The sequence below is a fragment of the Rhodococcus sp. NKCM2511 genome, from assembly GCF_014905595.1.
Classification (GTDB): Bacteria; Actinomycetota; Actinomycetes; order Mycobacteriales; family Mycobacteriaceae; genus Rhodococcoides; species Rhodococcoides fascians.
In genome coordinates this window covers 2,752,786-2,806,338 of sequence record NZ_BNHJ02000001.1, presented here as the reverse complement: position 1 = coordinate 2,806,338, position 53,553 = coordinate 2,752,786, and the positions used below count along the sequence as shown (strand labels likewise).

The window sequence follows — 53,553 nt, the reverse complement described above, 5'->3', positions numbered from 1 at the left end:
GGTCGACGGCATTCGCCGCGCTCAGGAAGCTCGGGCCGTTCGCGGCCTCGAGCACGCCAACGAGCTGAAGCAGGCCATCGAGGGCCTCGAGTCCGTCACGCTGTCTGTCAAGACTGCCGGCGACTCGGGCAAGCTGTTCGGCTCGGTCACCGCGTCGGACGTCGCTTCTGCACTCAAGGCTGCCGGTGGACCGGTCGTCGACAAGCGCAGCATCGATCTGCCGAAGGCTCACGTCAAGAGCACGGGCAAGCACGACATCGTCGTGAACCTGCATCCCGACGTGACCGCCAAGTTCAAGCTGGAGGTCGTCGGAAGCTGATTTTCAGCTTTCGGCCCGAAACGGCTGCAAGAAACCCCACGAACTTCGGTTCGTGGGGTTTTTTCGTGCCATCTCACAAAATTCAACTGTCACAACGGTTTCCAAATTGTGAAGGATCTCTCTCGGTGCCACCTTCGGCCGAGGTTTGCGTACCCTTTACTTGGGGGCGACATTCCAAGCCGGAACACGATCGACCGACCTGACGCCTAGACGCCCGGAGGAACTGCCGTGACAACGACAGCAGAGCACGATTCAGAACCCAGTCCGAAGACCCGATCCGAGCCGCCGTCTCGGGTCGGGTCGATAATCAAGTACGACCTACCGGCCTCGCTGGTCGTTTTCCTTGTGGCAGTGCCACTTTCGATCGGTATCGCTGTCGCCTCCGGCGCTCCCATCATGGCCGGCCTCATCGCCGCTGTGGTCGGCGGCATTCTCGCCGGTATTCTCGGCGGATCGCCGTTGCAGGTCAGTGGTCCGGCTGCGGGTCTGACTGTGGTGGTCGCCGAGTTGGTCAATCAATTCGGTTGGGCCACAACATGTGCCATCACGGTGTTGGCCGGCCTCGTCCAGGTTCTTCTGGGCATGAGCCGCATTGCTCGTAGTGCACTTGCCATTTCGCCGGTGGTCGTTCACGCGATGCTCGCCGGCATCGGTATAACCATTGCGCTGCAACAGATTCACGTGCTGCTCGGTGGAGAATCCGAAAGCTCCGCGGTGCTGAACCTCCTCGCCATTCCGCGTTCCGTGGCCGACGGCCAATGGCCGTCCATCGTCGTCGGCGGCATCGTCGTCGTGCTGATGTTCTCGTGGCCGCGACTGGCCGGCGTGTCCAGTGTGATGGCCAAGGTTTCCAAAGTGCCTGCGGCACTGGTTGCAGTGGTCACTGCAACCGCGGTCTCGATCTTCTTCTCGCTCGACGTCGAGCGAATCGAGTTGCCGGGCAACCTCATCGAGTCTCTGAGCTTCCCGATCATGCCCGACGGTCAGTGGGGTGCATTCGCCACCGGTGTCATCACCATCGCGCTGATCGCCAGCGTCGAGAGCCTGCTGTCCGCTGTGGCCGTCGACAAGATGCACAGCGGTGAGCGCACCAACTTCGACCGCGAATTGATGGCTCAGGGTGCGGGCAACATGGCCTCCGGTGCCATCGGTGGCCTGCCGATCACCGGCGTCATCGTGCGTAGCGCGACAAACGTCAAGGTCGGTGCCAAGTCTCGTGCGTCGGCGATTCTGCACGGCGTGTGGATCCTGATCTTCTCGGTGCTGTTCATTTCGATCGTCGAGCTCGTACCCTTCGCGGCGCTCGCCGGGTTGCTCGTGATGATCGGTGTGCAGCTCATCAAACTGGCCGACATCAAGATCGCCAACAAGACCGGTGATATCGCTGTCTACGCAGTCACGGTGCTGGGTGTCGTGGCGCTCAACCTGCTCGAGGGAGTGCTGATCGGCCTGGCGCTCTCGATCATCCTGGTTCTGCGACGCGTGGTGCTGGCGAAGATTCGGGCCGAGGAAACGGTCGACGGAACCTGGCGGGTGACTATGGAGGGCTCGCTGAGCTTCCTCGCGCTGCCGCGACTGACTCGAGTGTTGGCCACAGTGCCCGCAGGCACGTCGGTCGCCGTCCATCTCGGAGTCGATTTCCTCGACCATGCTGTGCACGACGCGTTGAACGAGTGGGTCCGCCAACACGAGGCGACCGGTGGTTCCGTGCGCGTCGAGGAGGTGGGCACGGCGTCGATGGCTGCGGCCACCGAAGGTCCGCCGCGGCGCGGATCTGCGACGGTGCGCAGTTCGTTGGCACCGTGGCGGGCGTGGCAGCTCAAGAGCGACGACACGCAGGAGGATTCGCCTGCTGCTCTGCGTCCGGTGTTGAGCGGAGTGGCCGAGTACCACCGCACTCATGCCCCCAACATTCGTCCGCACCTGGAAGGTCTGACCGAGTCTCAGGACCCGGACACGCTGTTCCTCTGCTGCGTCGACTCACGCGTCATGCCGAACACGATCACCAGCAGCGGCCCCGGTGACCTGTTCACCGTGCGCAATGTCGGCAACATGATCCCCACCCAAGGTCAGGATTGCTCGGTGGAGGCAGCCCTTGCCTTCGGCGTCGACGAAGTGGGTACGTCGTCGGTCGTGGTGTGTGGCCATTCCGGTTGTGGTGCCATGAAGGCGATTCTCGGCGGGGCGGAGAATGCCGCCGACCCGTCGGTGGCCGAGTGGCTCGGGCACGGGAGAGCCAGCCTGGACGCGTTCCGCAGTGGGCACGCGGTGGGCCGTCAAGCGGCGGAGTTGGGCTTCGGCGAGGCCGACCAGCTCGCGATGGTCAATGTGGCGGTGCAGCTGCAGACGTTGACCCGCCACCGGGTGGTGGGACGGGCGAACGCGGAGGGTCGTCTGCGGATCACCGGTCTCTTCTTCGACATCCCGTCGGCCCGGGTGCTGCAGATCGGTACGAAGGAGATCACTGTTCTCGACCCGGCGCTGTGCCCGCAGAAGGCCGATCTCTGACGGCCTGTTCGAGCGAAGTACGAGGGCCCGATTCCCGACGGGGGTCGGGCCCTTCGGCTCGAAAACCAGCACTAAGACTCTTTCGGTGCCAATTTCCAGCCGGTGTGACGTACTTCACCACGGAGTTCACTCGGCATTTACTCAACACGCCCGAGTTGTCAATTCGGCCGACACGCCGCCCCCAGAACGATGCACAGGCAAAAACTTTATGTACACGCCTTGACGTGCGGGAATGGTTCAAAGTCCAAAAGTTATACCCAGGTTATCCCCAGACGGTCAACACCGTTGTTCAACCTCGTCCACATTTCATCCACAGATCCATCCACAGCCTGTGTTGTGACTCCTGGCGATACCGCTTAACGTCCCTCCAGCGTCTCTCTCGATGCCGTCGAACGGTGCCGGGGCAGCGCGGATCCGGTACCGAACAGGACCTGTCGGTGCCCGGGGGTAGAACTTGCTTGACCGCACGTCCGGGTGTTATCCGGCCGTGCTCGGACTATGGGGAGAGGACGGCCGGTTCGCGTGGCAGTTGTGGACGATCGAGGACAGTCCGACTACTCCGGCTCCTCCTCCAGCGAAGGTCCGGGCGAAGACTTCGGGCGCCAGCCGCCACAGGACATGGCCGCCGAACAGTCCGTGTTGGGCGGCATGCTGCTGAGCAAGGATGCCATCGCCGACGTGCTCGAGGTGCTCCGTCCGGGTGACTTCTACCGGCCGGCACACCAGAACGTCTACGACGCCATTCTCGACCTCTACAGCCGCGGTGAGCCTGCCGACCCGGTGACCGTCTCGGCCGAGCTGGATCGCCGCGGCGAGCTCAAGCGCATCGGCGGCCCGCCGTACCTGATCACGCTGACTCAGACGACGCCCACCGCCGCCAACGCCGGGTACTACGCCGAGATCGTGGCGGAGAAGTCCATTCTCCGGCGGCTCGTGCAAGCCGGTACCCGCATCGTGCAGTTCGGTTACGCCGGAGCCGACGGTCAGGACGTCGCCGAGGTCGTCGACCGCGCACAGGCAGAGGTGTACGAGGTCACCGAGCGACGTACCTCCGAGGACTTCCTACCCCTCGAAGAGTTGCTGCAGCCCACGATGGACGAAATCGACTCCATCGCCAGCCGCGGCGGCATCTCCCTCGGCGTGCCGACGGGATTCGCCGAACTCGACGAGATCACCAACGGTCTTCACCCTGGTCAGATGATCATCGTTGCGGCAAGGCCCGGCGTAGGTAAGTCTACCCTAAGTATGGATTTCATGCGTTCGTGCTCCATCAAGCACGGCATGCCCAGTGTCATCTTCTCTCTGGAGATGAGTCGCACCGAGATCGTCATGCGTCTGCTGTCCGCAGAGGCGAAGATCAAGCTCGGCGACATGCGTTCAGGAAAGATGACCGACGACGACTGGACCAAGCTGGCCCGTCGAATGAGCGAGATCAGCGAAGCACCGCTCTTCGTCGACGATTCGCCCAACCTGACGATGATGGAAATTCGAGCCAAGGCGCGACGCCTCAAGCAGCGCAACGGTCTGAAACTCATTGTGGTGGACTACCTTCAGCTGATGTCGTCCGGCAAGAAGGTCGAGTCGCGTCAGCAGGAGGTCTCGGACTTCTCCCGTCAGCTCAAGCTGTTGGCCAAGGAACTCGAATGCCCGGTGGTCGCGGTCTGCCAGCTCAACCGTGGTCCCGAGCAGCGAACCGACAAGAAGCCGATGGTCTCGGACCTCCGTGAGTCCGGCTCACTGGAGCAGGACGCCGACATGGTGATTCTGTTGCACCGCCCCGACGCCATCGAGCGAGACGACCCCCGCGGCGGCGAGGCCGACTTGATCCTCGGCAAGCACCGTAACGGTCCGACGGCGACAATCACTGTGGCGCACCAGCTGCACCTGTCCCGATTCGTGGACATGGCACGGGGCTAGGGACAGCGGCGCTGGTCCAACGCTACGTCGCGTATTCTTCATGGGGTTCAGACCCCAGCACCCAACGCAGCACATCGACGAAAGTAATCATGCCCGAGGACCAGAACGCAGACGTTCCACCGAATCATCTCTCGATCGATCCGAGCAGCCGCTTCTACAACGAAGAGGTTCTTCGCCGCGACGTGGGCATTCGCTTCAACGGCGTCGAGAAGACGAGCATTCGCGAATACAACGTGGCCGAGGGTTGGGTGCGTGTCGAGGTCCCGACCGCGAAGGATCGCTACGGAAACCCCATGCTCGTCAAGCTCAAGGGCACGGTCGAACCGTACTTCCGCGACGCAAAATAGCGAAGTAGGTACCGGACACCTCGCCCTGGCGTTCGGTACCTACTGATCAGAGTCGGTATCGGATCAATCGCGAACTGTTGCCGACCACCGCGACCGACGAGGCGTTGTGCAGGATTGCCGCCAGCACTGGGGACAGCGCACCACCGGCGCTGACCGCCAAGCCGAGAGCGTTGACGGCGATGGACATTCCGTAGTTCTGACGGATGACCGACACCGAGTGCCGGCCGAGGTCACGTACGTCGAGCAGACGCGACAAGTCGTCGCTCGCCAGTGCCACGTCCGCGGTCTCGACGGCAACGTCGGTGCCCGCCAATCCCATTGCGATTCCGATATCGGCGACGGCCAACGCAGGAGCATCGTTGGTGCCGTCACCGACCATCGCCACGACGTAACCTGCGTCCTGCAGTTCTCGGACGGCTCCGAGCTTTTCGTCAGGCATCACTTCGGCCCGCCACTCGGTGATACCGAGTTCCGCGGCGACCGCCGCCGCTGTCTTCGGGTGGTCGCCGGTGAGCATGATGATGCGTTCGACACCGTCGGCACGGAGCGCGTTCAGAACGGCCGATGCGTTGGTACGGACTTCGTCGCGGAGACTGATCAAGCCGACGAGTACGCCGTCGACGGCCAACAGCAGCGGAGTCTCGGCCTCATCCTGCAGTCGCGAAACCCATTGCTGCGCATCCTCGGACACCGCGACGTCCTCGCTGCGTAGGAGAGATGGACTGCCCAGGAGCAGCGTCCGTCCGTCTGCGACCGTCCGCATGCCGAGTCCGACGATCACCTCGCACTCCTCGTGCGGCGGGATGACGATGTGTCGTTCCTCGGTACTCCGAATGACAGCCTCTGCCAGAGGATGTCGAGAGTGGATCTCGGAGCTCGCCGCGTAGGCCAGCACCTGCTCGGGTTCCCAATCGTCCTGAAACGAAACGACATTGGTCACCACTGGGCGTCCCACCGTGAGGGTTCCGGTCTTGTCGAACACAAAGGCGTCGACCCTGCCGGCCTGTTCGAGGTGAGATCCGCCCTTGATGAGAATGCCTCTGCGGGCACCGTTTCCGATGGCTGCGCTGATGGCGGTCGGCGTGGACAACCCGACCGCGCACGGGCACGCCACGAGCAGCATCGTCATGGCACGTCGTACATCCCGGGTGACGACGAGAGTCAGCGCCGACAGGATGAAGGACGCGGGGACGAAGCGTCGTGAAAAGTTCTCTCCTACAGTCTGAATCGGTGCACGATCTTCCTGCGCCTCCTCGACGCGAGAAATGATGCGGCCGATCGTTGTGTCGCGACCGACGGCGGATGCGCGCACGACGAGGCGGCCACGGACGACGACGGATCCCGCATGAATACGGTCTCCGGCGACGATCGATACCGGCAAGGTCTCGCCGGTGATCGCGGACTGATCCACCACCGCGTCACCGTCGACCACGGTGCCGTCGACGGGAACGCCCACGTGGTCGTGCACGACGACCTCGTCGCCGATCTCGAGTCGATCGACGTCGACGGAGATCTCGGAGCCGTCGGGCAGCCTGATCCAGGCGGTGTCCTGTGTGCCGGTCAACAGATCTGAGATCGCGCGTCGAGTTCGCTTGAGGGTCAATTCCTGCAGGTACTCGCCGATGTTCAGGAGCCACAGCACGGTGAGGGCGACGACGTTCTCGCGCAACACGAGGCTGGCCACGGTTGCGGCGCTGACGAGTGCGTCGGTTCCTGCCGTCCTGTTGCCGGCCAGCGAGCGCACGGCTCCTTTGAGGAACGGGTAGCCGGTGAAGATCGTTGCGCCGGTGGCAACGAGACGGCTGGTGGGGCCGAGGATGGGCGGCCGACGGAACGCGTAGCGGCGAAGACCGAGAAGGACCAGTGCCGCGCCGCCGATGGTCATCCGCAGCACGTCGCCGCTGGTGACGTCAGCTGAGCGCGGACTACGGACCGGTACCAGGGCCCAATTCGTCGAGCGCCCCGCGTTCACTGCGTCGAAGAGTTCGGCCCTGTCGATTCGTGTGCGGGAGTACCAGATGACGACCGACGCCGTCCGCGGGTACGCATGAACGGCGCGCACTCCGCGGATCTTGTCCACATGGTCCTCGACCGCGACAGCACGGCCCGGGCTCGAGCGGAGCCAGTCGACGCAAAGGCGCATACGGCCGGCGGCGTCGGAGAGGATCTCGATGCCGTCTGCCTGCGTCGCGTCGATGTCGAGGGGGCGTTGGGCGAGGGTCGTCATAATCGGAAGCAGTCCCGGTCAGTGCGCGTGGCCGTGGCCTGCATCGGAGGCCGTGGGCGGCTGAACCTCTTCACCGATCCGGTCCCGGGCCTCGGCGACGACGTCGGACACGGCCAGTCGGGCCGATTCCGCGTGAACCTCGGCCTTGCGCGCTGCGCGCAGACCGAGTTCGGTGGCCGACACCGCAGCCTTGCGGACGGGGGCCTTCTCGTACAGCTTCTTGGCACCGTTGTATGCGGCGACGCCGACTGCACCCGTCACGACCGTCGATACTGCCTTCGCGACGATGATCGGAAACGCCATGTTGTAGCTCCTCGTATTCGAACCGGTACCCACTTATTGGGAATCATATTCGTTTCATGTGATCATGGCGACTTGCGGGGTCCCCGGGGCGCAGGGCCACCCATACGTTGATCGGGCCCGGGTGAGGTTGGGCGAGCCACTGGTAGGCCCTTCGATCGAGGTACAAATACTCCAATGTGACCACCAGTGTTCCGTCGCTGTCGCGATACGCCCCTGACGCGTTACGAAGATCCGACTCGCTCTGCTTTACAGCCTCCAGGACGGCATGGTTGGTCCAGGCGCCCCCGGCCGGACCAGGAATGCGCAGTGCGGGTTCCCCCGGATATTCGGGCCTGTCGATGCCGTCGATCACGTCGGCTTCGATGGCTCCGTCGAGCAACGTGCCGCTCAGCGACACCCACCCACCCGATGGCATGACGGAGTTACGTCCCGTCACCGGGATGGTCACTGCGCTCAGGGTCGCTGCCCGCTCGTCGGGGGCATTGGGCGTGAGGCGGATCGATCCGTCGTCGACGAGTAGTGCGCCGATTCCCACGATTGGATCGCCTGATTCGACTGCGAACGAATCGATTTCAGATGTCATCGGTTCGGCCTTGTGGATCGGAAAGCTCTGGTCACGTATGGCAGGTCGATCGTTGTATCCCCATGCAGCCCTAGCTCGTCGAACAAGGTGGCGAGATTCTGATCTATGCCGTTGCGCTCGTCGGCCGTCGCGGTGATGTAGAAACTGCGCGATCGAACCAGGTCGGTCAACAGCGATCGGTTCACCGTGCGAGACCACGCCCATCGTCGCTCTTCGAGATGATCGAAGGGCTCCGCTATTGGTGGCGGACCGTCGTCGAACATGGCCATCGCTCCACCACGTGAGACCACGGAGTTGAGGCGTCGAACCCAGGGCTGCGACTCGTCGCGAATGTTCCAGATCAATCCCAGCACACCGCCAGGGCGCAGGACCCGTCCGATCTCGCGTGACGCGGCCACTGGATCGACCCAGTGCCAGGCCTGTCCAAGCAGCACTCCATCGAGACTCTCGTCGTCTATTGGGAGGGACTCGGCAGTACCGACCTTGGTCGGGACACCCGGTACCGCGATCCGCAGGGCGTCGAGCATGGCGTTATCAGGGTCGACGGCAATGGCGTCGCAACCAGCGGCAACGATGCTGCGCGTGAGCTTGCCCGTGCCGGCACCGACGTCAGCGACTCGTGGACGACGATCGGACGCGAGAGTGGGCTCCAACATCCACGCGACTGCGTCCGACGGGTATTCGGGACGAGCAGATTCATACACCTCGGCGGCGGTCCCGAACGACGTCGAGCTGTTATCTCGGCTAACCATAAGGTCACGTTACCCGTCCGGTTCGAGCTCGAGTTCGTAGTAGAGAGCCTTTGGTCCCTCGCCGCGTCCTTCGTGACAGTCGAAGCCGCGCTTCTCGTACACGTGGCGGGCTGCCTCGTCGTCTTCCGAGGTATTGAGGTCCATATAGGTCGCACCCCTACCGCGTGCGTGCTCGATGACATTGTCGAGAAAGGTTGTGCCGTAGCCTTTCCCGCGCAGCCCGGGCTGGATGTAGAACTCGGCGAGATAGGCCTCCATGTCTGCGCTCAAACTCCCGATCCGAAAACGCACAACCGCTACACCGATGGCGGGAGTCCCAAACGTCAGCACGCTGGTGTCGCCGGACTTCACCAGAGTGTCGAGATGTGATGCAAGCCAATCCGGCTCGGGCACCGGGTAGTCGTACTCGCGATTGAAATCGATCAACAGGGTTGCGGCCTCGATGAATTCGGCGGGATCCTGGACGGCACGTGTACCGCTGACCGATGTCATCGACTTCTCCCCTGTCAGTGATCCGGTTGAACGAGATTCTTGGCGTCGAGCAGACCGAGGCCGGGATGCATCTCTCGCAGCGCTTTGATGGCGTAGACAGTTCTGCCGCGTTCTTCCACTAACGCTTCGACATCCTCGGCGGGTACGGCCTCGGGTCCGATCTTGTCGACGCTGGCTCTTTCGGGACGCAGATGGCTGTACACCAGCCAGGGGATGGCTACACCCGCAAGTGACAGCTGGATCCAGTCCCAGGTCGAGGGTTCTGAGATCACGTCGGAAATCAGAATGAACGCAATCCAGGCCATCCAAGCGACGTACAGGTACCGGACCCACGGACGTCGACTCATGTGTTCCATGCTGTCATCGCCGATGGATCAGGGCAATGGCTCAGCGACGCAATTCGCTATCGAGCTGCGCCAGGAGCTTGCCGAACGTGGTGCGCCCTGAGGCCGGTTGTGGAAACCGTCTAAGGACCGACCGGAATGTTGCATCGGCTTGTGTATGGATCCATTCGATCTGCTTCGCAACAGCTTTGGAGTCCGTCAGCTCGAGATGGACGGCAGAACCAAGAATATGCTTGACCTGATGCGAGCTGTACAGCGGATGGAGGAAGGCGGCCCCAGCTGCATGCATGGCAGCAAGGGCGGCGTCGGTGGCCGCGGAGTTCGTGACCTCGCGGGCGGCCTTGTGTGCGTCCCATGCGAGCCTGCGTAACTCCGCCGTTCGGTGGCCGGTCTTGGCGAAGGACTCAGCACCGTCGATCGCCGAACGTGGACGGAAATCGTTCGGGTGCGAGGCCTCGAAAATCGGCAAGGCCCGACGGGCACAAGCAGCTGCGAACGCAGCCACATGCCGAATGTCGTCGAGACTGAGATCCACTCGAGGGGGTTGATCCACTTCAGGCATCGCGGGTCCTGTTGCGGTTCAACATGAATCCAAATCGTCCGAGAACCAGTCCGGTCAGCGCGCCGAGAGCTCCGGTCGCCACTGGCACCAGGTACAGCCACGCAGAGCGAAAGATCAATGGATCGCCATTGAGATCCCTATCCAAATCGGTGGAATAGCTCCGGCTCATCGTCACGCCCTTGAGGGGCTCATATGAACCTTGATACACAACGTCGTCCAGGTCGGTGGTCCAATCATCGATCAGGTACCAACCCAGTGGAGCCAATCCGACGACAAATCCGAACAGCAGCAGGAGGATGACGAGATTGCGCACCGTCTCAGGCTATTGCCCCCGTCAACCGTCGAACACCTCCGTAGTGATGCAGAAGGGGTGGCCGGCGGGGTCGAGGAGAACTCGCCACCGCGGGTCCGGTTGCTCCGCTGCTTCTGTTGCCCCGCATTCGAGTGCATGAGCGACGGATTCGTCGAGGCTCACTCCCGCATCGAGATCGAAGTGCACGATGGACGCCGACGCCCATGTAGGCGGGATGTAGTTCGCCACTCTTTGCGCAACGATGTTCAGACCCGAGTGCGTGCGAATCCCCGAGCTCGACGGGTTCTCCCACAACAGGTCTCCGCCCAGAAGCGCAAGGTAGAAGCGAGCGAGGGCTACCGGTTCGGGGCAGTCGATGGATATCCCTGCTACGTCGAGGTGTGGACGCGACATGTCACGAGAATACGGTGGCCCCCAGCGTGACGACGACTATCACGAAGACGAACAGGAGTAGCCAGCCCTCCCAGGTGTGCGGGCTGATTCCCCAGCCGTACCGTTTCGGGCCGAACCAACTTCGGGGTGGATTGAAAGCCATAGCGCCGTCCTGCCTGTTCGGAGTCGCGTCCACCCTATGAAGGCACCAGACTATTCGCAATGGTAATGACTTGGTCGTCGGTGGTGCGCTGAGTGTCCATAATTCGGCTCGAGAATCGGGAAAGCGCGCCGGCCTAGTAATAGTGGACACTGAGCGCGCCTTCCCAGAAGATCCAGCCGCGACGTCAGCTGTACAACCGCGCCGTTGCCGTAGCCCGTTGAGCCAATTCGTCGCGAATTGTGTTCGGCTGGAGCACTGTTACCGCAGGTCCGCAGTGCCACAACGCCCCCACAGCGTGATTGTGGCCGGAAAACTCGATGACTGCGAGGCGTCGTCCGTCGTCCTGTACTTGGTCGCTGATCACGCGAACGACGTTCTTCGTCAACGAGATCCATACCGATTCTTCTGCGAGGCAGGTGATTTCGATGTGGGTCAAACTCGCACGGAACGACTTCCAGTGTGCGGTGAAGGCGGCCTCCAGGTCCACGGTGGAAGCGCGGTGAGCCTGCTCGTCGAGCACAGTCAGTTCGTCGATCCGCGATACCCGGTAGACACGTTCGGTGCCGTCACGCCCGGCGAGTAGGTACCAGTGATCGCCGGCGTAGACGAGCCCGATTGGGTCAAGGATTCGATCGTTCATCGAACCGCTGCGATCGCGATACGTGATTCTTATCCGCACACCGTCTATGACGACCCGTTGGAGTTCCACCAGATGTTCCTCCGGTTCGTGGGGATACGCGAAACCGTCGGGCCGGACCAGGATTCGTTGTGAGGCAGTGCTTGCCGCTGCTCGGTGAGCGTCGGGTATCGCGGCGATCACCTTGCGCATGGCGCTCGCGAACGCCGGGGTGGCGACGCGTCCCGCGCCGGAAGCGAGCAATGCCGTCGCCTCGGCGGCCGTCAGACCGGTCAGCTCGGTGCGATAGCCCTGCAGCAGACTGATGCCACCACCGCGACCGCGATCGGTGTAGACCGGAATGCCCGCCGAAGACAAGGCTTCGATGTCACGCAACACGGTGCGCGTGGACACTTCGAGCTGGGCGGCGATCTCGGCAGCGTTCAGTCTGCCCCGATGTTGGAGCAGCATGACGATGGACAACAACCGGTCTGCGCGCACCCGAAAAGTCTCTCACCAAAACATGACAGAAGATGTCATGTTCACCCGATCTACTTCTACCCAGCAGGCCACACCCGGTGGCCGCGAAACGGAAGGATCGACAATGAACACCATCGAGACCACGCAGCAGACGGATCCGCGCGAGGTGTACTTCACGTCCGCCGCATGGGTGAGCGGTCTGCTCACAGGCGTGCGCGCCGACCAACTGGACCTTCCCACTCCGTGTGACGAGTTCGATGTCCGGACGCTGGCAGGCCATCTCGTTGCGACGGTCCGAAGGCTGATTGCGATCGCCGAACTCGGGAGTCCGGACTCTGTGTCGCCCTTGTGCTCCGATCATGACGCCGCATCCTTCGACACGTCGGTGACGCAAGCCCGTGCCGCGTGGGCCGACGATGAATTGCTCGATGGCCCGGTCGCGGTCCCGTGGGGTGAAGTGCCGGGGCGATCGGCTGTGTGGGGATATGCGCGGGAGTTACTGGTGCACGGATGGGACCTTGCCGTTGCGACAGGACAACCGGCCCACGCCGACCCGGCTCTCGTCGATCCGGTCGCCGTGGAACTTCGAGCACTGCTGCCGGCGGAGAGTCGGGTTCCAGGAGTCCCCTTCGGGCCCATCGTGGAACCCCGTTCCGAGGCAGGGCCGTTGGAACGCCTGGCGAACTTCGCGGGACGGTCGTCGGACGGCTGGGTGTAGTACGTCGCTCTTGACCTCGAGTGCACTCGAGGTTGCAGGGTGGTCCCATGCAGATGACTTTCGAAGAGTTGCCTCAACTCATGACGCTGATGACCGGCGACGAAAAGCACGGTGCGAGCGCCACATCCACGCTGGACGTGCTGTGGGTGCTGTACTCCGACATTCTTCGTCTCGACGCGGCGCAGCCCGACGATCCCGATCGCGACAGGTTCTACCTCTCCAAGGGGCACGGCCCGATGGCGTACTACGCAGTGCTCGCTGCACGGGGCTTCTTGACGCCGAACGAGCTTGCTTCGTTCGGCAGCTACCACTCACCGCTGGGCAATCATCCGGACCGCACGCTGATTCCCGGGGTCGACATCGGATCGGGATCACTCGGCCATGGTGTGGCGTTGGCGGCCGGAACTGCTGTGGCGCTTCAGATCCGGCGAAGCCAGGCACAGGTGTTCGTACTGATCGGTGACGCCGAGCTCGATGAGGGGAGCAACATGGAAGCCATCCAATTCGCCGGGCGATCACAGCTGGCCAACCTGACCACCGTGGTGATCGACAACGATTCGGCTGGTCTGGGTTGGCCCGGCGGCATCGCGTCGCGCTTCGCAGTCGAGGGGTGGTCGACCTCCGACGTCGACGGGAGGGACCACAGTGCGCTCCGGCGGGCGTTTCGCGTCGATCACGGCGACCGACCTCACGTGGTGGTCGCCCACGTGGAGAAGAAGGAGAACTAAAATGACGTCGACGATGAACAGGACCGCGGATCAACGCGAGTCCTTCTACCGACTGCTGCCGGAGTTGTTGGTGCAGGACGAGCGAGTCGTGCTGGTACTGGCCGAGATCGGCGCCGCCTATCTCGAACCGCACCTCACTCCTGACATCCGATCGCGTGTGGTCAACGTGGGTATTCGAGAGCAGGCGATGATCGGTGTCGCAGGCGGTATGTCGCTCGCCGGAATGCGTCCGATCGTGCACACCTTTCCACCGTTTCTGATCGAGCGACCCTTCGAGCAGGTGAAACTCGATCTGGGACATCAGGATGTCGGCGCGATCCTGGTCAGCTCGGGCGGCTCCTACGGGTGGCCACAAGGCGGTGAGACGCACTTCGGCCAACGCGATGTCGCACTGCTGGACACCCTGGACGGGTGGACGGTGCACGTGCCCGGGCACGTCGACGAGGTCGAATGGATGCTGCGCGGTGCCGCTGCATCCGACGACCGCGTTTACATCAGGCTTGACGGCGTCTCGAACGATCACTCGTACGGTCGACCCGGAGGTTCGATGACCGTTCTGCAACAGGGTAATTCGGGCACTGTGATCTCGGTCGGTCCGATGACGGACCGGGTCCTGGCCGCGGCCAGTGGACGTGACGTTACCGTGCTGCACGCGTCGACGATCAGGCCCTTCGACGGTACGACTCTTCGAGAAACGCTGACTGCGCCGGACATCATGATCGTCGAGCCCTATCTCGCGGGAACCTCTGTGCCGCAGATCGATCAAGCGATGGCAGACATACGGCATCGCGTACTGGGGATCGGGGTGGAGCCTGGAGAGCGTAGGAAGTACGGAACGGTGGCCCAACACGACCGAGCCAACGGCCTCGACATCGAAGGACTGTCCCGATCGATGGACGACTTCTTCGAGTGATCAGTGTCGGCGGCGCTCGTACCTGTCCTTGGTGACGCTGTACGCAGATTCGAGGAGTTCCCCGATCTGCGATTCGGTCTGCGAAGACGGGTTGACCACCGACAACCAGCCCGCAGTGCCGTACTGAGGGTGGGCGGCAAGGGTGTCGTCGGTATCGGCCTGGGGTGCGTGGGCTGCTTCGCGTGGGGGCACTCCCAATAGCCGCTCGAACTCCTGCTTTCCTGCAATGACATTGACACGGAACGCGTCGGGCCGGTCCAGCCGGGACATCTCGTCTCCCGGATAGTTCTTCGTCACGATGGTCGCGAACGGCTGGGTGGACGACGGAACAGTTCCGTCCGGCGAGTAGTAGAAGAACACATCGCCCCATGCGAGTTCCGGAGTCCCATCACCCTCCCGAGGCCGCTGCGCCAACGTGCCGTCGAAGCTGCCGACCAGATTCACGATGTCATCGAGTGTCATTCATCGATCGTCACATGTTCTGCGGTCTCTGCCCAGAGTTCAGCCGACTTTGTAGGTTCCCGTGCCGGTTGCGACGAGGCGGCCGGATTCGGTCCCGACGATGTCGACTCGACACGTCTTCAGGCTCCGACCCGCGTGCATCCGAGTACCGACGATGTCGACACCCTCGGCATATACCGGTTCCATGAACTGCACAGACATGGAGACCGTGACGCCCCGAAGCTTCTCGGGCACTTCGGATCCGGCCCATGCTGCGGTCATGATCCCGATATCGATACAGCCGGCGATCACGCCGCCGTGCAGCATCTGGCCGACGGTGGACAGCTCGTCGCGGTACGGCAGCCGCAGTCGAGCTGTGCCCTCGTCGATGTCGACCAGCTCGATGCCCAGTTGCTGCACGAACGGTGATTGCGGGAGAAACATGGTCATCGCCGCGCTGCCGCTGTCCGGTGCCAGTACTTCGTTGGCTGTCATCGCTACCCCTCTATCATAATTGGATTCCGATATCGGAATCAGAGTACGATAAAGTTATGGTCTTGGATACCCCCACCGACAAGCGGAAGCGTCGAACACACACTGCGGTGCTCGACGGCGCTCGTTCGCTCTTCCTACGCCACGGATATCGGGCAACGACGATCGAGATGCTGGCCACCGCAGCCGATGTGGCGGTGAGTTCGATCTACGCAAACTTCCCCGCCGGCAAGGTGGACATCTACGCCGCTCTCGCGTGGCGAACCGCCCAGAGCCACGCTGAGCAAATGACTGCCCCCACCGATGCGGTCGATTCTGCGCACGTCGTTGCCGAGTTCCTCGATCGCTACATCGCGTTTCACCGCGACGATCCATTGGCGTTGCGGCTGCTGGCGCTGACGGATGTGGACAAGTCCGAGTCCGCGTCGGTCGGTGAGGCGAAGGAAAAGATCGACACTGCGCTCGGTGAACTCATCGATTCGGTGACGCGTGCGGTGGAGGACGCCGGTGCCGACGTCCTCCCCCGTGCACTGGTTCTGAATGCCTGGGCGGCGATGAACGGTGCTGTGTCACTGCATCAACGACGCATCGTCGATCGATCCATGCTCGACGCCATGCTCGCGATCACGCGGGCGGATATGCTCCGCCACCTGAAGGGAACACCCGATGAAACCCGGTGAGCTGAGCGCAGGTCATCGTGCGCGAATAATGGCAGCTGCTGTGCGAGAACAACTCACTATGTTGCCCGGTACCGTGCTCGGTCCCCGGCGACGTTCGGCGGGTTCCGCATGGCACACAGCCGATGCTCCGGATTCACGGTTGTGCCGGGAAGCACTGGAGGAGGCCAGAGAGTGCCTCAGTGAGCCCATGTTGATGCACAGCGTGCGGTGCTGGCAGTACGCGTCGGCGTTTGCGGTCATCGACGGTCTACGGCCGGATCGGGAGGCGCTGTACGTCGCGTGCCTGTTGCACGACATAGCTCTCGGCGCAGAACAGAACCCGGTGGCTGGATGTTTTGCGGTGATCGGAGCCGGGAGAGCCGAAGAGTTCGTCCGCCGACACGAAGGCGACGACCGAACGGCGCAGATCGTCCACGAGACTGTAGCCAGGCACATGGACGTCGAGACACCGATGGGATCGGAGGCGGCCCTGCTGCACGATGCGGCACACCTGGACGTCAGTGGCCGTCGGATTCGAGACCTCGATCCGCACTGCGTGGATGTCATCGAATCCAGCTATACGCGAGAAGGTTTCGCCGCAGACTTCGCATCCAGGATGAAGATCGAATCGAGAAGGAGACCGCAGTCGACGGCTGCGACCTTGTGGCGCTCAGGAATGTACCCGGCGATGAAGGCGAACCCCCTGGAGCGCAGGGTCATATCGTCGAAGTAGCTGTTGCGCGATGGATGATCTGTTCGATTCGATCTGCGTCGTCGGAGTCTCTCGGTGCGTAGAGGAAGACGTAGGTTTCGGGAAGTCCGAGGCCAGGGCGTCCGGCGAGGGGGTGTAGCTCACCCCAGCCCGCGGAGATGACGGTCTGAGCATCGTCGGGCTGCATGACGACGTGCATCGATCCTTCGGTCTCGTGGACGTGGAGTATCTCGCCGTTGGTTCGCGAAATCCACGGTGCAGCAGTGGTGACATCCGTCAGATACAGCGCGTCCCCTCGCCTCTCGAAGTGGCTGCGCGCCAGGTGGTATCGATTGTTCGTGCGCGCTTCGGTAGTAACTGCGCCGGTGATCCTGTCTGTCAGTACGGGCGTAGCACGGTCGGTGAGCTGGCGATGTGGAATCGGGTACGGGGCGATCGTCGGCCGTGGTCCTCGGCGCGGTTCGAGGTGCCAGTGCCGGCCTGCGGGCGACGCGCCGGCGACGGTCATAAGGTCACGTCTGGACAACGGTCGTAGCGCGGTGGCGATCAACCACCCACCGACGTTGGCCGGTAAGCCGCCCGGCCCCAGGGCCCTCCACGTCGTGTAGTCGTTCTTGACGGTCTGCACAAGTCCCCCCAGGTCGGATACGTCCGCACCACGGTAACTGCGCGACGACTCCGGCGGTAGGCCTACATCGTCCGATGTACGACGAGATACACGTGCAGACCGATGTGCAGGAACGCTCGGGTCCATAGCGTTGTGGTCGTCAACGAAACAGCGAAGAACAAGCACAGCAGAGGAACCGTCATGCACGCCGCAGTACTACTTTCACAACAACACTCGACCACCGAGCAGGTACTCGGGTTCGGGCTGGGAACCATCGTCTTGGTGGCAGTGCTCGGCGCGGTCGTTCTGTTCGTCGCCGCGCTCGTCAGCATCCTTCGCTCACCCAATTACAGTGTCGCAGGCCGTGCGGTGTGGATCTTCGTCGTGCTCGCGTTTCCGTTTCTCGGGCCTCTGGTCTGGTTCGTATGGGGCCGCACCTCGACGTTCGCCGTCGAAGCGTCGAACAGTCTCAGATGACCGATCCGATCGTGCGTGCCGCATCCGGGAACTCACCGGCGTTCGAGCCCGCGTAGTTCAACCGCAGGAACTTGCCGGTGGGTTCGGCCGGGAAGTAATCGTCTCCCGCACCGACGATGACACCCGCCAATTTGCATTTGTGCACAACGTCTTCCAGGTCGATGTCGTCACGCAGGCGCATCCACAGATTGAGTCCGCCCCGGGGGATCCGGTCGAGATGACCGCGAGGAGCGAACTCGATCAGGCTGTGGGCCAATAGGTCTCGACGAGCTTCGAGTTGTGTGCGTAGGCGTCGTAGGTGTGTGCGCCAGGCGGGTTGGGTGACGACATCGAGAGCGACGGTTTGCAGGATGCCGCTGACGTACATCGATTCGGCTCCCGTGTCGGCGAGGATACGTTCGTGGGCCGGGCCACGAGCGATCAAGCCTGCCAATCGAATCGACGGTGATACGACCTTGGTCAGCGAACGCAGGTACACCACATGTCCGCCGTCGTCTCGTGCGGCCAATGGGCTGGGTTCGGCGGTGATGCCGAAATCGTGGGCGGAGTCGTCCTCGATCAGGAACGCGCCGTGTCGTCGAACGATGTCGAGCACACGTTCGGACAGGTCCGGAGACCACTGCGCTCCGGTGGGGCTGGCGAAGGTCGGTTGAGCGTAGAACGCCCGCGCGCCGGACTCGGCGAATGCCTGCTCCAGCGCGTCCGGGTCGGGTCCGTCGACGCCGGTGGGGACCGGGACCACGCGAACGCCCGCCTGCGTTGCCGCCAGGATCGCTCCCCAGTACGTCGGCGATTCCATGAGAAGTGGGCGTCCCGCACCGACGAGCGCCCGAAAAGCCGTGCTCAGGCCGGTCTGGCTGCCCGGGATGATGACCACGTCGCTGGCCGAGGGCGGCGTGACGCCCAGCGGGGTGGAAGCGCCGAGTTCCGCAGCGAACCAAGCTCGAAGCTCGGGCAGGCCTGCGGTCGGCGGCCGGGCAACCACTGCGTCGGTGCGTGCGGCTCGGGTGAAAGCAGCGTGAACGAGTCGCTCCGGCAACAGCTCTCGGGCCGGGTAACCGGAATGCAGAGCGATCACGTCACTCGACGTGGACTGCAGTGCGGCGGGCAGTTGCAATCTGTTTCCGGGTGCACCGAGCGCGGCAGTCTGCCACCCGTAGTCGTTCGGGCGGGCCGTGTGGACGGTCTTGACGAATGTTCCGACGCCAGGCCGTGTTTCGATGACTCCCTGCGACATGAGGGTGCGCAGTGCTTTCTGTACCGTCACGGGGCTGGCCGAATGCTGGGCCACCAGCGCCCGAGTGGATGGCAGCTTCGCCTCGGGCGGGGCGGTTGCGATCCAGGTTCGCAGTGCAGACACGATCCGGGAACTGCTATCGTCGGGCATGACACAGCATAGTAGCGCTACCCGGCTCGCGCCGGGACTGCTATCCCGAGCCGGCCTCTTGTGGGGACTGGCGGGTGTCACGGCGTTCTCGTTCACCGTGCCGCTGACTCGGATCGCCGTGACCGGTGGCCTGTCGCCGCTGTTCGTCGGGTGCGGACGCGCCGTCGTCGCCGCGGCCCTAGCTGCTGCCGCCTTGGCCCTGACCTCGCAACGGTTGCCACGCGGACGGCAATGGGTTCGACTGTTTGTCATCGCGGCAGGGGTCGTCATCGGTTTCCCCGTGCTCACGTCGTTCGCTCTGACCACCGCCTCCGCAGGCCACAGTGCCGTCGTCATCGCGCTTCTGCCGGCTGCGACCGCGGCCTTCGCCGTCGTCCGCGAGCGGCAACGCGTCCGGCCGATGTTCTGGTTGGTTGCGGCCATGGGTGCTGCGGTCGCTGTCGGATTCGCGGCTGTTCAGGGCGGCGAGGTCGCCGGACTGGGGTGGTCGGATCTGCTTCTCCTCGGAGCCGTCGTGGCGGCCGCGGTGGGATACGCGGAGGGCGGGCTGCTTGCGCGTGAACTGGGTGCGTGGCAGACGGTCTCGTGGGCGCTTGTCGTCTCCGTTCCGGTGACCGGAGCGATGACGGCGTTCGCGTGGTGGCATCAACCCACGAGCGGAGGCGTCTCGGAGTGGGCTGCGTTCGCCTATTTGGCCGTCGTGAGTATGTATCTGGGGTTCTTCGCCTGGTATCGGGGGTTGGCCATCGGTCCGATGTCGAGTGTGAGCCAGGTGCAGCTCGTTCAGCCGGTGCTGACGATCTGCTGGGCCGCGATTCTGCTCCACGAGGGACTGACGTGGCCGGTGGTCGTGGGTGGAGCAGCAGTCATCGTATGTGCAACAGTGGCGGTCCGAACTCGGATGTCGCCGTCCGTTCGACAGGAGGAACTTTCGTCATGACGCGATCGATCGATCAGGCACGCAAGCTCGAGAATGTTCGCTACGACATTCGTGGCCGCATCCTGGACAAGACCGAGGAACTCGAGGAGCAGGGGCACAAGATCCTGCGCCTCAACGTGGGTAACCCGGCCCCGTTCGGTTTCGAGGCACCCGACGAGATCATGATGGCGATGATTCGCAATCTGCCTACCGCGCAGGGATATTCCGACTCGCGGGGCCTGTTCTCGGCGCGCACCGCGGTGGTGCAGTACTACCAGACCAAGGGCCTGAGCGACCTCGACGTCGGCGACGTCTACCTGGGCAACGGGGTCTCCGAGCTGATCACCATGACGATGCAGGCGCTGTGCAACCCCGAGGACGAGGTGCTGATCCCCTCCCCCGACTACCCGCTGTGGACGGGTTCGGTTGCTCTCGCCGGAGGCACTCCGGTCCACTACTTGGCAGACGAGACTCAGGACTGGGCTCCGGACTTCGAGGATCTGGAATCGAAGATCACCACCCGTACCCGGGCCATCGTCGTGATCAATCCCAACAACCCCACTGGTGCGGTGTACTCACGCGACGTTCTGCAGCGTTTCGTCGACCTCGCGCGCGAGCACGATCTGATTCTGCTCGCCGACGAGATCTACGAGAAGATCGTGTACGACGGTTCCGAGATGACCAATCTCGCAACTCTCACCGGCAAAGATGTGCTGTGCCTGACCTATTCGGGGTTGTCGAAGGCCTACCGAGTGTGTGGATTCCGTGCCGGATGGCTGGCGATCACCGGTCCACGACGCCGTGCGGCGAGCTTCATCGAGGGCATCACGTTGCTGTCCAACATGCGCATGTGCGCGAATGTGCCTGCACAACATGCAATACAGACGGCGCTCGGCGGCCGTCAATCGATCGAGGACCTTCTGCTGCCGACGGGTCGGTTGACCGCGCAGCGGGATCTGGCGCATCGAATGCTGAACTCCATCGACGGGATCAGCTGTGTGCAGGCTGCGGGCGCGCTGTACATGTTCCCCAAGCTCGACACCGACCGTTTCGGCATCGTCGACGACGAGGAGTTCGTCCTCGACCTGCTCGAATCCGAGAAAATCCTGGTCAGTCACGGTCGAGCGTTCAATTGGGATGTGCCCGACCACTTCCGGCTCGTCACCCTGCCCAACGTGGACGATCTCTCGACCGCACTAGAGCGGCTCGGCAACTTCATGAGTTCGTACTCGCAGTAGAACCGATTCTGCTCGAGCTGATTTTAAGTCCGTGCGGGCGCTCGGCAAGGGCGTATTCGCGCAGATGAACCCGCGTATCGCTCTGCTGCACGGCCTTTGGCGAACCCGCATTTCCCCGACGCCCCGGGGAAATGCGGGTTACGCTCGTCGTCCGATCTGCCGGGCGAGAGGGAATTCGTGGATCTATGGGGCTATTTGCAGGGGCGGGGTGAATCCCTCGCGTTTCTGACCTATCAACATGCGTCGCTGGCGTTTCAGACGGTTCTGGTGGGCACGGTCGTGGCCGTGCTCATCGCGATCGCAGTCCATCGTCTGCCTCTCTTCTCGGCACTGACGCTGACGACCAGTCGAGTAGCGCTGACGATTCCGTCTCTGGCGTTGCTCGCGCTGCTCATCGTCCCGTTCGGCTTGGGTGTGGTGCCCTCGTTCATCATGCTCGCGTTCTTCGCCGCCATGCCCGTGATCGGCAACGCCATCGTCGGACTGCGTGGAGTTCCCGACACCGTGATCGAGTCGGCGAAAGGAATCGGGTTCTCGCGCAGCCGCATCCTCGTCTCCGTCTCGCTGCCCATGGCATGGCCGGTCATTCTCACCGGAATCCGCGTCTCGACTCAGATGGTTGTCGGCGTCGCGGCCATCGTCGCGTACGTACTCGGGCCGGGCCTCGGGTCGCTCATCTTCAATGGCCTGTCGAGACTGGGCGGGACCAATTCCGTCGAGATGGCAGTGACCGGCACAGTGCTCATCGTCGTCATCGCCCTGGTGTTCGACGGCCTGCTCGTCCTTCTCGGGCGCCTCACCATCTCGAAGGGATTGTCATGACGGACAACACAACCGGCGAGCGAACGGTCACCGGCGCCTCGATTCGCCTCGACGGTGTGGTCAAGCAGTACAAGGGCCAGAACAAGGCGGCGGTGCAGAAGATCGACCTCGATATCGAGGCCGGCCACATCGTTGCGTTCGTCGGTCCGTCGGGTTGCGGTAAGACGACCACGCTGAAGATGATCAACCGCCTCATCGAGCCGACGGAGGGCCGAATCTTCATCGGCGACCGTGACGTCACCGGTGAGGATGCGGACAAGCTGCGGCAGTCGATCGGGTACGTCATTCAGTCCGGCGGACTCTTCCCACATTGGTCGGTCGCCAAGAACATCGGAGCCATTCCACGGGTACTGGGGTGGGACGCGAAGAAGATCGACGAGCGAACTGATTACCTGCTGGATCTGGTGGGACTCGACGTCGCCGACTTCCGCGATCGTCTACCCAAGGACATGTCGGGCGGACAGCAACAGCGAGTGGGTGTGGCGCGAGCACTCGCCGCCGATCCACCGGTGTTGCTGATGGACGAGCCGTTCGGTGCCGTCGACCCGATCACCAGGGTTCGACTGCAGGACAGCCTCATCGCCATCCAGCACGAACTGGCGAAGACGATCGTGATCGTCACCCACGATTTCGAGGAAGCGACGAAGCTCGGTGACAAGGTACTGATTCTGTCCGAGGGCGGCCACATCGAGCAGTATGCGACGCCGGAAGAAATCTTGGCCAAACCCGCGAGCCCGTTCGTCGAGGAGTTCATCGGATCCGGGGCCACGCTGGCACATTTGACGTTGTCCCGCGTCAAAGACGTCGACCACGACTCGGTCGTCACCGCCGAGGTGGGCGATGCGTCGCAGGAGGTCATCGCTCGTGCTCGGGCTCAGGGTGCCACCTGGATCGTCGTCATCGACGAACACGGCCGGCCCCGCGCCTGGCCGTCGCTGGACGAAGTCGCCACCAAGGAGCGCATCACCGACTATGTCGACGAGCGATTGCCCACCGTCGCACCGTCGTCCACGCTCAACGACGCACTGGACACGATGTTGGCCGCCAGTCAGGGCGGCGTACTCGTCACCGACGGCCGCGGTGCCGTCACCGGCGCACTGACGATCGCAACCGTGATGGCCGTCATTCGGGGCCAACTCTCGGATGCTCGCTCCGGTGACGGTCACGTCTCGTATTCGGCCCATACCGAGGGCGCAGCAACATGAATCGACTTCGACGCGCACCGTTGGACGTGTGGTTCGAGCCGCTCCTCATCGTCGTGCTCGGGGTCGGTTACATCCTGTGGTACCGCTCCACGACGCTGACGACTACCGAGCAGGCATCACTGGGCTGGGACAATCTGAAGACGACGATCGTCGACCACATCGTGTTGACGTTGACCGCGACCGTGATCGTCGTCGCCATCGCAATTCCGTTGGGCATCCTGCTCACCCGCGACAGGGCAAAGAATTTCCGACCGATGGCCGTCAACTTCGCCAACATCGGCCAGGCCGCTCCGGCAGTGGGTCTGATCGTGTTGCTGACGATGTGGCTCGGAACCGGGTTCCGCACCGCCGTCATCGGATTGGTGGTCTACGCGATACTGCCGATTCTGCAGAATACGATCGTCGGAATCCAGCAAGTCGATCAGCGGACCATCGAAGCGGCCCGGGGAATCGGGTTCTCCGGCCTCCGCACGCTGGTGCAGGTGGAGTTGCCGCTCGCGGTGCCTGTGATCCTGAACGGCGTACGTACCGCGTTGGTCATTCTCGTCGGCACCGCGACACTGAGCACCTTCATCGGGGCGTCCAGCCTCGGCACGCTCATCACCACGGGTACCACGCTGTTCCTACCGAAGTTACTCATCTCCGGTGCCGTTCTCGTCGCGCTGCTCGCACTGATCATCGACTGGCTCGGCCGTGTGGTCGAACTGATCGCGACCCCACGAGGAGTGGCATGATTCGCCGACTGTCCACGGCAGCAACCGCTCTCGCGCTGACGGCAGCACTCGCCGGTTGCGGGTTGGTCAGCTCGTCGGGAACGTTCGAGAGCACGTCACTTCCGGACGGTGCGACCCCGTTGGACGGCGCATCGCTGGTGGTGACGAGCAAGAGCTTCACCGAGGGCGTATTGCTCGGAAAGATCACGGCCACATACCTTGCCGCTGCCGGCGCGAAAGTCACCGACCTGACCGGAGCACCGGGGTCGGCGTCGTCGAGACAGGCACAGCTCAACGGTGACGCAGACATCCTCTGGGAATACACCGGTACCGGGTGGGTCAACTACCACAGCCAGACCGAGACGATCAGTGATCCGCAGGAGCTGTGGGAGCGCGTCCGCGACATCGAGAAGAGTGAGCACAACCTCGATTGGCTACCGCCCGCGAATTTCAACGACACGTATGCGTTCGCCGCCTCGGCCGAGACGGCACAGCGTCTGGGTGTCGCATCTTTGTCGGATGTGGCCAAGCTCCCCGTGGCCGACAGGACGTTCTGCGTCGACGACGAGTTCTTCTCTCGCTCCGACGGTTTCGGACCGATGCTCGACACCTACGGCATCGGACTGAACGCACCCGACGGCGTACCGTCGGGCAACGTCACGCGGATGGATGCGGGTGTCGTCTACACCTCGACCGCCGACAGCTCACCGTGCAACTTCGGCATGGTCTACACCACCGACGGCAGAATCAAGAACTTGAATCTGACGGTGTTGCAGGATGACAGGGCCTTCTTCCTGCCCTACAGCGGGACCGCGGTGGTGCGCGACGCGGTGCTCGAACAGCATCCCGAGATCGCCGATCTTTTGGCCGTCGTATCCGAGCGATTGACCGACGACCTGATGCAGGACTTGAACGGGCGGGTCGACATCGAGGGCGAAGACCCATCCGATGTCGCCTACGAGTGGTTGAAGAGCGAAGACCTGGTGACGTGAGGTCCGGTCAATTCGAATCCGGCTCGAACAACTCCTCGATCGTGCAGTCGAATGCTGCGGCAAGACGGAAGGCGACGGGCAGGCTCGGGTCGAACCGCTCCTTCTCGATGGAGATGATCGTCAGTCGGGTGACGTCGATTCGCTCGGCCAGCTCGCTCTGAGACCACCCCTTCTCGGTGCGACGACGTCGAACATCGTTCTTCACTCGGACAGGGCCCGGTAGCGCGCGAACGCGTACCGCGCAGTGAACGATGCGAATGCCGCCAACAGCAAGCCCGTCAGCAGCAGCGTGGCCGGGGGGTCGACTCTTGCGATGGACACCACCGCAAGAGTCAGACCCAGTACGGTCACCAGATCGGTGGCCGTACCGCTGGACGCGGATGTCGTCCAATGGCTTTCGATGCTGTCGCCCGAGGTGTAGGTCTGGTCGGTGGTGACCGGCGCGACGAACAGTATCCAGCCCAGCATCGCGCCGAAGGGCAGCGCGGTGACGCCGAACACCAGCGCGGAAACCCCTGGCGCGATGGGTGACACGAGCCAGGCGAGCAGTGCCGTCGCCGATGCAGTGGCCAGGCCGACAGCGGCGACCGATATCCATCTGAGTCTCACCTGAATGCTCCGTTCGTTGGTATAGCTCGCTATACGTATAGGTAACCATACATCCCACTCCGATGTGTGGTCCGCAGCGAGCTACTGGCGGTATGGTTCGAGCACGTGGATTGCCGGATTTCGGCGTCGTACTCAGCCCTAGGAGCCTGATCGTGCATTCGTCTTCACTCGGAGATCACTGATGGCCGGCGGACTGGTAGCCCTGCTCGACGACGTGGCCGCGCTGGCACGGCTGGCGGCAGCATCGATCGACGACGTGGGAGCCGCTACCGGCAAAGCGACGGCCAAGGCCGCCGGTGTCGTGATCGACGACGCAGCGGTGACCCCGCAGTACGTTCGCGGCCTCGCGGCCGAGCGGGAACTCCCGATCATCAAGCGCATCGCCGTCGGCTCGCTTCGGAACAAGCTGCTGATCATTCTGCCGATCGCCCTGCTGCTCAGTCAGTTCCTCCCATGGCTGCTGACGCCTATTCTGATGCTCGGTGGCTGCTACCTCAGCTACGAGGCAGCGCACAAGATCTGGGGAGCGCTGTTCGGCCACGGCGATCATCACGCCGAGGCAGAGGACGAGCCGCGGGACGAGGACAGCGTGGTGTCCGGCGCCGTTCGGACCGACCTGATTCTCTCCGCCGAGATCATGGTCATCGCTCTCGACACCATTGCGAGCGAGGGCTTCTGGAGTCGCCTCATCATCTTGGCGGTCGTCGCGGTGGTCATCACCATCGTCGTCTACGGCGTCGTCGCCCTCATCGTCAAGATGGACGACATCGGTCTGAAGCTGGCCGAGGGCTCGTCCGGGTTCGTCGAAAAGTTCGGCCGCGGACTGGTCAAGGGCATGCCGAAGGTGATGGCAGTGCTGTCGGTCGTCGGCACCGCAGCCATGCTGTGGGTCGGTGGGCACATCCTTCTCGTGGGCATCGACGAGCTCGGTTTCCACCCCATCTACGAGCTGGTGCACCACGGTGAGGATGCGGTGCGTGGGGTCGCGGGTGTCGGCGGAGTGCTGGCGTGGATCGTCAACACTCTTGCGTCGGCAGTCATCGGTGCGATCGTCGGCTGCATCATCGTTATTGCGCAGCTCGGGATCTCGAAGGTACTCGCCAAACGGGCCGCCGCGAAGTAGTGCCTGTATCGGCGACGTTCGCCGTCGTTCATCCCTCCTCGGAGCCGGCGCTCGACATCCTGTTTCGCTACAACGTCGATATCGTCGGACGCTTCTACGGCCGCGAGGCGTCGGACGAGGAAGTACGACAAGTCATGGTCGACGAGCCGAGTGACGATCTCGTGGGTGATTCGGGTCTGTTCGTTGTCGCATACCTGGGCTCGACGCTGGTCGGTTGCGGTGGTGCTCGTTTCGTCTCCGACGACATCGCAGAACTGACTCGGGTCTTCGTCGACGCGCGTGCCCGTGGAAACGGCGTCGGGTCGTCGATCGTCGAGTTCGTCGAAGGATCGGTTCGCCAATCGCGCCGTACGACAATACGATTGGACACGCGAGCGGACCTCGTCGAGGCCCGGGGCCTGTACTCCAAGCTCGGCTATCGGGAGGTACCGGCGTTCAACGCCGAGCCCTACGCCGAGGTATGGCTGGAAAAGCGACTCCCCTGAACAGCTTTCGTCACCGACGAGCCAGCTCGAGGACCCGTCGCTCGGAGACAGAAATCAGTCCCGCCAGATGGCTGTGAATTCGTACCACGGACCGTCCAGGTGCGTGGCGGTGAAGTCGTCGAATCCCGCGGGCGGCCCACCTGGTGCATACGCCCAGCCCGAGGCGCTCATGAGGGAGAAGCCGCTGTCTTCGGTGAAGTAGACCTCGCCGCCAGATGTGGCGCGTGCCGAGCTGATGTCGAACGGGCCGATCTCGATGTGTTCGCGGCTACTCGAGGGCTGTGCACTCAATTCTCGCGCAACGGTCTCGAATTCGTCGCGATGGTCCAGCATGTTGTCCGGTGGCAGCAGTACCAGAACAGCCGCTGCCAAGCCCACCACCACCGGAGCCGACGCTATCCACCACGACCATCTTCGATCCTGGCCGACGACGTGGAGGGTGCGAATTGCCCAGATGAGCCCGACGATCAGCAGCACCAGGATCGATGACGCGCCGGCGAGGAGCGGATCGAACCAGGCGAACTGTCCGTAGGGCGAGGGCCACCAGTTCCTGGACACGCATGCCCACGTGACGGCGGCGATCGTGGTGAACACCAGCAGAATCGGCCCGGGCGGTTTCGCAGCTTTTTGAGGTGCGTTCGCCGACTCGGTGAGGCGGTTCTTCAGGCGCTCGATGATGGTCGTGTTCCCTACGCGTCGGAGGTGGCATCCGCGCTCAGGGTCCCACATTTGTCGATGACTTCGGGGCTAACTGCTGTGCACGGTGACGGCGTATCCGTCGGGGTCACGTAGGACGAAGGTCTTTCCGAAGGGGCCGTCGAAGGGGGCGGTCACGATCGTCACGCCGGCGGCGACGAGATTGTCGTGGAGCGCTTCGGCGTCGTCGCACACCAGCCAGAGGGCAACTCCGAGTCCCGGTTGACCACTGTCGAGATCTGTTTCGGGAGCGGGGTTTCGGACGGCGAACGGTATCGGTGAGGTGGTGAACACCACTGCGCCGGGTGGTGCCTGGGGTGCGCGGACGAGGCCCAGCTGCGATTCGTAGAAGTCTGCACTGACGGCGAGGTCGCGTACTTGGAGGGAGAGGAAGCTCGGTCCGGAAACGGTTGCAACGGTCATGTCGTGTCCTTTCGGTAGTTCGTCAAGTTCTTGACGAACTGAATGTATGTCAAGATGTTGACATGAGTCAAGTGGATGTCGACACCTCGATCGGTTACGCCCTCAAGCGGGCCACGTCCGCCCTGCGTTCGGCGATGGACGAGTGCCTACGCGATCTCGATATCACCGTCTCGCAGTACTCGAGCCTCGAACTCCTCGCGCACAAACCGGGACTGTCCAACGCCGAACTCGCGCGCGCGGTATTCGTCAGCAGGCAGGCAACCCATCAACTGCTGGCCGGGCTCACGCGCGGCGGCCTGGTGGAGATCGAGGGGGTAGGTCGAGACCAGCGTCTGTACGTGACAACCCTGGGCAGGGAGCGCCTGCGGCAAGCGTCGGCCGCTGTCGCCGCGGTGGAAAATGCCATGATTGCGTCGCTGTCCAAGAGTGAGCGAGAAGTGTTGCACCGCAGCCTTGTTACGTGTGCTGCGGCTCTGGACGGTCGCGAGCAGTCGTAACCTCAGTCGATCGAGTCGAGGAATTCCAGCATCGCCGCATTGAACTCGTTCGGCCGGTCCATGTTGGCAGCGTGACCGCAGTTCTCCAAGACCACAGATCGACCACCCGAATTGAGCTTCGCGGACTCGGAAGCATGTGCAGCAGGCCAGAACTGGCTGTCGCGTCCGGCGATCATGAGGTACGGCCTATCGGTACCGGACATGGTTGCGCGCCAGTCCTGCGCCGCATGATCGGCCAGTAGCGCCTTCATCGGGGCCGTGTCGGGTGATGCCATCTTCGGCATCGCGCGCAATGCAAACGCGAGTTTCAGTAGTGCAGGCACCGACTTCCACTGCGGTCGGCCGTGGCCCGTGTCGGGTATTCCGCTGTCGAAGAACGACGTTCGATTGCTGTCGGTCAGACCGTAGAAGCCGTTCGACCAATCGTCGCTGTTCGCCATCTTCGGTGTCTGATCCACCGACACGATGGCTCGAACGCGGTCGGTGCCGAACTGCGAGACGTAAGACCAGATGGTGTTGGCCCCCATGGAACCTCCGATCAAGACGGCTTCGTCGACGCCCACCTCCGAGAGGAAATTCGCGATATCGCGTCCGTGCCGCTCCATCGACGCTCCGTGTGTCGGTGCATCGGAGGCGCCGTGACCCCGTCGATCGAGGGCCAGAACACGGTATCCGGCTCGCACCAACGCTTTCTGCTGCAACATCCAGGTGGTCGCCGGTGCGCAGAAGCCGGCGACGAGAACCACGGCCGGGCCGGTGCCTTCGTCGAGATAGTTCAGGGAGACGGCATCGTCGGTGACAACGGTTGGCATGGTGAATCTCCCTGTGTCAGAAGAACTGGGTCAGGCGAAGCCGGCGTGCATTTCCCAGATCAAGATCTCGCTCGCCGTCGATGCTGTCACACGGTGACCTCCGGTGGCGGTGAGTCGTACCGCGTCACCCTGGGCAACGTCTCCGACGGTCTCGAACACTGCGGAACCGTCGGCGACGAAGACGTGACCGTACGGCGCGTCAGGGACGGTGACGGACTCCCCCGGTGCGAGTCGGGCGGCATGCAGCGTCGCGTAGCGGTTGCCGATCCAAACGCCGCCCCGACCCGGCATGCCGGACGCCACCGGAACCAGCTCGCCGCTCGCCAGCTGGTCCTGCACGTCCAGCTCTTCGTACGACGGGTCGGTTCCATCGGTGTCGGATGGGATCCACATCTGCACCACGCGCAGCTTTTCTCGGCTGGACCGGCTCGACGCATTGGTCTCGGTGTGCCGAATTCCGGTTCCGGCACTCATGCGTTGAACGAGGCCGGGGTAGATCAGCCCCGAATTACCCTCGGAGTCAGTATGTTTCAGCGTCCCTTCCAACACCCACGTGACGATCTCCATGTTCTCGTGCTGATGGGAGTCGAACCCTTCGCCGGGAAACACCGTGTCCTCGTTGTGCACCATCAGTAGCCCGTGCGCATTGGCCGCCAGGTCGTAATTGCCGGTGGCGGGAAACGACTGCTTGGAATCGAGCCATTCGTTCCACCAGTGATGGCGTTGCGCACCGGGTAAGTGCGTGACCTGCGGCTTCGATGTCATGACGTGCTCAACGCGCACGTCGGATCCCGCATTCCGGTGGGTCTCCGATCTCGACAAATGCTCATATGAGCATAATTACGCTCAAGTGTTGACCGTGACCCGAGTCACTGCCTACGTTTGAGCCCGCCCCACATCGGCCCACACTTTTTCGGAAGGACCCCATGAAACTCGCCACGACAATGAAGTCGGCCGGGCTGGTTGCCCTCGCGACCGTCGTCATCGCAGGATGCTCGACCCCCGGCGACGGCAGCTCGACAGCAACCAATTCTCTACCCGAAGGTGCCAAGGCCAAGATCGGGTTCAGTCAGGCCACCCAGCAGAGCCCCTTCTACGTCTCGCTGACCGATGCAGCGACGGCCGAGGCGCAGGCGCAGGGCAACGAACTACTCAACGTGGACGCCAACGGTGATGTGACGAAGCAGAACAACGACGTTCAGGACCTGATCACTCGCGGCATCAACGTTCTCATCATCAATCCGGTCGACCCCAAAGGCATTGCCCCCGCACTTGCTGCGGCCGAGGCAGCAGGTGTGAAGGTCGTGACCGTCGACCGTCCGATCGACTCGGGAGCCGAGTCCTTCGTCGGACGTGACAACAAGGCAATGGGTCAGCTCGTCGGTGAGGCCATGGTTGCGACTCTTGGCCCAGACGGCGGCAAGGTCATCGAAATCCAGGGTGACGCAGGTGGAACCGTCGCGAAGGACCGAAGCGACGGCTTCCACGCCGCCGCGGATGCCGCATCGAACATCACCATCGTCGAAGGTCCGTACGCGAACTACATCAGGTCCGAGGCGGTGACCGCCATGCAGGATCTGCTGCAGGCGAACCCGGATGTCAAGGCCGTATATGCGCACAACGATGACATGGCTCTCGGTGCACTGCAGGTTCTGCAGGAGAACAACCGCACCGACGTCAAGGTGTTCGGTGTCGACGGTTTGATGGAGGCAGTCAAGGCCATTGCCGACGGAGACCAGTACGTGGCCACGGCGTCGAACGATCCGGGCAGCGAGGGCCAAAAGGCAGTACAGACGGCCATCGCCGTCGCGAACGGCGACAGCGTCGAGTCCTTCGTCGATGCGGGCACTGCATTGGTCGACAAGTCCAACGCCGAAACCCTCGTCGGAGATACCACTTTCGCAGAGTCCTCAGCTCAGTAGCGTCTCTGCTCGATTCAGATCCGCTTCTGTAGTTCAACATATTTCGAGAAAGTCGAGTTCGATAATGGTTCCCCAGCAGATGACTGCTGCCGTGATGTATGCGCCAGGTGATATTCGAGTCGAGCAGGTCGCTGTACCCGAGCCCAAGGGCGGAGAGGTCTTGCTCGAGGTCGCGGCGTGCGGAGTGTGCGGGTCCGACATTCCCCGAATGTTGCGCAACGGTGGCTACAAGATGCCGATCATCTGTGGGCACGAGTTCTCCGCTCACATCGCAGTTCTCGGTGATGGGGTGACCGGCTTCGAGGTGGGCGACCTCGTCTCTGTCCCGCCTCTCATCCCGTGCTACAAATGCGAGTACTGCCTCAAAGGTGAGTTCGGCTTGTGCGAGGACTACGACTACTTCGGGAGTCGTTGCGACGGAGCGTATGCGCAGTATGTGACATCTCCTGTCGGCAATCTGATGAAGATGCCCGACGGGATCGATCCGCGGGCGGCAGCGATGCTCGATCCCGCCGCCATCGCACTGCACGCACTGTGGAAGACCAACCTGCGGACCGGACATCGCGTCCTGGTCATCGGTGCCGGCCCAATCGGCCTCTTCGGTATTCAGTGGGCGAGAATGGCTGGTGCCAGCCAGGTTGTGGCACTGGATCTGAGTCCCGAGAAGGCGGCGATGGCACTCGAAGCCGGTGCTACCCATGCAGTGCAGTCCGCCGACGAGGCTCGCGAACTCGGTGGTCGTGGATTCGACATCGTTCTCGAATCCGCCGGTGTCGCTTCGACAGTCGACCTGGCAGCCGCACTCACCGGACCGCAAGGGCATGCAACGTTCATCGGCATCCCGCATGCACCGGTGACGCTGGAGAAGGAGACGTTCAACAACTTCCTTCGGCAGGAAACCAGCTTGCACGGTTCGTGGAACTCGTTCTCCGCTCCGTTCCCCGGATCCGAATGGCACACCGCTGCACAGAAATTGGCCGACGGTTCGCTGAAGTGGGAGTTCATGATCACCCATCAACTGCCGCTTTCGGAGCTGCCCGACATGATGAAAGCGCTCGGTGACCGGTCTGTCTTCAGCTCCAAGGTCATCTTCATGCCCAACGAAAGCTGATACATATCATGGGAATATTGCTGAGCCTCGATCTCGGCACCGAGGGCGCTCGGGTAGGAGCATTCACCGATGATGGAGTCGCTCTCGGCTCCGTTCATCGGCCCTACCCGACGGTCTTTCCTCGGCCCGGTTGGGCCGAGCAGAATCCCTCGGACTGGTGGGGTGCCTGTGTCGGCGCTACGCGTGAGTTGCTGGCGCAGCCCGAATGCGTTGCTGCAGGCCCTGTGCTGGCGGTGGCATCGTCGACGACAGCGTCGACTGTCGCCGTTGTCGACGAGGCCGGGAATGCACTGCGCCCGGCGATCCTGTGGATGGACTCCAGAGCCTCTGCACAATCGGATCTGACTGCCACGTTCGTAGCTGACCATCCCATTCTGAAGTGGTCGGGCGGGTCCGATGCGACCGAGTGGTTGCTTCCCAAGGCCATGTGGCTGCAGCAGTGCGAACCGGATACTTTTCACCGAGCAGCTCGGATCGTCGAGGCCATCGACTTCATCACCTTCAAGTTGACCGGCCGGTGGGTCGGGTCGCAGATGAACGCCGTCTGCAAGTACAACTACGACTCGGTCGCCGGCAGGGTCCCGCAGGAGCTGTACGACGCACTCGGAGTCGGGGAGCTGACTGGAAAGCTGCCCGATACGATCCTTCCGGTCGGATCGAGTGCCGGAGTGGTTCGTGCCTGTGCTGCAGAAGAATTGGGAATCTCATCTGACGCCGTCGTCGGGGTGGGTGGCATCGACGCACACGTCTCGCTGCTGGCATGTGGCGGCAAGCCCGAGGGCCTGGTGTCGTTGGTCTCGGGTACCTCCACGGCGATCATCACCGAGATCGACGATCCGTGTGACACCGGTGAAGTGTGGGGCCCGTACCCCCACGCCCTCCGTCAGGACAAGTGGCTGGTGGAAGGTGGCCAGATCACGAGTGGATCCATTCTCAAGTGGGTCGGTGAGGGAATCATGGGTGTGCCGAGGGAGCAGATCGGTTCTCTCATCGATGGCGCTGCTGCCGTAGATCCGAGAAGCCACGGGTTGCTGGCGCTCGACTTCTTCATGGGTAACCGAACACCGCATCGGGACGCCCGGCTGCGCGGGGCAGTCGTCGGTCTGACGCTCGGGACCACCCGGGAAGAGTTGTACCGAGCGGCCGTTGAGGCGGTTGCATGTGGAACCAAGTCGGTACTCGATTCGTTTGCACGCGGGAGCATTTCGTGCGATCGGCTGGTGTTCTCGGGTGGAATGCACAGGAATCGGTTGTGGCAGCAGATCACGACGGACGTACTGGGAATCGAGACCGAGATGGTTCTGAGCGACAATCTGACGCTGCGTGCCTGTGCGGTCATCGCCGCCCGAGCCGCCGGCCTCGTCGGATCTCTGGACGAGGGCGCGGCTCTGTTCAGCCCTCGCACAACGACGTTGGTGCCCGACGCTGCTTTACACGAGCATTACGAACAGACGTACGCGAGCTATGTCGAGCTGACCTCGGTTCTCAAGCCCGTCATGCATCGATCGGTGATCGCATTGGAGAAGCGATGACGACACCGGACAAGGAACATGACGCGCTGTTGCTCGAAGTGGCACAGCTCTACTACGAACAGAACCGAACTCAGGACGACATCGGTCGACAGCTGCATCTGACCCGATGGAAGATCGGTCGATTGCTCGACGAGGCTCGCAGGTGTGGAATCGTCCGCATTCAGATCGTTCATCCCCAGGCGCGGCAGTCGACCCTCGAGTTGGAATTGTCAAGGCGGTTCGACCTGACCGAGTGCATCGTGGTGCGGACTCACGCAGATCTCTCGGATCAGCGAGCACAGGTGGCGAAGGCTGCTGCCGATTACCTGCAGGGCAGGGGACCTCAGGTTCGTACTCTCGGTGTGTCGTGGGGAAACACGATGCAGGACATTGCCGCTGCGCTTCCCTCGGGCTGGAGTGACGGCGTGGAAGTCATTCAGATCAACGGCAGCATCAGTCGCTCGATCAAGCCGACGACCGCTGCCAACGTGGCGACGAGCATCGCGCACAGTGCCCACGGGCATGCAGTCCTGTTGCCGGTACCGGCGATCGTGGAGCAGGTGTCCACCAAGCGTGCACTGGACAGTGAGCCGTTCATGCGTGAGGTACTCGACAAAGGGCGTGCAGCTGATGTCCTGCTGTTCTCGCTGGGTGCGCTCGATGCCAATTCTGTTCTGGTGCAGAGCGGAGCGATCAGCTCGGACGAGCTGCAACGTCTGCAATCGGCAGGTGCCTGCGGTGACGTTCTGGCGCACTACATCACTCCCGACGGCACACTCGCCGATACCGACCTGGAATCTCGCACGATGGGCCTCTCACTCGACGACCTGCGAGCTGCCCGTTGCTCGGTGGCCGTCGCAGCCGGGCTGCGCAAGGTCGATGTCGTTGCGGGCGCATTGAGAAACGGTCTGTGTTCGGTCCTGATCACGGACGAAGAGACCGCACGCACAGTTCTGGAGAGAAAGCTATGAACGCAGCACTGCGTATGGAGAACATCGTCAAAGAGTTCCCGGGAACGTTGGCCTGCAACAAGGCCACGCTCGAGGTGGCCAAGGGCGAGGTTCACTGCCTGCTCGGGGAGAACGGTGCAGGCAAGAGCACGATGATGAAGATCTTGTCCGGCTCCTACCGTCCCGACGGCGGCACCATCACCGTCGACGGTGAGCCGATGAACTTCTCCAGCCCCCTGGACGGGGTCAAGGCCGGAATCAGCACGATCTACCAGGAACTCGATCTGGTTCCCGACCTGACGGTGGCGCAGAATCTGTTCCTCGGACATGCCCCGACACGGGGAATTTTCGTCGACAACAAGGCCCGCAATGCTGCCGCCGCCGACGCCATTGCGCGGGTCGGAGGAAAGTTCGCGCCCACCGCGACCGTGGGTGCGCTGTCGGTGTCGGACCAGCAACTCACCGCCATTGCGCGCGCGCTGACCACCTCCGCGCGGATCATCGTGATGGACGAGCCGTCGGCGACACTGACGGATCATGATCTGTCTGCGGTGTTCGACGTGATTCGCGAACTGGTGGCAGAAGGGAAATCGGTCGTCTACATCTCGCACCGACTCGACGAGATCAAGGAGATCGGACACCGGGCGACGGTCATGCGCGACGGTTCGACGGTAGAAGTGTTCGATGTCGCCAGTACATCCAAGGCCCGGATGGTCGACGCGATGATCGGACGGGCAGTGGATTCTGCAGGCACCACTCGCGGTCCGTTCACCGGTTCCGGGCAGCTTTTGAGCATCGACCAGGCCACCATCCCCGGCGTTCTCGACATTCGAGGAATCTCTGTTCGCCCAGGGGAAATCGTGGGTCTCGCAGGATTGGGCGGCGCGGGCCGCTCCACGCTGCTGTCCGCCGTGTTCGGCGACAATTCAGCAGAACTGGACATGACGTTGCACGGGACGCAGTTCACGTCGATGAATCCGCAGCGAGCAGTTCGGTTGGGCATCGGACTCGTTCCCGAGGACCGTAAGAAGCAGGGTCTGTTGCTTGAAATGTCGGTGGTTCGCAATGCCGGATTGGCAGCCTTGAAACTGTTCGGCATCAATCCTTCCGGACGCGCCGCTTCAGTGGCCCGCGAACCCCTGCAGAAATTGGGCGTGAAGTTCGCGTCCGAAACTCAAGCAGTGGGGCAGCTTTCGGGCGGAAACCAACAGAAGGTGGTACTGGCCAAATGGATGGCCCGCGGTATCTCGCTGCTGCTGCTCGACGAGCCGACTCGTGGTCTCGACATCGGTGCGAAAGCGGACCTGTTCGAGCAGGTTCGAGCACTTGCCGATTCCGGAGTCGGAGTGCTGATGGCGAGCAGTGAACTGTCGGAGCTGACCGAAAACTGCAACACCGTCTGGGTTCTGCACGAAGGCAGGAACGTAGCCCAGTACGACCCCCACACAACCCCATCGGCCGATATCGCACGAATGGTCGTCACAGGAAGCATCGAAAGCAATGTCTGATACATCTGTCGCCGTCGCCGAAACACTGTCGACGCAGAAGCAGCACCGGCAGAACATCATCGTCAAGTTCAATCTTCTGTTCATCTTCGCGGCGCTGTTCGTCGTTGCCTCACTCGTGGCACCACAGTTCTTGACGTCGCAGAATCTGGCCAATCTGCTGCAGCAGTCGTCGTTGACCGGCATCGTGGCCATCGGAATGACCTTGGTGATTCTGACGGCAGGCATCGATCTGTCGGTGGGAAGTGTTGCGGCACTGGCAGGAATGCTGGTGGCCATCTTCATCGGGATGGGAATCGCCTGGCCCGTCGCGTTGCTGCTCGCTGTGCTGGCGGGAGCGGTCTCCGGCGGTATCGTGGGAAGTTTGAGCGCCTATCTGATGCTGCCGGCGTTCATGGTGACTCTCGCTGCCCTCCAATCGGTGCGTGGACTGACGTACCTGACCACCAACGGAACTCCGACAACATCGGAAATCCCTATGGGACTTCGCTTTCTGGGGGCCGGCTCGGTCGGGCCCATCCCCACGGTCGGAATCATCTTCATCGTGGTGGCCATTGTCGCCGGCATCGTATTGAACAAGACAACATACGGCGAGTACATCTACGCCGTCGGAAGCAACAAGGACGCGGCGCGGTTGTCCGGACTTCCGGTCAAGAAGATCTTGGTCAGCGTGTACGTGATCTCGGGTTCGCTCGCCGCCTTCGCCGGCATTCTGCTGACCGCCCGACTGACCATCGGGCAACCGACCGCCAACCAGGGACTCGAATTGGACGCCATCGCAGCGGTGGTGTTGGGCGGGACCAGTCTGTTCGGCGGCAAGGGCAGCATCTTCGGAACCTTCGTAGCCGTACTGCTGCTCTCGGTGTTGCGAAACCTGTTCAACCTCATGGGATTGAGCTCGTTCTTTCAGATGCTCGTCACGGGCCTCATCCTTGTGGCCGCCCTCATCCTCAACCACGTCCTGGACAGGCGCGGCAGTCGCTAGTTCCGTCCACACCATTCTCGTTACTCGACAAGGAAGTTCCTATGCCGTCTCCGATTTCACCCGCACAACTTGCCCGCTACATCGACCACACTCTGCTCAAGCCGGAAGCGACCGCTGCAGACGTTGCGGCCACCGTCGCCGACGCTGCGAGATTGGGAACGTATTCAGTGTGCGTATCCCCGTCGATGCTTCCGATCGAGTTGCCTGCGGGCTCCAATGTGAAAGTAGCCGTGGTGTGCGGCTTTCCGAGCGGAAAACATGCAACGGTGGTGAAGGCCGCGGAGGCCCGGCTCGCAGTGAGCCAAGGGGCCGACGAGATCGACATGGTCATCGACATCGGCGCAGCCAAGGAGGGCCGCTTCGATGCGATCGAAGCCGATATCGCCGCCGTGCGCGCTGCGGTCGAGCGGCCTGCAGTTCTCAAGGTGATCATCGAGTCGGCCGCGCTTACAGATGACCAGATCGTCAGGGCGTGCCGAGCCGCTGTCGCCGCCGACGCAGATTTCGTCAAAACGTCGACGGGCTTTCATCCCACCGGTGGAGCATCGGCGCATGCGGTAGCCCTGATGTCCGACACCGTGCAGGGCAAGTTGGGGGTCAAGGCGTCGGGAGGAATCCGTAGCTACGACGACGCAGTGGCGATGATTGCGGCCGGTGCGACCCGGCTGGGCGTGTCGGGGTCGGAAGCGGTGCTCTCCGGTGCGTCGAACACCGAAGCTACCGCCGGATACTGATCACGACGCGTGATTCCGCATTGCCGTGAAAGTTCGCGTCAAAGCCGCGAGATCGTTCGGGTCAACCAGATCGAACATTTTCTCTCGTACTGCCTCGACGTGTCCCGGGCTGGCGGCGGCGAGGGTGTTCATGCCTGCTTCGGTGAGTTCGGCGGACATTCCTCGCTTGTCGTCGTCGCATTTGACGCGTGTGACCCAGCCGTTGTCGACGAGTCGGCTGATGGCTCTGGTGACGCCGCTACGAGTCGTGGTGACGGCGTCGGCCAGTTCGCTCATTCGTCGGCGACGGTCGGGTGCCTCGGACAGTACGACCAGCAGCTCGAAGTCGGTGAAGGAGATCCCGGAGTCGCGTGTGAGTTGATTGTCGAGGTCGCGAAGCAGCAGCCGCGTCGCATCGAGGTATGCGCGCCAGGCCTGCTGTTCGTCGGCACCGAGCCACCGTGGTGAGTCCATGCCCCCATGCTAGTTGACAACGCAACTAACCGGTGTACTGTTCTCGGTAGTTGACGAAGCAACTACCTGACCGGAGGCCGAAGCGATGACCGAAACCAACGAACTGACTGCAGACGAGACACGCCGCGCGCAGGAGCACGCCGAGCAGCGGGACCGCATCCGTCAGCAGTACATGAAGCCTGCAGGCGAGCGTCCGGCGTCGTCTGCCCGCGGACTTCATCACACGGCATTGGTCAGCAGCGATGTCGAGGCGACCGTGCGGTTCTATCAAGACCTGCTCGAGTTCCCTCTGACCGAGCTCATCGAGAACCGTGACTACCCGGGTTCGTCGCACTTCTTCTTCGACATCGGCAACAGCAACCTGCTGGCCTTCTTCGACTTCCCCGGACTCGACGTCGGCCCGTACGCGGAGGTGCTGGGCGGTCTGCACCACGTGGCCATCAGTGTCGAGCCCACCCGCTGGGAGCACCTGCGCACCAAGCTGATCGACGCGGGAATCGAATTGATCGAGCACAGCGAGGTCTCGCTCTACTTCCGCGACCCCGACGGTGCACGGCTCGAACTGATCGCCGATCCGCTCGGTGAGATGTACGGCTCGCACGTTCTCTGAGAACCCACCTACTTCGAGATTCGAGGCAATGATATGACCTCTGCAGCAACCACACTCGACCTCCGCCGCGCCGACGACCGATTCAAGACCAAGATCGGCTGGCTGGACTCCAAGCATTCCTTCTCGTTCGGCAACCACTTCGATCGCAGTAACACCCACCACGGCGTCCTCATGGTCAACAACGACGACATCGTCACCCCGGGAATGGGATTCGATACCCACCCGCACCGCGACATGGAGATCATCACCTGGGTTCTGCAGGGATCGCTGGTGCACCAGGATTCGATGGGCCACTCCGGAGTCATCTACCCCGGCCTCGCACAGCGCATGAGTGCGGGCACCGGAATTCTGCACTCGGAGAAGAACGATTCGTGGCGACTCGGCGATACTGCCGGCTCGTACTCGGGCAAGCACGGCAATCCTGTGCGCTTCGTTCAGATGTGGGTCGTGCCCGACGAGCAGGGCATCACCCCGGGCTACGAACAGCTCGAGATCGACAACGAATTGCTCAGCGGCGGTCTGGTTCCCGTCGCATCCGGCATGCCCGACCATGCCGATCACGCCGCCATTCGCATCAAGAACAAGTACGCCGCCATGCACGTGGCGCGCCTACAGCCCGGGCAGGCTCCGGTGGAGATTCCCGATGCACCGTTCGTGCACATCTTCGTGGCCGAGGGTGAGGCGATGCTCGAGGGAGTCGGACCCCTCGCGCAGGGCGACGCCGTGCGCGTCAGCGGAGGCGGCGGTCAGAAACTGAGCACTTCCAGTGGCGCCGAAGTGATCGTCTGGGAGATGCACGCCGCGATCGCCGGTTAATCGGTCTCTCGGTGTGGGCGGAACGAATGCTCCTCGTGGTCGAGTTCGTGTTCGAGGCTGCGCATGCTGTTGTCCGGTAGCCGGCCGGCATCGCGCCAGCAGAGCAACTCTTCTCGCTCCACATCGAGGATTCGGCGGCGCGTACTCATCGCAGCAATCTGTTCCGGTGAGATGACCGCGTCGCCGACGTCCGTCTCGTCGAGATGATCGAGTCGACGGTGGTAGCGGTCGATGCGATGCTCGAGCTCGCTCCGCAGGATCTCCCGGCCCTCGTCGTCGAGGTTCTCTTCGTCGGCGATGCGATCAAGCTGTGACAGTGCAGCTTTGGCCGATCCCTCACGTGCTTCGTTTCGCAGACGCGCCTCTGCGGCGGGGTCCGCGACGACGTTCAGCTTGCGCACCAGTGGAGCGAACGTGATGCCCTGTCCAAGGACCGTCACCAGCACGACGAGAAATGCGCAGAACAGCAACAGGTCTCGGCTCTCGAACGGCTCGCCCAAGTCGATCGTCAGAGGGAGCGTGAACACCGCGGCGACGGTGATGACGCCGCGGGTGCCGGCCCAGCTCATCACCACCGCCTCGCGTGGGGACAGCCCGGTCGTGAGCAACCACAGCGGGCGCAGCAGGAGCACGCCGGCCAGAGTGACCGTGACCGCGAGAGCGATGGTCGTTCCCGAGTAGGCCGAAAGGCCGCCGACCACGGTGGGCAACTGCTCACCGATGAGCAGAAAAACGAATCCCTCCAGCAGCAGATCGATCAGTCGCCACACAGCGCTGGTCTGCAGTCGGCTGGCCCCGGAGATGGCGTGGCGGGTGTGGTGCCCGATCACCAGAGCCGCGACGACCACGGCGAGAACACCCGAGGCGTGAACTTCCTCTGCCGCCAGGTACGCCACGAACGGCGTCGCCAGCGACACGATGTTGAGCAGCAGCGAATCGTGAACGTAGCGCTGTACGAGGCGAATCAGCAGGGCGACGACCAATCCGACGACGATTCCGCCGGCCGCAGCCAACACGAACAACCCACCCGCGTGGACGAAGGTCATGTCCTGACTGGATATTGCGGCGATCGCGACGGTCAGCATCGTCAGCGCCGTCGCGTCGTTCAGCAGTCCCTCACCTTCGATGAGGGTGACGAGTTTCGGTGGGATACCGGCGCGACGACCAACCGCAAGGGCGGCGACCGGGTCCGGCGGCGCAACAGCGGCACCGAGCGCCATACCGGCGGCCAGGGTGATGCCCGGAACGAGCAACCACATGCCGACGCCCACGAGGGCAGCCGTGGCCACCACGAGGGCGACCGACAGACTCAGGATCGTCCAGACGTTGCGGCGGATCGCGATCAACGAGGAGTTCAGCGCAGCGCTGTAGAGCAACGGCGGGATCACCAGGGTCAGCACGACTTCGGGGTCGAGAACGATGTCGGGCAACGCCGACGCCGAGACGGCCAGGCCGGCCAAGGTCAACAACGCTGCCGCGGGCAGCGCCGTCTTCTTCGAGATCACCTGCGCGGCGACGATCAGACCCGTCGCCGCCAGGACCAGGCCCAGAGTTTCTATCACCCGGCTGTATTCCACCAGGTCAGGGGTTCAAACTATCTCTTCAACCCGAACATCTTCGCAATCGTCTTCTCCATGAATGTCGCCGGCAGCAACCGTCGCGCCAGAAACACGACCGGTGCGTTGCTTCCTCTGGCGTACAAGGGTTTCGGCTTGTCGGCCTCGATGGCCTTCAGTACTACTTCGGCGACGTCCTCGGCGGAGATTCCGGTTCCCTCCTTTCGATCCAATGACGAGATCGCTGTGTGGAAGTCGTCTCGGTGGACCGAATCCGCGGCGATGTACTTGGTGCGTCGTTCGCTGATTCCGGTGTTGATCGATCCAGGCTCCACGGTGGTCATCCACACGCCGAACGGAGAGAGTTCCAGTCGCGCGGCGTCGGAGAAGCCCTTGATGGCTGCTTTCGTCGACGCGTACGAGGAGCGGTAGGCGAGCGGAAAGCTCGCAAGCATCGACCCGACCATGACGATGCGGCCGTACCCGCGCTCACGCATGCCGGGAATGACGTTCTGCGACAGCGTCACTGCGCCGAACACGTTCAATTGGAACAATCGCTCGATGGCGTCGGTCGGCAGTTCCTCGAAGGGCCCGGACTGGCTCTCTCCGGCATTGTTGACCAGAACATCGACGGCGCCGAGTTCGGTCACGAATGCGGTGATCGACGCGGAATCGGTGAGATCGAGAGCGCGATACTCGACGCCTGCTGCCCGTTGATCGGAGGTCATCGAATCCGGATTCCGAGAAGTGCCGATAACTCGGTAGCCGCGGGCGACCAGCGCCGACGCGACGGCCCTTCCGATGCCCGACGAAGCTCCGGTGACCACTGCGGTGCGATTCATGCCCAGATGGTACCGGTGCAGTCGGTTCGTAGCGCATGACGAAAACGCCCATACCGGTTAGTCTGTTACCCGTGCAAACGAATCCTCCCGCTTTGCTGCTCGAGCACATGTGCATGGCCTTCGGCCCGAAGATTGCGGTCGACGACCTGTCGTTGATGGTTCCGCCCGGGTCGATGTTCGGGTTGGTCGGCCCCAACGGTGCTGGTAAGACGACATGTCTGTCCATGGCGGTCGGGCTGCTCAGACCGCAGTACGGCCGAAGCCTCGTTTTCGGGCGTGACGTCTGGGCCGATCCGATCGCGGCGAAGGAGCTGCTCGGCGTGCTACCCGACGGACTGACATTGCCTTCCCAGTTCACCGGCCACGAGCTCCTGACCTATATCGGTCGACTGCGCGCGATGCCGGAGGACGTCATCGCGCAGCGTCGCGACGAGCTGCTGAACGCGTTGGGTCTGGCCGATGCAGGCGGAACCGTCATCGCCGACTATTCCGCCGGAATGACCAAGAAGATCGGATTGGCCTCGGCGCTGTTGCACGGGCCTCGCCTCTTGGTGTTGGACGAGCCCTTCGAAGCCGTCGATCCCATCTCGTCCACGACGATCCGCAACATCCTGATTCAGTTTGTTCGCTCCGGTGGCTCGGTGATCCTGTCCAGTCACGTCATGGCCCTCGTGGAACGGCTGTGCTCCCACGTCGGTGTCATCACCGGCGGTCGAGTCGTGGCGGCGGGAACGGTCGACGACGTCCGCGCCGGCGGGACCCTGGACGATGCCTTCGTGCGCCTCATCGGATCCCGAGACCAGAACCCGGACGGCTTGTCCTGGATGCGCTCGTGAAGTCGGTCGGTCGCACCGTCCTGCAGATGCGAATCACGCTCTACCGCAGGCAGTTCAAGGGCGGACAAGCAGTGGTCAAGACCGTGTTCGGGTTGCTGGGGCTGGCCCTCGCGGTTCTCGCATGCGTGATGGCGGCCCGAACCGACGCGTCGCAGGTATTGGTGGGCGGCACCGCAAGCCTCGGACTGACCCTGACGGGCCTGAGTTGGGTGCTCTTCCCGGTGCTGTCGGGTATCTCCGACGACAACATCCAGCCCCGCCACTTCCAATTGCTGTCCGTCGATCCTGCGCGACTGGCCCGTGCACTGCTGACCACGTCGGTGATCGGCATGGTGGTTCCGCTGACGATCGTTGCGGCGGCGTCCATTCCGATTTACGCCGCGTCCCGGTCGGTGGCAGCAGTGCCTCTGGCTCTGGTGGCCTGGCCCGCGACGGTGGTGTTCTTCGTGACGCTGTCACGGGTGGTGACGCTGGCCATGTCGCAACTACTCAAGAGTCGCCGCAGCCGCGAGTTCGCGTTGCTGGCGTTCGGCGCTGTCTTCGGAGGCCTGTACTTCCTGCAGTTCCCCATCACGCAGAATCTGGATCGTGTGCTGTCGGGTGAGGTGACGTGGCCGCTGACACTGGCCCATTCGATTCCCTTCGGCTGGGGTATCACCGGCGTCGATGCTGTGCTGGAGGGCAATTGGCTGTTGGCGATCGGCGCGGTGGTGGGATTGCTGCTGCTGGACGTCGCACTGGTGTGGGCCTGGCAGCGACTGGTTCTACGCCACTTCGAGGGACGGGTCTCGACGTCGTCGGGATCGACCCGCAAGCAGACGGTAGAGAAGGGACGCGACGGTGCAACAGGGTGGCGGGCAACGCGCGTCGGCGCGGTAGTGACGCGCGAGCTGTCTCTGTGGCGCGGTGACATGCGTCGTCGGAGTCAGCTGCTGTCGGTGCTGATTTTCGCAGTGCTGGCCGGCATCGGCCCGCTGGTGACCGACTCGATTCCGTTCAGCGCAGCCTGGGGCGCGTGGATCGCGATCTTCATGGCGATGGGTGCAGGATCGAATTCGTACGGTCTCGACGGTGGTTCGATGTGGCACCTGGTGATGATTCCGCAGGCCCTCCCCGACGACATCCGTGGTCGGCAGATCGCCTGGTTGCTGGTCGCGACTCCCTTCGCGATCGTGCCGGTCGTGGTGGTTCGAGTGTTCAGCGATCTCGGGCTCGACCGATGGGAGATCCCTGTCGCTGTGACGATCTCGATGCTCGGAGTCAGCGCCGGTCTGACGGCCGTGAACTCCGTACGCGGTGCCTACCCGGTGCCCGAAGCTACAAAGTCGTTCTCGATGAACACACGGGGGTCGTTCACAGGAAATGCATTCGTCTTCCTCATCCTCGGGATAGTGGTCCTGGCCGTGTCGGTCGTGCCCGCACTGCTTCTCGCACTGCTCCTTCCGGGAGCGTGGGCGTATCTGTCCATCCTGGTGGCCGTAGCGATCGGCTGGCTGGGGATGTGGTGGGGCGCGCGAATGGCAGTCGGCACGCTGGTTCGTGACTCCGACAGAATCCTGAACTCGGTGATCTCACGGTAGTGCGCGGATCGCCCGACACGGGTTCCCTGCAGCGAACGTATGCGGCGGTACGTCGCGGGTGACGACACTTCCGGCTCCGATCACCGAGTTCTCTCCGATCGTCACTCCGGGACAGACGATGACGCCTCCGCCGAGCCAGACATTGTCTCCGATAGTGATGGGAAGGGCGCTCTCCCAACGAGATCGACGAGCATCGTGGTCCTCCATGGGATGCAGCGCCGTCAGTAGTTGCGCACGTGGACCGATCGAGACATCGTTCCCGATCGTGATCGGAGCACAGTCCAACAGGATTGCGTCGTAGTTCAGAAAGCTGTTGGACCCGATGGAAATGTATGTGCCGTAGTCGCATTGGAAGCGCGGCATGATCCACGAGTCTGCTCCGATGGAACCAAGTAGTTCGCCGAGCAGTTCACGTCTTTCTGCGTCCTGGTCCGCCTCGGTTGCGTTGAATCTGTCGAGCAGCTTTCCGCACGACACCCGAGACGCCACCAGGTCGGGATCATTGTCTCGATAGAGTTCGCCGCGCAACATCCGGTCCCGATTCTCGCTCATGGACCCGACACTATCGAGCGGTCGGCTTCTCGAACAGCGCCACGCTGAACCACGAACTGCCACCCTCGAAGTCGCGACGGCCGACGTTCTGGAAACCCTGCCGAACGTAGTAGTTGCGTAGATCAGTGTTGGTCTCGGCGCAGTCCAGCCGTAGCAGCCCTCGGCCTTCCTGTCGGGTCCGCTGCGACGCCCACTCGAGCAGCGACGTCCCCAGTCCCGTACCGGCTTCGCTTCTGTCGATCACGAGTCCGTGCACGTAGCCTGCGTCGTTGTCCGGCTCCGGCCAGATGGCTGGATCGGCCCAGATCAGTCGTAGGGCTCCGACAATCGGGCCAGCGGGGTGGCGTCGGGCGATGTGGAACTGCCCTGCCTCGATCTGGGCCGCAACAGTCGACAGCGGTACCTCGCGCGGTGCCCACTGAGCGATTCGCCGGGCGGCCAACCAGTCCTCGGCGGCGTGCCGGAGGTCGAGTATCGTTGCTGCGTCGGCGGCAGACGCGAGTTCTACGGTGAGCACCCTGCCATCGTACGGAGGTGACGAGTCCTATGGTGAACGTGCTTGTGGTCGAAAGTGATTCGGACCGAAAGGCCTTCCCGTCGATTGGCGGAGTCGACTTCCGCAGTTGCACGATCCCCGAACTCGTCGATGCGGTGTCGTGGGCGGAGGTTCTACTGTTTCGCACGTTCGAGGCAATCGACCTGCAGAATGTGTGGCCGCACGCCGACAAGCTTCGCTGGATTCATGTGTCGAGCGCCGGGGTCGATCGGGTGCTGGATCCGGTGCTGCGGGACAGTCCGTGGGTGCTGACCAACTCCGGCGGCATTCTCGACCGTGCGATCGCCGAATACGTCGCTGCAGGCGTTCTGGCGTCGATGAAGAAGCTGCCCGAAGCGCTTCGGCGACAATGTGAACGGGTCTGGGAACATCGCCTCACCAGTGGAATCCACAATCGGAGGGTGCTGGTCGTCGGTCCGGGTTCGATCGGCCGCGCCATCGGTCGCGTTCTCGGGGCACTCGGCATGCGTGTCGACGCGGCCGGCACATCCGAGCGGCCGGGAGATGCGGAGTTCGAGAGAATTCGTTCGGTGTACGAGTTACCGTCCTACGCAGGTGAATACGACGTGGTGGTGCTGTCCGCGCCGCTGACCGAGAAGACCCGCGGGCTCGTGAATGCAGAGGTCCTCGGGGCGATGCGTCACGACGCGGGGCTGGTCAACATCGCCCGTGGGCCCGTTGTCGACGAACAGGCCTTGTGCGAGGCGTTGAATTCCGGGGCGATCGGATGGGCTGTGTTGGATGTCTTCGAGGTCGAGCCACTCCCGGCGTCGAGTCCGCTGTGGGAGCTCGACAACGTGATTCTGACGGCGCATCTGGCCGGTGACGCCGACGACTTCGCCGATCGGCTGTGGACGCTGTTCGAGGACAATCTCGATAGGTACCGGCGGAACGAGTCCCTGGTCAATGTGGTGGACAAGCAGGCGGGCTACGTCCGCCGGTAGAAGCCGACGTCAATCTATGTGTAACACGCCGTCGCGTGTATTAGTGTCGGTGGAATGCGTGAGATAAACCATTCGGCGGTCGCGTCGACACCCCGCGATGCGGCTTTCGCCTACCTCGACGACTATCGAAACGTCCCGCGGTGGATGTTCGGGATCACGCGGTTCGAGCCGAGGAGCGAGACCACCTCCGGTCTCGGGGCGACGTACGACGCAACCATGCAGATCGGCCCCAAGTCGTTGAATTCGATCGTGCGCGTCACCGAATGGGTCGAGAACGAGCGACTCACGCTCGAATCGGTCGAAGGCCTGTCCAACTCCTCGACCTGGTCTTTCACGGACCTGGATGAAGGCCGGACCCGTCTCGACGTCATTTTCCGTTACAGCCTGCCCGGGGGCATCGCCGGTAAAGTTCTCGGGGCCGTTGTGGAGCCCGTCGTCGGGCAGGCGATTCGGCACACCGAGTCCACATTGCGGTCGCAACTGGAATCGGCCGAACATCGGTAGTCCCGCATAATCGGTACTCTCGCTAACGTGACGGACCAGCCGGAACGACCCCGCGGATTGAGCTTCGGCAGAGTCGCCGAGGAGTACGACCGGGCTCGCCCTGGATACCCGGCGGCGCTGTACACGGATGTTCTTGCCGGCAGTGCGACCCGCGTGTTGGAAGCGGGAGCCGGCACCGGAAAAGCCACCGTCGCGTTGGCCGAACGCGGCGCTTCGGTGGTTGCGGTCGAGCCGGATTCGGGTATGGCCGAGGTGATCCGACGCCGCACCGAGAACATGGACGTCGATGTTCGGGTCTCCCGGTTCGAGGACTTCGTCGGTGCGCCTTCATCGTTCGACGTCGTTGTGGCCGCTCAAGCGTGGCACTGGGTCGACCCCGATCGAGGAGCCGCGGTGGCGGCTCGTGCGTTGGTGCCCGGGGGATCACTTCGGTTGTGGTGGAACATGCCCGGTCAGCTCGACGGCCCGGTGTGGGAGTCGGTACGCGCTGCGTACATCGCCACCGAGCCGGACGCCGCACCGCTGTTGGCGCACTCCCTCGGCGTGCAATCCGCGACCGCGGTACCCCCCGCGGCCGGCTTCGGCCCCTGGTCCACGTCGACGTACGAGTGGGTTCAGCGTTACTCCGCGGACGAATTCTGCGCGATGGCCGCTACATATTCGAGTCACTTGATTCTCACCGACACACGTCGGCAGGAAGTGCTCCGAGCGGTTCATGCGGCTATCGACAGCCACGGCCAGCTGGATTATCAGTACGTCACGCAGATGATGACGGCGACTCGAGGCTAAGCCACCGTCGTGGTGCAGACGACGAATTGCCGTGCTTCGTAGGCGAATCCGCCTTCGGGGCAGTCGTTGGGGTCCGCGGTACCGGTCTTGATCTCGGTGACCTTCTCCACGCTCGTCGCGCTGGGGTCTGCGCAATCGACGCGGGCGGGCTCGTCCATTCCGGTACTCGGCACGCTCATGCAGCCGTCGATCACCCAGTCGACGTCGAGGCACAGTGCGCCCTGCTCGACACCGTTCAGAGTCTCGTAGTACGTCTGATTGACGTCGGTGGGGCACTGCTCGTTCTCTGCGGCTTTGGCGATGACCTTGTAGTTGGACTCCATGCTGCCGCATTCGGCGTTGTCGATTTCGGCGGCCGTCATCGTGCCACCGAGCTTGACGCACTGGCCGATCTCGACGTCGATGTCGGTGGAGCCACCGGCGTCGATGCCTTCCTGGCCGGACACGTTGTCGGTGGTGGTGGGGGCTGCGGAGCTGCTGGAGGCGGTGGTGTCTGCGGCAACGGCGGTGCCGGCGTCGGACGACGAACAGCCCGCGGCGAGCATCAGCGTGAGGGCTGCACCCGCGGCGAGAAGGCCTCGAGATAGTGCGTGCATCGTGGCATGACCTTTTGGACTCGTCCAGGCGAAGGAGCATTCCTTCGTCGGCAGCCCCGCGGGCCACCGATGAAAGATTCTCGACCATCCGGGCGGTTTTGCAAAGTCACGAACGGAACACGATGCGCGCCACCCACTTGGTGTTGTGCACACCGGGAAGCGCGGGAACGATGACGCGTGCCGGGTAGCCGTGATCGAGCGAGAGATCGACGCCGTTGACTTTCAATGCCAACAGTGAATCGGGATGGAGCGCTTGATTACCCTGCAGCACAGCACGACCGAATGGGCCACCCTGTTCTATCGAGATGACTTCCGCGGACCTGGGTGCGGGTACCCCTGCCAATGCTGCGAGTTCGGCCAACGGAACGCCCGTCCAACTCTGCGTGGTCGACCATCCTTCGACACAGGCGATGGGAAGTTCGGCGGTGTGCTGAGTCATCGACAGCAGCCTGCCGCGGGAGAGCACCACCGGTTCCATGTTCTCCGAAGTACTTTCGACGGACAGCGTCCAGTCTGCGCCCGTCTGTTCTTCGGTGACTCCGGCCGCCTCGGCAGTGCGATTGATCTGAAAGTCGTTGGGCCCGTCGCCGTACGAACGCCCCCGCGGAAGGAGAATCGCTGCCTTGCGTAGGACGCCGCCGACGGTCTGCCCCACCGTCAACACGGCCACGAAACCCATTCCGGCGGCGACCAATCCGATCGCACCGCGTCGGCTCATGGTCTGGTGTGGCCGGCTCGGCGCTTCGTTGCGGGCGCGCAGGACGTCCATCAACGATTCCGATCGAAGGGTCCGCCACATCAGCGGCACCTTGAGGCCGAGGTGCACCAGGAATCCGGCGATGAACACCCAGGCACCGAAGTAGTGAGCGGCGTAGAAGTCGAAGCCGAACACGTAGTCGTATTGGATGTTCAGCACGCCGGTCACGATCTCGAACAGCAGGCCTCCGACGAGTGCCAGCAGCGACAGTCGTTCGAGTGCATGTGCCGGCGACCGCACCGGCGGCAGTTCGACGAGCTTGGGCATCACCGACCAGAGCTTGGCGATGACGAGCGGGACGATGATCAGGCCCAGCCCGACGTGCAGGCCCTGCGTCAGCTGGTACAGCCAGGCAGGGTTCGTCGGCCAGTCGAAGAACGGTAAGCGCAACCACCCGACTGCACCTGGTTTGGCCTGGCCGAACTGCGGCCCGTACGCACTGTAGGACAGTAGGCCCGTCAGAATCACGATCGGCAGCGCAACGAGCAGCACCGCGCCGAACACCGACGTCAACCACGTGCTGCGCAGCGGACTGCGAAAGCGCGCGAGCGGGTTGGGTGCGTCGGCCATGTATGGCATTCGCTGCCCGACCCGTCCCGGATGTGTGGCGGCGAGTTCCCCTTCCTGTTCCATGGCTCGGTAGAAGGCCTCGGCATCCTCGGCCGTCGACACCTTGGGGCGGCTGGACGCCCATCGGCGGAACAGCATTTCGTATCGGTCGCCCAACGCCGAGGGCAGTGCCGGATAGCGTGCCGCGATCTCGGCCGCTCGTTTGTTCAGCAACGCCGCTCGGACAGTGTCCACTGTCGCAGAATCGAATTCGGCGGGCAGTGGCCCACCTGCCACGAGAGCGCGCACCAACTCTTCTTGACGGCGAGCCAGGTCGTCGTTCACCTCGTGTACCCGGACGTCCGTACCCCGGTGATGCGATCGAGTCCCGCGGCATCCGCGATCGAATCCAGTTCTGCGAGAAGCTCGGCCTCGGGTGGATAGTGACCGTCGCGTTCGAGCATCAGGGGCGTGCGATGCCCAGCCGTCGCAAAGGTTCGTAGTAGTTCGAGGACTTCGTCGGGCACCGGCTCAGTGTGGGTGTCGTGATAGATGCCGCCGCGGACCGTGCCACCGGCGATGTGGCAGTAAGCAATTCGATCCAGCGGCAGGCGTTCGAGTTCGGTCCACGGGTCGCGGCCCCGATTGAGTGCGTTCGCGTACACGTTGGCGATGTCGAGCACCAGGCTCACGCCGGTCCGCTCGACGAGTTCTGCCAGGAACTCACTCTCGGTCAACTGGTCTTCCGGCCAATCGAACAGGGCTGCAATGTTTTCCACCGCCAGCGGAACCGGCACACCATCCTGCGTTCGTGCGATGTTTCGCGCGAGCGCCGTCAGGGCTTCGTGGGTGCGCGGCACCGGAAGCAGATGACCGGCCTCGATGCCGTCGGCGCGGACGAAGGCGATGTGCTCGCTCACCAGTGGGGATCCGAGCATCGAGGCGACTCGTGCCAGTCGGTCGATACGGTGCTGCTCCACCGGCTCCGCACCGCCCAACGACAACGAGATTCCGTGCGCGACGACGGGAACTCCCAATGCGACGAGGCGATCGGGTGCCTGCTCACCGATCGATTCGGCGATGACCTCGCAGAACGCCAGCCCCGGCAGTTCCGAGACGATGCCGGATATCTCCGAGCGCCAACCGATTCCGAGCCCCACGGGCACTGCGTCGACGTTCAACCTCCACAACCTCCGCCGCCGCATCCCCCACCGCCGCCACCGCAACTGCTGCTGCCGCCGTCGCCTCCGCTGCCACCGCTGTCGCCGCCGAAGCCGAACGACGCGGCCCCACCGGCCTGAGCGGTGCCGTAGCTGAGCGCACCGGCCATCGCTGGATCGAGCATCAGCAGGGCGCCTGCTCCGAAGATGGCTGCCGACATTCCAGCGCGAGTCGGCCCGTATGCGGTGAAGGACGGTCGCGCGCGGGGTGAGAGGTAATCGTTCTCGGCGCGGAGCCGGCGTAGTTCGGTATCTCCCGCGGCTGTCCGACGGCGTCGACGAAGCAGAACCGGCACGGCCGCGAACAGGACGAACACGATCGCGACGAGAAACCAGACGGGCTTGCCGTTCGCGGTGCCGGCGACGATGCGGGCAATTCCGACTGCGATGACGAAGACCACCGGGAATACCCGTGTGACAGCGGAGCCGCGTGCGCCGTGCAGCAGACCCTCGTCGACGAGAGTGCTCCGCAGTTGCGCGCATGTGCCCGACATGTTCGCCACCAGTCGGGAGCGAACCAGGGGTGCTTTACCGCTACCGAGGCGTTCGAGAACGGTGCGGGTGAACCAGTCCAGCTGTGACCGCTCGATGGCGCTCAGCTCGCGGCGCTTTCTTCCTTGCGAGTCGATGATCTCGGCACCGCGAAGTATCGCCAACGACGCCATCACCGCCTGGGAGTCGCTGGTGAGCACACCGACCTCCGGTGGTGTGAGCACGCGCCCCGCCGACGTCACCGGGGTCGATCGGTGAGCGGCAATCCAGTTCCCCGCCATCGTCAGGAGTATCGCGAGAACGGCTGCGAGCAGGTACCAGCGGAGAAAGTCCGAGCTGGGGATGCCCCAGGTGTCCGAACCGCTCATGGCCACACCCACTTTCCGTCGGATCCAGCATCTGATGCTCAGTATCGGGCCCGCGGGCGAGAAAGCAACCCCGACGACGTCCCCGCGGGGACGGGTGCGTCGGTTTCTCGCCGTTCTTGTCGGTGCCTCGTCGTACTGTTCGTCGAACATACATTCGACGAGTGGGGGCATTCATGGTCGAGATTGCAGACATCGAGACGGAGATATGCGCGCTGGCGGGCCAGATCGCGGCTGCATCTGCGCAGTATCTGATCCTGGTCGGTGAGTTCGGTGCTCGACGTGGGTGGGCCGCGTGGGAGACGAGGTCCTGCGCGCACTGGTTGTCCTGGCGCGCGGGAGTCGATCTGCACACTGCCCGTGAGCAGGTACGGGTGGCCAAGGCGATGCGAGAGCTGCCCCTGATCACCTCTGCGTACCTGAGCGGCACGGTGTCGTACTCGAAGGTGCGCGCGATGACCCGTGTCGCAACAGCCGACAACGAAGCGTCACTGTTGCAGAAGGCGCTCGATGCACCCGCCGCGCACATCGAACGTCTCTGCCGTGGTCTGAAGAAGGCGATGCGGCCGACCAGGGGCAACGGTGTCGATCTCGATCCGTGTGTGGGGCGGTGGCGCTGGGACGACGAGGACGGCTCGCTCGTGGTGACGGCGCGCTTTCGGCCCGAGGACGGTAAGCGATTTCTGGCCGCCGTGACCAGGGCCGAGTACGAGCGCACTCGCACGGAGGTGGAATCCGAGGGTGACCGGTCGGCCCCGGCACCGCCGAACCCCGTCCCTGCGCTCGTCGCAATGGCGGAGATGGTGTGTGACGCCATCGATTCGCCGGTCGTCTCACCTGCCGCGGAAGTGT

At 63.1% G+C, this 53,553-nt stretch carries 64 protein-coding genes (2 of these 64 cut by a window edge); 34 read left to right on the top strand and 30 right to left on the bottom strand.

Annotated elements, in window-relative coordinates; genetic code table 11:
• The 4 genes from rplI to JLZ96_RS13035 form a co-directional block, all read left to right on the top strand.
• Nucleotides 1-319, top strand: partial view of a 50S ribosomal protein L9 gene (gene rplI, locus JLZ96_RS13050; protein ID WP_027495081.1) — the 3' portion only. The gene continues 137 nt to the left of window position 1, outside the view; 319 of the gene's 456 nt are visible here — the last part of the coding sequence; its start codon lies off the left edge, out of view; it ends in the stop codon at nucleotides 317-319.
• Nucleotides 320-547: 228 nt separating this feature from the next.
• On the top strand, nucleotides 548-2,827 hold the full coding sequence (locus tag JLZ96_RS13045; protein ID WP_201010306.1) for a bifunctional SulP family inorganic anion transporter/carbonic anhydrase: 2,280 nt from the start codon (nucleotides 548-550) through the stop codon (nucleotides 2,825-2,827).
• Nucleotides 2,828-3,349: 522 nt separating this feature from the next.
• Nucleotides 3,350-4,744 carry a replicative DNA helicase gene (gene dnaB / locus JLZ96_RS13040; protein ID WP_027495083.1) on the top strand — a complete coding sequence of 465 codons (1,395 nt, stop codon included), beginning with the start codon at nucleotides 3,350-3,352 and terminating at the stop codon, nucleotides 4,742-4,744.
• An 89-nt stretch (nucleotides 4,745-4,833) separates the two neighbouring features.
• Nucleotides 4,834-5,091, top strand: a complete 258-nt coding sequence (locus JLZ96_RS13035; RefSeq protein WP_201010305.1) for a DUF3297 family protein — start codon at nucleotides 4,834-4,836, stop codon at nucleotides 5,089-5,091.
• A gap of 46 nt (nucleotides 5,092-5,137) precedes the next feature.
• On the opposite strand, the gene JLZ96_RS13030 is transcribed toward JLZ96_RS13035, so the two are convergent.
• The 11 genes from JLZ96_RS13030 to JLZ96_RS12980 form a co-directional block, all read right to left on the bottom strand.
• The gene (locus JLZ96_RS13030) at nucleotides 5,138-7,318 is read right to left on the bottom strand and encodes a cation-translocating P-type ATPase (RefSeq protein ID WP_201010304.1); all 2,181 of its coding nucleotides are present in this window, start codon (nucleotides 7,316-7,318) and stop codon (nucleotides 5,138-5,140) included.
• Nucleotides 7,319-7,336: 18 nt separating this feature from the next.
• Nucleotides 7,337-7,621, bottom strand: a complete 285-nt coding sequence (locus JLZ96_RS13025; protein WP_027495086.1) for a DUF1490 family protein — start codon at nucleotides 7,619-7,621, stop codon at nucleotides 7,337-7,339.
• 43 nt (nucleotides 7,622-7,664) lie between these two features.
• Nucleotides 7,665-8,204, bottom strand: a complete 540-nt coding sequence (locus tag JLZ96_RS13020; RefSeq protein ID WP_027495087.1) for a hypothetical protein — start codon at nucleotides 8,202-8,204, stop codon at nucleotides 7,665-7,667.
• Nucleotides 8,201-8,956, bottom strand: a complete 756-nt coding sequence (locus JLZ96_RS13015; protein WP_027495088.1) for a class I SAM-dependent methyltransferase — start codon at nucleotides 8,954-8,956, stop codon at nucleotides 8,201-8,203. Before JLZ96_RS13015 ends, JLZ96_RS13020 begins: the two co-directional genes overlap by 4 nt.
• Before the next feature lie 9 nt (nucleotides 8,957-8,965).
• Nucleotides 8,966-9,448: an N-acetyltransferase gene (locus tag JLZ96_RS13010; RefSeq protein WP_032373444.1), complete on the bottom strand. Its 483-nt coding sequence runs from the start codon at nucleotides 9,446-9,448 to the stop codon at nucleotides 8,966-8,968.
• A gap of 14 nt (nucleotides 9,449-9,462) precedes the next feature.
• Nucleotides 9,463-9,795: a hypothetical protein gene (locus JLZ96_RS13005; protein ID WP_152530364.1), complete on the bottom strand. Its 333-nt coding sequence runs from the start codon at nucleotides 9,793-9,795 to the stop codon at nucleotides 9,463-9,465.
• Nucleotides 9,796-9,835: 40 nt separating this feature from the next.
• A complete protein-coding gene (locus tag JLZ96_RS13000; protein ID WP_032373445.1) occupies nucleotides 9,836-10,354 on the bottom strand; it encodes a putative immunity protein in 519 nt (172 codons plus the stop codon).
• On the bottom strand, nucleotides 10,347-10,667 hold the full coding sequence (locus JLZ96_RS12995) for a hypothetical protein (protein ID WP_032373446.1): 321 nt from the start codon (nucleotides 10,665-10,667) through the stop codon (nucleotides 10,347-10,349). Before JLZ96_RS12995 ends, JLZ96_RS13000 begins: the two co-directional genes overlap by 8 nt.
• 21 nt (nucleotides 10,668-10,688) lie before the next feature.
• Nucleotides 10,689-11,060: a VOC family protein gene (locus JLZ96_RS12990; protein ID WP_032373447.1), complete on the bottom strand. Its 372-nt coding sequence runs from the start codon at nucleotides 11,058-11,060 to the stop codon at nucleotides 10,689-10,691.
• A 1-nt stretch (nucleotide 11,061) separates the two neighbouring features.
• Nucleotides 11,062-11,202, bottom strand: a complete 141-nt coding sequence (locus JLZ96_RS12985; protein ID WP_176457832.1) for a hypothetical protein — start codon at nucleotides 11,200-11,202, stop codon at nucleotides 11,062-11,064.
• A 184-nt stretch (nucleotides 11,203-11,386) separates the two neighbouring features.
• Nucleotides 11,387-12,319 carry a YafY family protein gene (locus JLZ96_RS12980; protein WP_032373448.1) on the bottom strand — a complete coding sequence of 311 codons (933 nt, stop codon included), beginning with the start codon at nucleotides 12,317-12,319 and terminating at the stop codon, nucleotides 11,387-11,389.
• A gap of 103 nt (nucleotides 12,320-12,422) precedes the next feature.
• On the opposite strand from JLZ96_RS12980, the gene JLZ96_RS12975 reads away from it, so the two are divergent.
• The 3 genes from JLZ96_RS12975 to JLZ96_RS12965 are packed head-to-tail and all read left to right on the top strand — an operon-like array spanning nucleotide 12,423 to nucleotide 14,657.
• Entirely contained in the window at nucleotides 12,423-13,016 is a 594-nt protein-coding gene (locus JLZ96_RS12975) for a TIGR03086 family metal-binding protein (RefSeq protein ID WP_176458585.1), read from the top strand.
• Nucleotides 13,017-13,063: 47 nt separating this feature from the next.
• The gene (locus tag JLZ96_RS12970; RefSeq protein WP_201010303.1) at nucleotides 13,064-13,744 is read left to right on the top strand and encodes a thiamine pyrophosphate-dependent enzyme; all 681 of its coding nucleotides are present in this window, start codon (nucleotides 13,064-13,066) and stop codon (nucleotides 13,742-13,744) included.
• A gap of 1 nt (nucleotide 13,745) precedes the next feature.
• Nucleotides 13,746-14,657 (top strand): transketolase family protein, encoded by a 912-nt coding sequence (locus tag JLZ96_RS12965; protein WP_201010302.1) that lies wholly within the window; start codon nucleotides 13,746-13,748, stop codon nucleotides 14,655-14,657.
• Here JLZ96_RS12965 and JLZ96_RS12960 read toward each other — a convergent pair whose 3' ends face one another.
• Nucleotides 14,658-15,119, bottom strand: a complete 462-nt coding sequence (locus JLZ96_RS12960; RefSeq protein WP_048318922.1) for a DUF6194 family protein — start codon at nucleotides 15,117-15,119, stop codon at nucleotides 14,658-14,660.
• 39 nt (nucleotides 15,120-15,158) lie between these two features.
• The gene (locus JLZ96_RS12955; RefSeq protein WP_048318920.1) at nucleotides 15,159-15,593 is read right to left on the bottom strand and encodes a PaaI family thioesterase; all 435 of its coding nucleotides are present in this window, start codon (nucleotides 15,591-15,593) and stop codon (nucleotides 15,159-15,161) included.
• Between the two features lie 56 nt (nucleotides 15,594-15,649).
• Between JLZ96_RS12955 and JLZ96_RS12950 the strand changes: the two genes are divergently transcribed.
• Nucleotides 15,650-16,270 carry a TetR/AcrR family transcriptional regulator gene (locus JLZ96_RS12950; RefSeq protein ID WP_048318918.1) on the top strand — a complete coding sequence of 207 codons (621 nt, stop codon included), beginning with the start codon at nucleotides 15,650-15,652 and terminating at the stop codon, nucleotides 16,268-16,270.
• A gap of 187 nt (nucleotides 16,271-16,457) precedes the next feature.
• Nucleotides 16,458-16,982: an HD domain-containing protein gene (locus JLZ96_RS12945; protein ID WP_157889867.1), complete on the top strand. Its 525-nt coding sequence runs from the start codon at nucleotides 16,458-16,460 to the stop codon at nucleotides 16,980-16,982.
• Here the strand turns inward: JLZ96_RS12945 and JLZ96_RS12940 are convergent.
• A complete protein-coding gene (locus JLZ96_RS12940; RefSeq protein ID WP_141214898.1) occupies nucleotides 16,966-17,589 on the bottom strand; it encodes a hypothetical protein in 624 nt (207 codons plus the stop codon). The two genes, JLZ96_RS12945 and JLZ96_RS12940, sit on opposite strands and share 17 nt — an antisense overlap.
• Nucleotides 17,590-17,769: 180 nt before the next feature.
• On the opposite strand from JLZ96_RS12940, the gene JLZ96_RS12935 reads away from it, so the two are divergent.
• The gene (locus tag JLZ96_RS12935) at nucleotides 17,770-18,045 is read left to right on the top strand and encodes a PLD nuclease N-terminal domain-containing protein (RefSeq protein WP_027495096.1); all 276 of its coding nucleotides are present in this window, start codon (nucleotides 17,770-17,772) and stop codon (nucleotides 18,043-18,045) included.
• Here the strand turns inward: JLZ96_RS12935 and JLZ96_RS12930 are convergent.
• Complete coding sequence (locus JLZ96_RS12930; RefSeq protein WP_201010301.1) at nucleotides 18,038-19,432, bottom strand: PLP-dependent aminotransferase family protein; 1,395 nt, start codon at nucleotides 19,430-19,432, stop codon at nucleotides 18,038-18,040. The two genes, JLZ96_RS12935 and JLZ96_RS12930, sit on opposite strands and share 8 nt — an antisense overlap.
• On the opposite strand from JLZ96_RS12930, the gene JLZ96_RS12925 reads away from it, so the two are divergent.
• The 6 genes from JLZ96_RS12925 (at nucleotide 19,431) to JLZ96_RS12900 (ending at nucleotide 25,321) form a co-directional block, all read left to right on the top strand.
• Complete coding sequence (locus tag JLZ96_RS12925) at nucleotides 19,431-20,372, top strand: DMT family transporter (protein WP_201010300.1); 942 nt, start codon at nucleotides 19,431-19,433, stop codon at nucleotides 20,370-20,372. The two genes, JLZ96_RS12930 and JLZ96_RS12925, sit on opposite strands and share 2 nt — an antisense overlap.
• Entirely contained in the window at nucleotides 20,369-21,589 is a 1,221-nt protein-coding gene (locus tag JLZ96_RS12920; protein WP_201010299.1) for a pyridoxal phosphate-dependent aminotransferase, read from the top strand. Before JLZ96_RS12925 ends, JLZ96_RS12920 begins: the two co-directional genes overlap by 4 nt.
• A 177-nt stretch (nucleotides 21,590-21,766) precedes the next feature.
• Nucleotides 21,767-22,411 carry an ABC transporter permease gene (locus tag JLZ96_RS12915; RefSeq protein WP_032367688.1) on the top strand — a complete coding sequence of 215 codons (645 nt, stop codon included), beginning with the start codon at nucleotides 21,767-21,769 and terminating at the stop codon, nucleotides 22,409-22,411.
• On the top strand, nucleotides 22,408-23,616 hold the full coding sequence (locus tag JLZ96_RS12910; protein ID WP_032367689.1) for an ATP-binding cassette domain-containing protein: 1,209 nt from the start codon (nucleotides 22,408-22,410) through the stop codon (nucleotides 23,614-23,616). The genes JLZ96_RS12915 and JLZ96_RS12910 overlap by 4 nt, the downstream gene beginning before the upstream one ends.
• On the top strand, nucleotides 23,613-24,350 hold the full coding sequence (locus JLZ96_RS12905; RefSeq protein ID WP_196250503.1) for an ABC transporter permease: 738 nt from the start codon (nucleotides 23,613-23,615) through the stop codon (nucleotides 24,348-24,350). The genes JLZ96_RS12910 and JLZ96_RS12905 overlap by 4 nt, the downstream gene beginning before the upstream one ends.
• The gene (locus JLZ96_RS12900) at nucleotides 24,347-25,321 is read left to right on the top strand and encodes a glycine betaine ABC transporter substrate-binding protein (protein WP_032367690.1); all 975 of its coding nucleotides are present in this window, start codon (nucleotides 24,347-24,349) and stop codon (nucleotides 25,319-25,321) included. Before JLZ96_RS12905 ends, JLZ96_RS12900 begins: the two co-directional genes overlap by 4 nt.
• Before the next feature lie 7 nt (nucleotides 25,322-25,328).
• On the opposite strand, the gene JLZ96_RS12895 is transcribed toward JLZ96_RS12900, so the two are convergent.
• Nucleotides 25,329-25,526, bottom strand: coding sequence for a helix-turn-helix transcriptional regulator (locus tag JLZ96_RS12895; protein ID WP_032367691.1), 198 nt, complete (start codon nucleotides 25,524-25,526; stop codon nucleotides 25,329-25,331).
• Nucleotides 25,523-25,930 carry a hypothetical protein gene (locus JLZ96_RS12890; RefSeq protein ID WP_094716211.1) on the bottom strand — a complete coding sequence of 136 codons (408 nt, stop codon included), beginning with the start codon at nucleotides 25,928-25,930 and terminating at the stop codon, nucleotides 25,523-25,525. Before JLZ96_RS12890 ends, JLZ96_RS12895 begins: the two co-directional genes overlap by 4 nt.
• Before the next feature lie 181 nt (nucleotides 25,931-26,111).
• On the opposite strand from JLZ96_RS12890, the gene JLZ96_RS12885 reads away from it, so the two are divergent.
• Nucleotides 26,112-27,053 carry a DUF808 domain-containing protein gene (locus JLZ96_RS12885; protein ID WP_201010298.1) on the top strand — a complete coding sequence of 314 codons (942 nt, stop codon included), beginning with the start codon at nucleotides 26,112-26,114 and terminating at the stop codon, nucleotides 27,051-27,053.
• Nucleotides 27,053-27,538: a GNAT family N-acetyltransferase gene (locus JLZ96_RS12880; RefSeq protein WP_201010297.1), complete on the top strand. Its 486-nt coding sequence runs from the start codon at nucleotides 27,053-27,055 to the stop codon at nucleotides 27,536-27,538. Before JLZ96_RS12885 ends, JLZ96_RS12880 begins: the two co-directional genes overlap by 1 nt.
• A 54-nt stretch (nucleotides 27,539-27,592) precedes the next feature.
• Here JLZ96_RS12880 and JLZ96_RS12875 read toward each other — a convergent pair whose 3' ends face one another.
• Complete coding sequence (locus JLZ96_RS12875) at nucleotides 27,593-28,267, bottom strand: DUF1109 domain-containing protein (protein WP_236253937.1); 675 nt, start codon at nucleotides 28,265-28,267, stop codon at nucleotides 27,593-27,595.
• An 18-nt stretch (nucleotides 28,268-28,285) separates the two neighbouring features.
• A complete protein-coding gene (locus JLZ96_RS12870; RefSeq protein ID WP_201010296.1) occupies nucleotides 28,286-28,657 on the bottom strand; it encodes a VOC family protein in 372 nt (123 codons plus the stop codon).
• Between the two features lie 62 nt (nucleotides 28,658-28,719).
• Between JLZ96_RS12870 and JLZ96_RS12865 the strand changes: the two genes are divergently transcribed.
• Nucleotides 28,720-29,154 carry a MarR family winged helix-turn-helix transcriptional regulator gene (locus tag JLZ96_RS12865; protein ID WP_201010295.1) on the top strand — a complete coding sequence of 145 codons (435 nt, stop codon included), beginning with the start codon at nucleotides 28,720-28,722 and terminating at the stop codon, nucleotides 29,152-29,154.
• A gap of 2 nt (nucleotides 29,155-29,156) precedes the next feature.
• On the opposite strand, the gene JLZ96_RS12860 is transcribed toward JLZ96_RS12865, so the two are convergent.
• Together JLZ96_RS12860 and JLZ96_RS12855 are read right to left on the bottom strand one after the other, a co-directional pair.
• A complete protein-coding gene (locus tag JLZ96_RS12860) occupies nucleotides 29,157-29,966 on the bottom strand; it encodes an alpha/beta fold hydrolase (RefSeq protein ID WP_094695863.1) in 810 nt (269 codons plus the stop codon).
• 30 nt (nucleotides 29,967-29,996) lie between these two features.
• A complete protein-coding gene (locus JLZ96_RS12855) occupies nucleotides 29,997-30,731 on the bottom strand; it encodes a pirin family protein (RefSeq protein WP_201010294.1) in 735 nt (244 codons plus the stop codon).
• Between the two features lie 161 nt (nucleotides 30,732-30,892).
• Here JLZ96_RS12855 and JLZ96_RS12850 point away from each other — a divergent pair, with 161 nt between their 5' ends.
• The 7 genes from JLZ96_RS12850 to deoC all read left to right on the top strand — a co-directional run bounded on the left by JLZ96_RS12850 (nucleotide 30,893) and on the right by deoC (nucleotide 38,684).
• Nucleotides 30,893-31,888, top strand: coding sequence for a substrate-binding domain-containing protein (locus tag JLZ96_RS12850; RefSeq protein ID WP_230591037.1), 996 nt, complete (start codon nucleotides 30,893-30,895; stop codon nucleotides 31,886-31,888).
• 79 nt (nucleotides 31,889-31,967) lie between these two features.
• A complete protein-coding gene (locus tag JLZ96_RS12845; protein ID WP_201010293.1) occupies nucleotides 31,968-32,999 on the top strand; it encodes a galactitol-1-phosphate 5-dehydrogenase in 1,032 nt (343 codons plus the stop codon).
• An 8-nt stretch (nucleotides 33,000-33,007) separates the two neighbouring features.
• Nucleotides 33,008-34,531, top strand: coding sequence for a ribulokinase (locus tag JLZ96_RS12840; protein WP_201010292.1), 1,524 nt, complete (start codon nucleotides 33,008-33,010; stop codon nucleotides 34,529-34,531).
• Complete coding sequence (locus JLZ96_RS12835) at nucleotides 34,528-35,481, top strand: sugar-binding transcriptional regulator (protein ID WP_032385192.1); 954 nt, start codon at nucleotides 34,528-34,530, stop codon at nucleotides 35,479-35,481. The genes JLZ96_RS12840 and JLZ96_RS12835 overlap by 4 nt, the downstream gene beginning before the upstream one ends.
• The gene (locus JLZ96_RS12830; RefSeq protein WP_201010291.1) at nucleotides 35,478-36,968 is read left to right on the top strand and encodes a sugar ABC transporter ATP-binding protein; all 1,491 of its coding nucleotides are present in this window, start codon (nucleotides 35,478-35,480) and stop codon (nucleotides 36,966-36,968) included. The genes JLZ96_RS12835 and JLZ96_RS12830 overlap by 4 nt, the downstream gene beginning before the upstream one ends.
• On the top strand, nucleotides 36,961-37,950 hold the full coding sequence (locus JLZ96_RS12825) for an ABC transporter permease (protein ID WP_032385190.1): 990 nt from the start codon (nucleotides 36,961-36,963) through the stop codon (nucleotides 37,948-37,950). The genes JLZ96_RS12830 and JLZ96_RS12825 overlap by 8 nt, the downstream gene beginning before the upstream one ends.
• Before the next feature lie 41 nt (nucleotides 37,951-37,991).
• Entirely contained in the window at nucleotides 37,992-38,684 is a 693-nt protein-coding gene (gene deoC, locus JLZ96_RS12820; protein ID WP_094695866.1) for a deoxyribose-phosphate aldolase, read from the top strand.
• Here the strand turns inward: deoC and JLZ96_RS12815 are convergent, their stop codons facing one another.
• A complete protein-coding gene (locus tag JLZ96_RS12815; RefSeq protein WP_027495110.1) occupies nucleotides 38,685-39,137 on the bottom strand; it encodes a MarR family winged helix-turn-helix transcriptional regulator in 453 nt (150 codons plus the stop codon). It lies immediately after the preceding gene.
• 85 nt (nucleotides 39,138-39,222) lie between these two features.
• Between JLZ96_RS12815 and JLZ96_RS12810 the strand changes: the two genes are divergently transcribed.
• A complete protein-coding gene (locus tag JLZ96_RS12810) occupies nucleotides 39,223-39,747 on the top strand; it encodes a VOC family protein (protein ID WP_027495111.1) in 525 nt (174 codons plus the stop codon).
• Nucleotides 39,748-39,780: 33 nt separating this feature from the next.
• A complete protein-coding gene (locus tag JLZ96_RS12805) occupies nucleotides 39,781-40,563 on the top strand; it encodes a pirin-like bicupin family protein (RefSeq protein WP_094651345.1) in 783 nt (260 codons plus the stop codon).
• On the opposite strand, the gene JLZ96_RS12800 is transcribed toward JLZ96_RS12805, so the two are convergent.
• Nucleotides 40,560-42,125 carry a Na+/H+ antiporter gene (locus tag JLZ96_RS12800; RefSeq protein ID WP_201010290.1) on the bottom strand — a complete coding sequence of 522 codons (1,566 nt, stop codon included), beginning with the start codon at nucleotides 42,123-42,125 and terminating at the stop codon, nucleotides 40,560-40,562. The two genes, JLZ96_RS12805 and JLZ96_RS12800, sit on opposite strands and share 4 nt — an antisense overlap.
• A gap of 32 nt (nucleotides 42,126-42,157) precedes the next feature.
• Nucleotides 42,158-42,961 carry an SDR family oxidoreductase gene (locus JLZ96_RS12795; protein ID WP_027495114.1) on the bottom strand — a complete coding sequence of 268 codons (804 nt, stop codon included), beginning with the start codon at nucleotides 42,959-42,961 and terminating at the stop codon, nucleotides 42,158-42,160.
• Nucleotides 42,962-42,996: 35 nt separating this feature from the next.
• Here JLZ96_RS12795 and JLZ96_RS12790 point away from each other — a divergent pair, with 35 nt between their 5' ends.
• Both JLZ96_RS12790 and JLZ96_RS12785 read left to right on the top strand, forming a co-directional pair.
• The gene (locus JLZ96_RS12790) at nucleotides 42,997-43,797 is read left to right on the top strand and encodes an ABC transporter ATP-binding protein (protein ID WP_201010289.1); all 801 of its coding nucleotides are present in this window, start codon (nucleotides 42,997-42,999) and stop codon (nucleotides 43,795-43,797) included.
• Nucleotides 43,794-45,377, top strand: a complete 1,584-nt coding sequence (locus tag JLZ96_RS12785) for an ABC transporter permease (RefSeq protein WP_201010288.1) — start codon at nucleotides 43,794-43,796, stop codon at nucleotides 45,375-45,377. The genes JLZ96_RS12790 and JLZ96_RS12785 overlap by 4 nt, the downstream gene beginning before the upstream one ends.
• Here JLZ96_RS12785 and JLZ96_RS12780 read toward each other — a convergent pair.
• Both JLZ96_RS12780 and JLZ96_RS12775 read right to left on the bottom strand, forming a co-directional pair.
• Nucleotides 45,369-45,929, bottom strand: a complete 561-nt coding sequence (locus tag JLZ96_RS12780; protein ID WP_032385186.1) for a sugar O-acetyltransferase — start codon at nucleotides 45,927-45,929, stop codon at nucleotides 45,369-45,371. The two genes, JLZ96_RS12785 and JLZ96_RS12780, sit on opposite strands and share 9 nt — an antisense overlap.
• 10 nt (nucleotides 45,930-45,939) lie before the next feature.
• On the bottom strand, nucleotides 45,940-46,446 hold the full coding sequence (locus JLZ96_RS12775; protein ID WP_032385185.1) for a GNAT family N-acetyltransferase: 507 nt from the start codon (nucleotides 46,444-46,446) through the stop codon (nucleotides 45,940-45,942).
• Between the two features lie 29 nt (nucleotides 46,447-46,475).
• Between JLZ96_RS12775 and JLZ96_RS12770 the strand changes: the two genes are divergently transcribed.
• The 3 genes from JLZ96_RS12770 to JLZ96_RS12760 are packed head-to-tail and all read left to right on the top strand — an operon-like array spanning nucleotide 46,476 to nucleotide 48,722.
• Entirely contained in the window at nucleotides 46,476-47,429 is a 954-nt protein-coding gene (locus JLZ96_RS12770) for a D-2-hydroxyacid dehydrogenase (protein WP_201010287.1), read from the top strand.
• Between the two features lie 54 nt (nucleotides 47,430-47,483).
• Nucleotides 47,484-47,933: an SRPBCC family protein gene (locus JLZ96_RS12765; protein ID WP_032367705.1), complete on the top strand. Its 450-nt coding sequence runs from the start codon at nucleotides 47,484-47,486 to the stop codon at nucleotides 47,931-47,933.
• A 27-nt stretch (nucleotides 47,934-47,960) separates the two neighbouring features.
• The gene (locus tag JLZ96_RS12760) at nucleotides 47,961-48,722 is read left to right on the top strand and encodes a bifunctional 2-polyprenyl-6-hydroxyphenol methylase/3-demethylubiquinol 3-O-methyltransferase UbiG (protein WP_201010286.1); all 762 of its coding nucleotides are present in this window, start codon (nucleotides 47,961-47,963) and stop codon (nucleotides 48,720-48,722) included.
• Here the strand turns inward: JLZ96_RS12760 and JLZ96_RS12755 are convergent.
• The 4 genes from JLZ96_RS12755 to JLZ96_RS12740 all read right to left on the bottom strand — a co-directional run bounded on the left by JLZ96_RS12755 (nucleotide 48,719) and on the right by JLZ96_RS12740 (nucleotide 52,704).
• Nucleotides 48,719-49,318 carry a hypothetical protein gene (locus JLZ96_RS12755; RefSeq protein ID WP_032367706.1) on the bottom strand — a complete coding sequence of 200 codons (600 nt, stop codon included), beginning with the start codon at nucleotides 49,316-49,318 and terminating at the stop codon, nucleotides 48,719-48,721. The genes JLZ96_RS12760 and JLZ96_RS12755 overlap by 4 nt on opposite strands.
• A 106-nt stretch (nucleotides 49,319-49,424) precedes the next feature.
• The gene (locus tag JLZ96_RS12750; protein WP_052056662.1) at nucleotides 49,425-50,654 is read right to left on the bottom strand and encodes a molybdopterin-dependent oxidoreductase; all 1,230 of its coding nucleotides are present in this window, start codon (nucleotides 50,652-50,654) and stop codon (nucleotides 49,425-49,427) included.
• A 311-nt stretch (nucleotides 50,655-50,965) separates the two neighbouring features.
• Nucleotides 50,966-51,829, bottom strand: coding sequence for a DUF692 domain-containing protein (locus JLZ96_RS12745; RefSeq protein WP_052061625.1), 864 nt, complete (start codon nucleotides 51,827-51,829; stop codon nucleotides 50,966-50,968).
• On the bottom strand, nucleotides 51,802-52,704 hold the full coding sequence (locus tag JLZ96_RS12740) for a TIGR04222 domain-containing membrane protein (RefSeq protein WP_201010285.1): 903 nt from the start codon (nucleotides 52,702-52,704) through the stop codon (nucleotides 51,802-51,804). The genes JLZ96_RS12745 and JLZ96_RS12740 overlap by 28 nt, the downstream gene beginning before the upstream one ends.
• 161 nt (nucleotides 52,705-52,865) lie before the next feature.
• Between JLZ96_RS12740 and JLZ96_RS12735 the strand changes: the two genes are divergently transcribed.
• A protein-coding gene (locus JLZ96_RS12735; protein ID WP_201010284.1) for an HNH endonuclease signature motif containing protein crosses the window boundary here: on the top strand, nucleotides 52,866-53,553 show its 5' portion. Its footprint extends 572 nt past the window's final position; only the first 688 of its 1,260 coding nucleotides appear in the window; its start codon is at nucleotides 52,866-52,868; its stop codon lies beyond the right edge, outside the window.

Coding starts and splice junctions, on each gene's coding strand:
- JLZ96_RS13035 (WP_201010305.1), top strand. CDS start 4,834: ATGCCCGAGGACCAGAACGCAGACGTTCCACCGAATCATCTCTCGATC.
- JLZ96_RS13030 (WP_201010304.1), bottom strand. CDS start 7,318: ATGACGACCCTCGCCCAACGCCCCCTCGACATCGACGCGACGCAGGCA.
- JLZ96_RS13025 (WP_027495086.1), bottom strand. CDS start 7,621: ATGGCGTTTCCGATCATCGTCGCGAAGGCAGTATCGACGGTCGTGACG.
- JLZ96_RS13020 (WP_027495087.1), bottom strand. CDS start 8,204: ATGACATCTGAAATCGATTCGTTCGCAGTCGAATCAGGCGATCCAATC.
- JLZ96_RS13015 (WP_027495088.1), bottom strand. CDS start 8,956: ATGGTTAGCCGAGATAACAGCTCGACGTCGTTCGGGACCGCCGCCGAG.
- JLZ96_RS13010 (WP_032373444.1), bottom strand. CDS start 9,448: ATGACATCGGTCAGCGGTACACGTGCCGTCCAGGATCCCGCCGAATTC.
- JLZ96_RS13005 (WP_152530364.1), bottom strand. CDS start 9,795: ATGAGTCGACGTCCGTGGGTCCGGTACCTGTACGTCGCTTGGATGGCC.
- JLZ96_RS13000 (WP_032373445.1), bottom strand. CDS start 10,354: ATGCCTGAAGTGGATCAACCCCCTCGAGTGGATCTCAGTCTCGACGAC.
- JLZ96_RS12990 (WP_032373447.1), bottom strand. CDS start 11,060: ATGTCGCGTCCACACCTCGACGTAGCAGGGATATCCATCGACTGCCCC.
- JLZ96_RS12985 (WP_176457832.1), bottom strand. CDS start 11,202: ATGGCTTTCAATCCACCCCGAAGTTGGTTCGGCCCGAAACGGTACGGC.
- JLZ96_RS12975 (WP_176458585.1), top strand. CDS start 12,423: ATGAACACCATCGAGACCACGCAGCAGACGGATCCGCGCGAGGTGTAC.
- JLZ96_RS12970 (WP_201010303.1), top strand. CDS start 13,064: ATGCAGATGACTTTCGAAGAGTTGCCTCAACTCATGACGCTGATGACC.
- JLZ96_RS12965 (WP_201010302.1), top strand. CDS start 13,746: ATGACGTCGACGATGAACAGGACCGCGGATCAACGCGAGTCCTTCTAC.
- JLZ96_RS12960 (WP_048318922.1), bottom strand. CDS start 15,119: ATGACACTCGATGACATCGTGAATCTGGTCGGCAGCTTCGACGGCACG.
- JLZ96_RS12955 (WP_048318920.1), bottom strand. CDS start 15,593: ATGACAGCCAACGAAGTACTGGCACCGGACAGCGGCAGCGCGGCGATG.
- JLZ96_RS12950 (WP_048318918.1), top strand. CDS start 15,650: ATGGTCTTGGATACCCCCACCGACAAGCGGAAGCGTCGAACACACACT.
- JLZ96_RS12945 (WP_157889867.1), top strand. CDS start 16,458: ATGTTGATGCACAGCGTGCGGTGCTGGCAGTACGCGTCGGCGTTTGCG.
- JLZ96_RS12935 (WP_027495096.1), top strand. CDS start 17,770: ATGCACGCCGCAGTACTACTTTCACAACAACACTCGACCACCGAGCAG.
- JLZ96_RS12925 (WP_201010300.1), top strand. CDS start 19,431: ATGACACAGCATAGTAGCGCTACCCGGCTCGCGCCGGGACTGCTATCC.
- JLZ96_RS12930 (WP_201010301.1), bottom strand. CDS start 19,432: ATGCCCGACGATAGCAGTTCCCGGATCGTGTCTGCACTGCGAACCTGG.
- JLZ96_RS12920 (WP_201010299.1), top strand. CDS start 20,369: ATGACGCGATCGATCGATCAGGCACGCAAGCTCGAGAATGTTCGCTAC.
- JLZ96_RS12910 (WP_032367689.1), top strand. CDS start 22,408: ATGACGGACAACACAACCGGCGAGCGAACGGTCACCGGCGCCTCGATT.
- JLZ96_RS12905 (WP_196250503.1), top strand. CDS start 23,613: ATGAATCGACTTCGACGCGCACCGTTGGACGTGTGGTTCGAGCCGCTC.
- JLZ96_RS12900 (WP_032367690.1), top strand. CDS start 24,347: ATGATTCGCCGACTGTCCACGGCAGCAACCGCTCTCGCGCTGACGGCA.
- JLZ96_RS12885 (WP_201010298.1), top strand. CDS start 26,112: ATGGCCGGCGGACTGGTAGCCCTGCTCGACGACGTGGCCGCGCTGGCA.
- JLZ96_RS12875 (WP_236253937.1), bottom strand. CDS start 28,267: ATGTGGGACCCTGAGCGCGGATGCCACCTCCGACGCGTAGGGAACACG.
- JLZ96_RS12870 (WP_201010296.1), bottom strand. CDS start 28,657: ATGACCGTTGCAACCGTTTCCGGACCGAGCTTCCTCTCCCTCCAAGTA.
- JLZ96_RS12865 (WP_201010295.1), top strand. CDS start 28,720: ATGAGTCAAGTGGATGTCGACACCTCGATCGGTTACGCCCTCAAGCGG.
- JLZ96_RS12860 (WP_094695863.1), bottom strand. CDS start 29,966: ATGCCAACCGTTGTCACCGACGATGCCGTCTCCCTGAACTATCTCGAC.
- JLZ96_RS12855 (WP_201010294.1), bottom strand. CDS start 30,731: ATGACATCGAAGCCGCAGGTCACGCACTTACCCGGTGCGCAACGCCAT.
- JLZ96_RS12850 (WP_230591037.1), top strand. CDS start 30,893: ATGAAACTCGCCACGACAATGAAGTCGGCCGGGCTGGTTGCCCTCGCG.
- JLZ96_RS12845 (WP_201010293.1), top strand. CDS start 31,968: ATGACTGCTGCCGTGATGTATGCGCCAGGTGATATTCGAGTCGAGCAG.
- JLZ96_RS12840 (WP_201010292.1), top strand. CDS start 33,008: ATGGGAATATTGCTGAGCCTCGATCTCGGCACCGAGGGCGCTCGGGTA.
- JLZ96_RS12835 (WP_032385192.1), top strand. CDS start 34,528: ATGACGACACCGGACAAGGAACATGACGCGCTGTTGCTCGAAGTGGCA.
- JLZ96_RS12830 (WP_201010291.1), top strand. CDS start 35,478: ATGAACGCAGCACTGCGTATGGAGAACATCGTCAAAGAGTTCCCGGGA.
- JLZ96_RS12825 (WP_032385190.1), top strand. CDS start 36,961: ATGTCTGATACATCTGTCGCCGTCGCCGAAACACTGTCGACGCAGAAG.
- deoC (WP_094695866.1), top strand. CDS start 37,992: ATGCCGTCTCCGATTTCACCCGCACAACTTGCCCGCTACATCGACCAC.
- JLZ96_RS12815 (WP_027495110.1), bottom strand. CDS start 39,137: ATGGACTCACCACGGTGGCTCGGTGCCGACGAACAGCAGGCCTGGCGC.
- JLZ96_RS12810 (WP_027495111.1), top strand. CDS start 39,223: ATGACCGAAACCAACGAACTGACTGCAGACGAGACACGCCGCGCGCAG.
- JLZ96_RS12805 (WP_094651345.1), top strand. CDS start 39,781: ATGACCTCTGCAGCAACCACACTCGACCTCCGCCGCGCCGACGACCGA.
- JLZ96_RS12795 (WP_027495114.1), bottom strand. CDS start 42,961: ATGAATCGCACCGCAGTGGTCACCGGAGCTTCGTCGGGCATCGGAAGG.
- JLZ96_RS12790 (WP_201010289.1), top strand. CDS start 42,997: ATGACGAAAACGCCCATACCGGTTAGTCTGTTACCCGTGCAAACGAAT.
- JLZ96_RS12780 (WP_032385186.1), bottom strand. CDS start 45,929: ATGAGCGAGAATCGGGACCGGATGTTGCGCGGCGAACTCTATCGAGAC.
- JLZ96_RS12770 (WP_201010287.1), top strand. CDS start 46,476: ATGGTGAACGTGCTTGTGGTCGAAAGTGATTCGGACCGAAAGGCCTTC.
- JLZ96_RS12765 (WP_032367705.1), top strand. CDS start 47,484: ATGCGTGAGATAAACCATTCGGCGGTCGCGTCGACACCCCGCGATGCG.
- JLZ96_RS12755 (WP_032367706.1), bottom strand. CDS start 49,318: ATGCACGCACTATCTCGAGGCCTTCTCGCCGCGGGTGCAGCCCTCACG.
- JLZ96_RS12750 (WP_052056662.1), bottom strand. CDS start 50,654: ATGCCATACATGGCCGACGCACCCAACCCGCTCGCGCGCTTTCGCAGT.
- JLZ96_RS12745 (WP_052061625.1), bottom strand. CDS start 51,829: ATGCGGCGGCGGAGGTTGTGGAGGTTGAACGTCGACGCAGTGCCCGTG.
- JLZ96_RS12740 (WP_201010285.1), bottom strand. CDS start 52,704: ATGAGCGGTTCGGACACCTGGGGCATCCCCAGCTCGGACTTTCTCCGC.